Raw genomic sequence first — 45,063 nt, 5'->3', positions numbered from 1 at the left:
ACTATGCCGGGACCATCGCCGCAACCGGCTCCAACGCTACGCAAGATGAAAGCTCCGCGTTTCCGCCGGTTGCTCACACCGCGCCATTTGGCGTATTCAAAGCCGCCGAGGCTCTAACCGCCGCTGGATGAAAGTTCAGTGGCAGGTCACTCAGGGAAGGTCGAAATCCAGTATCGAAGTTGGCCCTGACTCCACGAGATCTAAGCAGGAAACGGTTTAAGCGCCCCGCCCGATTGGCGACCGCCTACTCTTGGATTTGGACGACAGCCTGAGCGAGTGTGAACTAGATTTGCTCCGTCAGCGTCCCCTTTCCACCAGTAACGAGAAGGCTCGTCGTGGCGAATTTGTGGTCGCTGTTCCGGTCGGATTTGCCAAGGCCGATGACAGCATTACAAAGGACTCCAACCGACGCATCCGGCAGGCTATTGCACTCATATTCGAATCAGATGCTCACGCACAAATATTTGATCTCGACATAATCATCGATGCCGTATTTCGAGCCCTCGCGGCCCTCGCCGCATTGCTTGATGCCGCCGAAGGGGGCCACCTCGGTGGAAATCAGGCCGGTGTTGATGCCGACCATGCCGTATTCTAGGGCTTCGGCGACGCGGAAGATCTTGGACATGTCCTTCGAGTAGAAACAGGAGGCGAGGCCGAACTCGGTGTTGTTGGCCATCTCGATCACCTGCTCCTCGGTGTCGAACTGAGCTCGCCGCGTCCTATGGCACCACGCCAACGGGCATCGCGGTGGCCTGGATCACGAGACACCCGGCAAACATTCAGGTCGTTCTCGGAACGACCAATCCTCAACGCGTTGCGGAATCGGCAAAGGCCTCAAGCGCGAAGAATGGTACGGACTCTTCCGCGCAGCTGGCCACTTCGTCCCGTGATCGAGAGACACAAGATCCCTCCAGTGGTCTTGATCTCTTCCAGGTGCTAGGCTTTGGGATACCTCTAAAGCGGTCGCACTTGAATTTTTAAAAAATTCAGACTATCTATCGCTTGTGACTTGTCAGGCCGTGTGCCGGGCAGGAGCAGTGGTGACCCGATCCTCACAAAAGGATCGGTTGCTAGCCACATAGAAGCCGCCTTCCCAGGCGGCTTTATTTTTTCACAGGATTTCGATCTTGTAAGAATCTCGCAATCCCTTTGCATTGACTTCGCCATTGTTGATCCAGGCACGCGAGTGCGCGACGACATCCGCCAGCTGAAGCATCCGCGAGACAGCCGAATCAATAGCTACGACCCTGTTGACCGACCGGAAGAGACCGTCCTGCTGTTTGGCCTCGGCAATTAGCTTCGTGAACTTTTCATGAGAGTTCTGCTCGTTGATGTCGATGAGAACCTCAACATTATTGATTTGTGACCCAACGTTGTTTCGATCGCGGAACCGTTTGACCGCAATTTTCACCGTTTCTATTAGAGACAAGGCATATATCTCGGGCCGGTCCCCTGCAGAGATGTCGCTTAATTTGTTCAACATACAAATACTGTTCGGTAGTTCCGTTTGAGCAAATCGGCTCATGATACTCTGGAGCTGCGGCTTGCTCCAGTTCGTGGCATGTACTTCGTTGACTGACGCTGGAAGCAGGTCGCTAAAAGCCTTGTCGGCCTTGCCGCACTCATGCGCCCAGACGATCGCACAGCCGAGAGCAAAAGCTGCGTCACCTGCGGTTCCGAATTCATCGACAAAACATAGAATTTTCTTATTGAGGCGCGGCACGACTTAGCCCTTCTCGGCGACATTTGCCGTGCGGCGGGCGTTCCGTCGGGCATTCGGGGTCTCGGTCTTAGCGCGTGAATCCCGGCGTTCCTTTCGCTCTTCATCAAAATCACCGACCAGTTCTTTGATCTTCGCGATAAGTCCATCGAGATGATAGACGTTCGAGCCATAGTCGCCGGCCGCCGTCTTTTGCTGGACTCGAGCAATGTACTTCTTATCTTCGAGCGCCTTGATATTGATGCGCAGAGTCTGCGGAGTGATCGACATCCGCTGCGCCAGTTCCCTTTTAGGCGGAAACGGCGGTCTTGCCGGATCGATCCAATAGCTCAGCAGCTGGACAATTATGTTGAACTGCGTCGTGCTGATGCCGAGACGAGATTGCGCTCGCACCAGGATATTTGGCACGCCGGTGTATCCATGCGAAATCACCTCGGCGCCAAAGATCTTCTCTGTCGAAGACTTGGCTCGTTTGTCTACATTGCCTTGATCAGTATGCGGTGTGTCGTCGGTCATGGTGCTCATCCTTTGCACCGAGACTTACGTTGCCGCTTGCGAAGCTACAAGGCGTTGAGCCGGTCTGACGCTAGCGGATTTTCCACCATACGTGCATACCGGTATTCCGCTGTTAAGCCTTCACGGTAATTGTGTGACGGTGCTTAGCTGACGGGAAATCAGCCATAGGTATATAATAAAATCCACCATACGGTATGGCGGAAAATCCGTCAACGGAATTCCCAAAAACGGTCGATGCGAAGTTGCTGTGTCGCGATAAACCTTGACCCTACCGATCTTGTCTTGTCACCTCAAACACGAAGTCATGCGCATCGCTTCTGTAGCGGGTTTCGCACAGTTCAACAATTTTTCCGTCAATAAGGAAGCAACGACGTTCCATTACGAGGAGTGGAGCTCCGACCTCGCAACGTAGATGACGCGCGTTATCGATCGTCGCCCGTTGAGACGAAACCCGCTGGATTGCCCGGTTGGGCATGAAGCCACGCTTCTTGAGGGCTTGGTACAAAGATCCGTGAACAAGGTCCGCGGAGGGAAGATAGCATTCCGGAATAACTGACACCTCCACCGCGATCGGATTGGAATTGGCCGTTCGCGCTCGCTCGATCCTTAAGACATTGGCGCTGCCGGCTACTCCCAGCGCCATCAATTCCTGCGAGGACGCTCGAGCGATCGGTTTCGATAGCCATATGGATCCGGGAACTTGACCGCGAATACAAATTTGCTCGGTAAAGCTCTTTAAGACGCCTGCACGCTGCTCGGGAAGCAAGCCAATTTCGGTCCTGGCGCCATGACGACGGGAAAGCCTTCCTCCCTCTTCCAAAAGTGACATCGCCCGGCGAACCGTAACCCAGGAAAGAGAAAGGGAGGCCGCGATCACCCGCTCTCCCGGCAACACGTTATGTTGTGTGCCGGACTCGTCGATTGCTGCGCTGATCGCGGTACTCAATCGTTGATACAGCGGCAAATCTGACGAAGTCTCTGATAGAGCCTCACAATCGCATCAAGAAGAGGATTTTCCAACATGAAACTCTCCACGCCCTAACGGGCTCGTACAGAACATGGACCCAATGTGAGTTGCCGGCATTCGACGTTCCCGAACGCTCATCGATTGAGACAGCATTTCTTGAATTTGAGACCACTTCCGCATGAGCATTGCTCATTGCGACCAATTTTGCCGACCCGCATACTGACCTGATCTAGTGGCGCCGGTGACCGACGAGGCAATTTTGCTAGCGTTGCATCCATCGCCGAGCATTGCTGCCATGGATCGGTCAACATTACGGCTTGCCTCATTTGGAGATCACCGGATTGTAGGACCATCCCATACCATCGTTCAGCCCTCAATTCGTACTTCTTTATTCGCGCATGTTGCAGGATTTTCTCTCTCGCGACACCGTCGGGAAGCGAATTTATATGGATCGTCATACCCGCCTGCTGTGCGTCGAAAGGAAGTGAAATATCCTTGGTCCTAGCTTCGCGGACAGCCGCTTTATTTTGCAAGTCTAAAGCACGTGAAAGACCATTTGCAGAGCTGTCCGAAAGCTGCAACAGCCACATTCCCGGTTCCGTCAGTTCCGGGATCGCGCTGGCCTCGATCTGTGCTACGATCGTTCCGAGCGGCGTGCCCCTATATCGAGTCAAAACTCCTTTAATCTCTCGGCTTCCAGAAGCGCCTTGACGCCGGACCGCCATGGCCACGTCCACGTGAGCCGTAAAGTCGTCACCAAGGTTGACCATATCGTATTTGTCATCGAGCCACAGGTTGTTCCTGAGGTGGTACGAAAGCGGGATCAACTCGTTGGTGATCAGCAGTTTGGTGTAAGAGCGTGCGCGCAAATCCAGGTAGTTCAGAAAGTGGAGCGGCGTCTCCAGAAACTCCGCGATGATATCTAGCGTGAACACATCCGTGACGAGCGGACTTCGTACGATCTTGTCGGCCTCTACCTTCAGGAACTGCCGCGCCTGGAAAGTCAAAGCGGGATAGTGATCGGCGAGGACACACATTGGATAGATGACGTCAACTGGGCCGGCAATCTTAAGTTCCAGACCCTGCGTGTCTCGAAAGACAAAGTCGCTCGGACGCTGCAGTGCGCCTGCGCAGAGAAGCGCTTGATCATAGGCGTTCGCGACGGCTTTTTTGAAATCGTCTTTAAGCGCTAGGTCGTTTCCTTTGCGCGCATTCAGAGTGAGGCGTTTCGATTTCGCCTGCACAACAATCGCCTGGTTCCCGAAAAGGACAAGCGCATCGGCCTCCGCATACCGATTCTTCCCGCGGTAGATGTCAATGTTCGTTAGGACACGGGAGGAACCAAAGACCGAGCGAAGGCGCTCACTCGAATAGGATTCTGTGAAAAAGCCCCGGTTGGCGGTAGCGGTAGGGCGATAATCGTCGTCCGCCATCATCCAGAAAAACGGCGATTCGTAGAGTGATTCCTGCAGTTGGTAATGTTGCAGAAGGATATAGGTGCCGTCTCCGCAAGCTAAGATCGGCCGGGCGTTCGTCTCATTGAACTCACTCAAGCCGATAAATGCGCTGTTGCGTTCGTGGCTGCCAAACTTGAATGCAGCTAGGATCGCTTCGACCCTTCCAATTGCGATCTCAGCGCGAGCCGCAATATCCTCGATCGTGAAGGTAAAAGCCGGAAGGAAGGTCCATTGGTCCGGGGACTGTGCTCGCATTTCCTTGCGAAGAAGGTTCAGTCGACGAAGGTGAAAGTCACCAATCACGTTAGCCACCAAAAGTGCTTCTCTGATGTTGAACCCGCGTGTCCTTTCGAGCCACCCCTCATCGGCGCCGTATTTCAACTCGGTTAAGGCTTTGTACTGGAAATTATAGGCGGATTCTCCACCATAGAAGATGGGCTCCCGCATCGCGGCTCCGTCCTCAAACGGACCTCTGCCTTCGGCCAACAAACCTGCCAGATCTCTTCCGCCGAAAAACGCCTCAGCGGCCATTGCATGATGAAGCTCTCGCATGAGTTCGTCGGTACGATCGATATAGGTCTGCAGGGCCTCCGGCGCCGGCATATCCGTCGTCCATGGACTGCGCGCCATCAGGCCAATCAATGTCGAAATTTCGCTTCGCAGGAGACTGGAGCCCTCGTAGTGAGAATCCATGTCCTTCACACCCAGCTCGCCGCTGTATCTGATTAGATTATCCCGAAAGCAGAAATATGCGATCGCGTGAACAAATCCTGCGGATGCACACACGGTTTCAAGCTCGGCAAAGATTTCGGCTTCCGTCCTCTGGACAGTCTCGTCTTTTTTCAAAGTCTTATCCATCGGCGTCGCTCCGCTTCTGCGATCTCATATCCCTGTTTCAATCTTTCGATTGCCGTGTTGAGTACTTTTCGAACGAAGTGCGGGCCGCTTTCACCGGGCGTATAAGCTTGCCAGGACCAGAACACCTTCACCGTTGTTGCCTATTCTATCAATCGTGTTTTTGGTCGCTGATCGCTCTAAAGTGCGATGCCGGTCCGCTCTTCAATCTGCTTCTTGATAAAGCCCTTGGCGAGATCCTGCAGCAGGTCGAGCGTAAAGCCTTTCGCGGACAGCGCGCCTTCCTTCGTCTTTCGCCAGATTTCCGGATCTCTGACAGTCTCCGAGAAGTCATGCCCTGACCAGGTCAGCCGGGTAGGCAGTATATGGTCAAACGCACATTCGTCGTCGGGTACGGCATCACCGACTATTAGCTTGGCTTCCAGAAGCAATCGAAGGTGCTCGGCAACGACTTCCGGCTTTTTATCCGTTACCTCGTTTTCAATATCGCCCCCGTAGCCCTGGTCGAATCCCTCGATCTGCAAAAGGAGATCTCGCACCAAGCCCATGTCGCGCTTCAAAGCAACTCTCCGAATGTTGTTGAGAAGTGTGCCGAATCAATTGATCGACACCTGCAAGAAATACTACCTTAGATACATGATCAAAACACCGTTAGACAGGCGCGTTTCTGTGGTGCTTGAGGGCGAAGCCGTCGAACTTCGCCTGAGTGAGTTGCGTGGGATGCCCTGTCTCGTCCTACTCGGCGAGCCAGGGATTGGAAAATCGACAGCACTTGAGTACGAGGCAGTTCAGGAAGGTGGAGAGCTTCTAACCTGCCGTGAAGCGGTGAACGGGATTCCGATCGCCTCCGCCTCAACAGCCTATCTCGACGCACTCGACGAATATCGTGCCGGAGAAAATGGTAAGGATAAGCTTCTACAACTTGCCAATGTGATCACACAAAGTGGCGTCAGGCGTTGGCGGCTCACCTGTCGTGCAGAGGACTGGCGTGAAGCTGCAGATATGCGCGCCATGCGCCGAGCCGCAAGCGAGCACCCAATTACGGTCGCGCATCTTCTTCCGTTGGACGATGCCGAGGCAGAGATTGTCCTGTCCGGCTTGGGAGAGGCTGACCCCGAGCAGTTTCTCGCAGATGCACGTGCTCGGGGAGCCGGCGCCTTCCTCGAGAACCCGTTGAGCTTGCGCCTTCTCCATTCGGTTGTGGCATCCGGCGGCTTATGGCCTAGCACCCGATTTGAGCTATTCGACCGAGCAATCTACGCGCTTGCGCACGAGCACGATCCGGAACGCGTCTACGATCGGCGGCCATCGGTCGATGATATTATCGACGCGGCGGGGCGGTTATCATTTTACGTTCTTGCGAGCGGCGCGCGCGCGTTGTGGCGCTCAAACGCGCTAGCTGTTGGATCGCATGCGAAAGACTTCGTTGTCGTTCAATCGCTGGCGATTGACCCCGAATTGGCCGATTTTTCGCTGGACACAGCGATATTCAGGGGAGAGGGCCAGACTTTTGAACCATCGCACAGAACCATTGCGGAATTTCTAGCAGGCCGATTTCTTGCTGAACTAGTCACCGGGCAGCCCACTGTCCCTCTATTTCCATTGGCCCGCGCAGTCGCGCTCATCACTGGCAATGATCATAAAGCACCGAGCGAGCTGCGGGGCCTTTACGCCTGGTTTACGGCCCATCTGTCGCAAAAGGGCGACGAGAAGGGTGCCTTGAGGTTGATCGAGCGGGATGCCGCCACCGTTCTTGCCTATGGCGACGCGGCTGCCTTTGTCACGAATGGCCGCAGGGCGATCCTTGTCAATCTTGACCGCGACGACCCGTTTTTCCTCTCCTCACGAGATGCGATCACAGTTTTTGGAGGCCTCGCCGGCGATGACCTCGTGCCCGATTTCCTTTCCATCCTCGACAGCGAAGTTACAAGCCATCTCCAGCTGACCGTCCTCCAGGCTCTAGCTGACGGGCCGCCTTTGGTTGGAATGCAAAACAAACTGCACGAAATCGCCGTGAACCCGACCCGTCCGCTTTGGCAACGTCAGAGAGCCGCTGAAGCTTGGGTCAAGGGAAGCTCGGACCCCGGCGTAGCAAGGCGCAAGTTGATTTCGGAACTATCGCGAACGACCAAAAGCTATGATCAGATTTCTCTGAGAGCAGATGTACTGTCGGACATTCCCACGCATGAGTTATCTCACCAGGAGATCTCCGACCTGCTTTCGGACCTAAACGAACTGGCGCCGGCTGCTGACGGCGAGAGCGAGGAAAGCGGCAACCTATCTTCACTTCTCTTGAAGCTAAAGAAAGCGCCACGCCCAGATCTCTTTGACCAGCCAATCATCCGCAAACCGAGTGAAGATCGCGGTCTCAAGCTCGAAGTTCGACATTTCATGCAAGCCTCTCTGGCCGACGCGATAAACAATAACTTAGACATCGGGGCGACGCGGCTATGGTCTTGGATCAGAAACACACGCGACTATGAGTGGGATCGGCTCGAAGAGTCGCTTGCCAAAGCGATAGGCGCCTGGATCGATGCTGACAAAGCAAATCGAGAACTCGAGCTTTTTACTGTCCTGCTGGAAAGCAGCCCCGCCGCAGATGGGCCTTGGATGGCGACCAATCACTACATCACGATTGCTCGGAGGGTTCCCGACGACATCCTTATAGAGAACCTGCTCGACCTCGCTAGCAAGACATCAGATGGCCCTCGCCGCCGGCGACTGTTCGAGGTTGCAGCCTATGCGGTTCGCAGTGAATCTCAATGGCCCAAGTGGGAGGGGCGCATCGTTTCAGCGCTCGAAAAGGAAGGGAACTTTTCGGGCTTCATAGCGGATCTGCGCACAGATCCGAACAAGAGCTGGAAGGAGAATGAGGAAAAGCGAAAGGCAAAGGAACTCGCTGAAACCGACGCAGCCCGCGCCCACAATATCGCGTCCCTCGAACCGAAGATCAATGCGATAGCGGCGGGAAGGGAGAGCGAGTTCGGTGCGCTCAAATGGGGGGCAGAACTCTATCGGAACGCGGTGATCTCTAAAAAGGAGGATCCGCTTACCAAGATCGAGCACTTCACCAACGCGCGGATCGCGTCTGCAATCGCCGAAGGATTTGTCCAGTTCGCAATCCACACCAATATCAAAGTCGCTGCAGCCGATCTCGGTAAAGCGGAAGCGACCAATGGATCGTACGTCCAGGAGTACGTGGTCGCGGCCGGCATCCATCAGGCGCTCATGGCCGGGCGAGAAGAAGAGATCAGCAATAGCCCTCCGGTGGTCGCGATCGTTGCGCTTCGCCAAAACTACTTTAGCGGCGACGAACGGCCGTCGCTCGCAAGTTGGGGCGTGAAACATCTCGCGCGTGACATCGCTGTAGGCTCAGATGAGATGCTTCGATATTGGCACGCGGCGCTTGATGCCGGGGATCAAGATCTTGATGCCATCCATCATCTGGCTTCGTCGCAGGAACCAGATTTTCTTTCCGTCATTCTGAAGCGGCTCTTGGAGGAGCGGCCGAATCTACCACCTAGAGCGTTGATGCAAGCCCTGACGGCGTCAGCGCGAATTTTGACCAGAATCGAGATGACAAATCTCACCGAGAGAGCACTCGCGAAGGAGCTAGACACTCAAAGCACGCAGCTGTGGCAGTCGGTTGCCCTGATATTCAACCCAGAAAAATTCGAGGGAACTCACACATCTGAAGAGATCCGTGCAGCGTTTCTGGCTCCGGATGGGGATCTTGCGACCCGATTGCATGAAATCTGCCCGAGGCCTGATCAGCTCGACCGACTTCGAATCTCGACATTGGCAGCAACCCACCCTTCGGAGGATCGGGATTGGGCACGACCCGAGGGCCCAAGTGGTATTATCCGGGCGGCGATCAATCGCCTCAGTGCCTCAAGCGATCCCGATGCAGGAAGTATCTTGAAGTCGCTGATCGCCTCATCCGATCCGACCTGGCGTCCATTGTTAACGCACGCAGCGGCAGAACACGCACGTCTCTTACGCGACAATCTGTTCATTGCGCCATCTGTGGCTGAGCTAAAGGTAGCCCTTGCTGGTGGAGCGCCGGCAAGCCCCGCGGACCTTGTGGCGGTGGTGCTCGAAGAAATCGAAAGATACAGGAGCACCTTGAGGACTGGCAGCGAAATGCCGTGGAAACGTTACTGGAACACAGATCACAACGGCGCGCCCGAAAAACCTCAAATAGAGAATGAGGACCGAGACCGGCTCCTCGAACTGTTAAAGTCACGGTTGGATCAGTACGGTGTAGCGGCTGCCATGCCTGAAGCCCGCCGCGGAGAGAACACCCGGGCCGATATATTGCTGCTCTCCCATGCCGGACGGAATTTGCCGATCGAGGCAAAGCGCCATTTCAATTCGGAGCTTTGGACTGCGCCGGAAGAACAGCTCGCTGGCTACGCCGCCGATGAGGGGGCCTTCGGCTATGGCGTCTATCTCGTGTTTTGGTTTGGAACAGAGTATCGCGTACCCACAAGACGCGACGGCAACAAACCGCCTGCCAGCGCGGAAGAATTGGAGGCGATGCTGCGGGCGGACCTTCCCTCGTCGTTGGAAGAGAAAATATCGGTTATCGTCTTGGACGTGTCGCGTCCGCAGACGATGAGCAAACCGCAACCTTCCAGGAAAAGAACGACCAAGTCGAAACCGTCACGCCGCGGCACATAGAAATCAGATTGACCGTAAGCTCATCAACTGGGAACAGGCCAATGGGTAACCCGCTTCATTTCAGTCTTGAGGTACCAAAACGGGCGCATCAGCTTCTCCGCGATCTTTACGAGCATTTGGGCGAATCCGACGGGACCCGCCTGCCCTTAAAGGCGACGTTTCTTTTGTCGGTCTCCATGCCAATCATCATCCTCCCGTTTGAGCGAATTCTGAAATATCGACGTAACGCGAACTCCGGTCATATGAACGATGCCGTTCTCAATCTGAAACTGGCTGACGCGGTAGACCACGCTATAGATCTGCAAGCTGCCGTCCACCAGGCGGACTTTTTCACGGGTCCCTGGGAGTTCGCCTCGCTGGATAGGGGAGAAGGATTTCCGAATCTCGCGGCGGATGGTTTACCTGACGCCATCGCCGGACTGCTAGATACGCCGGCTGCAATCGAGGACGCCAGAAACCTGTCAGCAAACCGCTTCTGCAAGATTCTTCGTAACGCTCTTGCCCACGGCGGGATTTTGTATTTGGACGAACATGGAAGATCGTCTTCCACCGCGCCCGTGCAGCGCTTCGCTTTTGTCAGCACGGACAACCCCAACGCCCCGACCAAATTATTGTTTCTTAGGATCGGAATGGCCGACTACCGAGCGTTCCTGCAAAAGTGGGTCGACTGGCTAAATGCCGAGGCGATCAACGAGATCCTCGCGGTGGATGTCGGCGTCGACGGGGCCGAAGCACCCGTTGCGATCATCCCATAGAATGCAGTGTGAGCTCTAGAAAGGAGCCAAGGGGTGACGAAGTGCTGGCCACTGAGCGGACCTATCGATTGGAAAGCAGGCCCAAAGCTTTAACTTGGGACCGTCACAACAAGCTGGTGCAACGTGGCGCGACTTGCTTGACGAAGCTGATGGTCACGACGAGGCAATATTCTAGAAATTCCTTGGAACACATCCCTGCATGGTTCATGGTAGACAGAGCATGTCATGCCCATCCGGACACACACTGTGTTTCCTGCAGCATTGATCACTCAACTAACACTGCAGGGCTTTACCGAACACATCCCCGACTTATTTTGGATCGCGACTGATAGTCTGCCCATCCACGCATGCTGGGTGAGATCGAGACTCTCAACAAGATAGTGTTCACCAAAGGCGGCCATGGGCGGCCCTTGTTAATGCTGTGGGAGCGTAGGGCTTCTATTCGGTTCAGGATGAGGGTCCAGTTGGTAGCGGCCCGACCCGTTGGAGAGTAGCAGACACATCAGAACTGTACGCAGGATTGGCAGCGACAAACGCCTGAAGTGGATAGCGCTGGGTCGGCAGACTGCTATGCGAGATCCGATCGTCTTTAACCCAGTCGAAAACCGGTACGAAACCATGCAAGGTGAGAGCCTTTTCGTAACGGTCGTTATCTACAGCGCTTTGGATGGCGACACGAGCGTGCATGATGCCGCCGTAAATGTCATGGATGACCGCTTCGACGTTCGTTGGGCAAGTTACTCCGTCCCAGGAATATTGCCCGCAGATCCCCAGAACGATCGCATCGTCCTTACGGACCGCGATCTCAAAAAAGCTGAACATGGCCTCGTCGTGGAAGCACGCCTGATGGATCGCGAAGACGAGATGCTTTTTGTCGAAGGCATGCAGTTCGACGGTTGAGTCATCTTCCTTAATCTGATCGAGGAAAGCCTTTGCTTGCTCGACCCATGCCGTATCGAATGCAATGAATTCAAGGAATGAAGTGGTAGCGGCCCGCCAAGACGGTCCATACTTGGGCGATACCTTCACTCGAAACGTGTGGCGACTGAGCCGGCCGGCCCCGACAAGCGGAGAGGTCGCCTGAGCCATTTCCAAGATCCTGCCGTCGTTATTGATGAGGTCGATTTTGGGCCAATCGCCTATGCGTTCGATACGTTGCAGATCATAATTCGGGATGAGTGAGGAGAGCTTTTCGGGTGTACCATGCGTCCAGCCCCTGCCTACTTCAGGAAAAGATGCAAAGGGAGCGTCATCGATCCAGTTCTTTGCATCAGCCTCCGGCTCCCAACCTGGTGCGGCATACGGCAGGTCGAGACCGATCGGCTGTCCAGTCACATCCGTAATTTTCTCATGAAGCCCGTCCTTTATGCGCCAGACGCAAATCATCATCGCATAAGGCGTGAGGGTGGTATCCGCGTCCACACGCCGTTCGAACAGCAGAACGGCGAGCCTTACGAAGGGAAGGCTCTTTGCTCGCGCGCTCAGGAATTCGACATATCGTTGCCGAGGCTCCTCGGTGTCAAACCAGATCAGATCCATGTCGGGACTGAGTTGTTTCAAGAACCTTATGTCGAGCATTTCGACCGGTTCGAGATGGACGCGGTCGCCATCTCGTTTTGCCTCTAAAGCTGTAACGGCCACACCGACGGATTGAGCAAAGAAAGAAAGCGGAAGTCGGAGCTCTTTCCAGTGCGTCGAAACGACTACGCACCTGATCATTTCGGGAGGCAACCTATCGCGCTCGACCAAAAGGGTAATGTATTTGCTGAGCTCGTTGAGTGCGGACCGTGCGCTGGCATCGCTTCGCTTGATCTCGATACAAATGATATGCCCCAATGCGTCTTGCGCCAGAATGTCTACCCTGCCTCCCGATCCTTCCAGATTTTCGAGTACATGCTCTTTTTCGAGAAGCGTCAGACCTCCCTCGACAAGATCAAGGTTGTTTTCGAGATAGTCGCGAAAGTCCCCTTCGTCCTTGAAAAGACCTAATACGGGTTTCGCCGGCGTAGCCGTCTCATCCTTGCTCAACGTCCGCTTCCTCCCGTTTCAGCTCGATCGTCATCATTTAGCAGACGCAGTCCGGACTGGATCCCTGATGCAGCTGAAAGAGCTGAATTGTTATCGCAACAGAATGCGATACAAAGCACTTATCTTCTGAGACTTCGTCGGGCGACCGAACAAAACCTAGATATGAAAAATTTGCGCGTTTGAGGGGGTTTGATGTGACCGACTTCCAGGTGACGAAGTTCCAAGATCTCAAGCACGAACTGGTCGATTCAACGTCGGAGCTTGCCGCCCCGACGGCGTTTTCCGCTACGCTTCAAGCGCATGGAATCTATAACACTAGGCAGTTCGTGCTTAGACTGAGCCCACGGGTTCACCAGCTTGTTGATGCATTGTCGTCTGGAGATTTCGAAGAACATGATCCGGTGGAGCTTGTTCAGGCATACTCGACTTACATTCACGAGACTGTTCATTGGTGGCAGCATGTCGGATCCACCGCCGGCCTTATCTATAGTTTGTGCTATCCGGCACAATTCTCGAGCAGCCTCGAGCATCTTCAGAAAGCGATCAGCGTAGTCGGTCCGCGGAAATCATTAAAACGTTGGGCAGACCAGGCATTGGTTAAAGGCACGGCGCCTTCACAGGAAGCGCTTGCAGAGGCCAACATCGCCGTCAACAACGCTTTGGACATCGACTTTTACCAGTTCCTCACAGCGATCCCCAACCGGGCAACGGAACTGCAAAGAAACCAGCATTTTGAAAGTGTCGGTCACTCTTATCGTATTGCGTATGGCAATACTCTCATGGCGCTGATTCAATCATGCGACCTCGCTCCGGCGAGCCTGCCGAACCCTGAGACCTGGCAACCGAAATTCGATCACCTGATGCGCTCCCGTTATGAGGGCTTTTATCATGGTTCTCCCATCACTCATGCCGAGGTCGGAATTCATGCCATTTTCGAAGGTCAAGCTCGGTTTATTCAGCTTCAGTTCTTGGCTGAGTCAGGCGGTCCAACCCGCCTCGCGGACTATGCTTCAAGTGGATATCTCAGCGGGATCTATGTGGCGGCATTCACTGAGTTCCTCGCTCAGACTGGATCCGAGTGGCCTGAGACGATCGATAGTTCCCTCGTTGGGTTGTTCCTATTAATTTGTGACCTCTCGATCAATCCAACGCGCGGGTTCCCGCTTGAGATCGAAGATTTTGAAGGCTTCATCAGAGACGTCGATCCTGGCGCGCGTTTTACTCTCCTTTGCCAAGCCGTCCGCGAGTATCCAGAGGTCAAGGTTGCGATCACGACGTACAGCAAAGACGAATATCTATCTGTCGCGAAAGTCCTGACGCAACGGGTGGGATACGACGAGCCGGCCAATGCACTTGAGGCTGTTATCGATCTTTCCGAAACGCCATCGGGCAGAGATCTGATGCAGGAGTGGGAGACGTTCCAGTATCAGCTTGCAAACCTGCCAATCCGCGTAATGACGTCGCATTTCATGGATTTCTGCCGAAGCAAGCTGAAGCACCCGGAGTTTTTCTGTTGGGCCGGACGCTTCCTTGGGCTCGGGGAAGCAAGTGATTCGGCAAGGACTTTGTTCAGCCGCCATGTAGCGCTTTTTACCGACAAATCGGATACCGAGCAAATTCATATACGAGCGATTACCGGTCGCAAGGGCGAAGCATTGAAGCGCACGCTGGATGCGTTCATGGGATCGACTATACTATATGATCTAACACTTCAGTGGATACTCCGTGACGGACCGTTCCGTTATAATTACAGGGAAATCACGAGTCCAGAACGAGCGGCTTCGATGAAAGAATGGGCGAATAACAGCTTTAAACGCGCGTTCGGACATCATCCCGACGAATTTCGAGACATGACGTGAAAAGGTCTCTGGCCCGATACCAAGCGGGGGCTACAAGCCATTTCTCGATGGCTGGGTTGCGTTTTGGATTGGCCCCAATAAGCAGACACGGCCTCAAGTGGACATCCACTTCCAGTTGACAATCCGTCGTACGCGAATCGTTGCTCACGCTTTGATAGGCGTTTGAAGATTTTAGAGGTCTAGCAATCTGGGCTGCTCATGCTCTTGGCTGTCCTCGAGCATCGACAGGGAGCAAAGCCTCGAACTTCTTCAGCAGCGTCGTCGCCAATCCTTCGCCCTGAATTCGAAGACCAATCTCGTCCAACGGGTTCTCCGCCAAGCCAGACTGCGAGGCCCAGTTCATACTGGTTACGATCACGTCGTCGTCACCCCACGCCAGGAATTTCGCATGAAGTTGGGGGTCACGTACCCCAAAAATGCTTGCCAAACCGATCAGCCGCTCTCGTTGCCGCGCGATGTGCCGAGGTTTGATTGGTCCAGAGCGGCGCGAATAATAGACCCGGACATCGCTTATTCTCTGCCCCGCGACATGGGCTGGATTAAACACTCCTGGCACCATTGTTGCGCCCGCGCGGTTGGTGCAACAGACGAACCGGTGTTCGGCACCGTGTGCAGCCGAGCGGAGCACGCGTTCATGTTCGTGAGCCAGGAGGATGGTCATGACCGCCGGTGCGTCTTGGAAAGGGTCTGTCGCGGCTGCCAGGCTCCGCTTCCCTCGCCTGAGATCGGCTGAGATGAAATTGAGCGCTTCCACTGAACGGCGTGCCTCCGAGAGAGGGCCGACAATCCTCCTCAAAGTATCGAGAAGACTGGCAACGGCCAGATCTTCACGGACTTCAGCGGAAACTTCGACTGCGCTGAAGGGCGACGACAGCCAGTTGCAGGAACCGAGCAAAACCACCGCCCCCCCTCGCCCGTCGTCAGCGGCGAGAAACTTCGCATGGCTCGCCACCGGATCGCGATGGACCTGGACATATCCACGCGTAAGGTTCTTCCCGTTTAACCTGACACGCAGGGCTTCCATGGCGTTTGCATTCTTTGAGCGCTCATCGAGTGTGGTCCCATAGAAAAGATGGACGTGCACCCGGCGCTGAACGGCGCGCTCCAGCGCCTGAATGATCCGTTCGCGGTTCTCCCGGCATTTTTCATCACACTTCTCGTCATCGGCAGAAGCAACGAAGGTTGAAAGGACGAAAAGTTCACGACGGGCGTCGTCGGCAATTTTCTCGAACCGGTCGAGATGCTCATCCGATCCGACAACAAAATTGTCTGGCTCGAATCGCGTCTGGAAGGCAGATGGCTCTACCTCGCGCGGAATGTTTGCCAATTGAGGGGTTTGCCCAGTCTTGAGAACTTCACCAAAGAAGCGCCTAAGTTCGTCGCTCGTCCCTTCCGGAAAGAGCCCGTCCCTCACCTCGTCGAGGTCGAAAACGACAAAGGTCTTTTGGATGACCGAATTGATCGTCCTGACACCGCGCATCCATTCCCCCGGACGTAGCTGTCCCGCGACCAGTGCCTGCACCCTCCCCGCCATCGTGTCATCCGTTTCGGGCGGATCGTCGGTCGGAAAACCAACGATCCGGACGGACGATCCGCCAGGGTTCGTCTCCAACTTGACGTCCTTTCTGCGGAATATGGAATGGCCAGCCCTCTCATAGACGAGACTTATGCTGACTTCGCGTTCCTCGGTTCGCTCAGGCAGCGGGCGGTCGGTATGCACCAACTCCTTGCCGACCGCGCTGGTGGTGAATAGTGGCGCCGGAGATAACTGCATCTCGACGAGACCGAATTGCATCAGGCGTGCGACCGTCGCTTCCACGATCTGGGCAGGCAATGAAAGTGATGCCGCTACACCCTCGATCGTCCCGGGAACAGTGTGGAGCCGGAGGAGCACCATCTCCTCGACCGGGCTCCATCCCCAGACCCGCTGAATGATTGCGCGGGCCCTGTAATGCCAGGCTGCGATATGAAGTTTCATAGGGCCAGCCTTCCTTCATCGCCGACAGGGACGATCGTCGCGCCCGGGCCGACGCCTTCGAACTGCGTTTCAGCGAGTTTCTTCAGCTCTTCGATCATCTTGCGTACAAAGCTAAGCTGGCCGCCCAAGTGGTCGGGATCGGTTCCCTCGGCTGCATCGCCGAGAAATGTCAGACTGGTGGCGAGGATCAACTTCTGCTTGGCTCTGCTCAACAAGACGTTCATGCGTTGCGGGCTTCGGACATGCCCCAGTGCTCGTCCACCCACCAGGGTATTGTTGCGGACGAGGCTTGCCGCAACGAGATCCGCCTGACCACCTTGGAAACTGTCTGAGGTGTAAACGAACCTGCCGTCTTTTCGAGGGCTGTCGAAGCCGAACAACGTTCCATCGCGCGCGTTGAACGATGAACTCAGCATTCGCTCCAATTGTTTAACCTGCGCCCAGTAGGGCGCGAGAAAGACCAAGCTGGGTCTACTGCCCTTGTGGTCCAGTTGGGGACGGACGCGTTTTACCGCGTCAATCAGCACGGAGCACTCCGTAAGATTGACATAGGAACCGTTTCTGTTCTCCTCGAAGGCGCGCCGTTTTACCATGCTGAGGGCAGGAACGTTGAGGACAACCACAGGGCTGGCCGGAAACCCGTCCATCGAACCGAGCGTCAATTTCCGATCTATGACGCGCTGTGTCGGTACCAGATTGCCTTGGTAAAATGTATTGGAGACCAACCGGCATATCGCGGGATGCATTCGGCTTTGTTCCAGGAGCGTCGCGGCTATGGAGCTTGAGTAACCGTTCGCCTGCTCACGCTCTTCCTCGCGGATCGCGATAGACTGAAAGGGCTCCTCCAATCGGATCGCCAGGCCGAGAACATCGACACGCAACGGTCCATCGGCTTCCAGGACCTCAAGGGCCTGATCAACCTCGGCGGGCAGATCGGAGAAAGCTGCCAGCTGTTTGCGGGCGTCTTTTAATATCTCCTCTGATCGTTGTGCATCGTACAGTTTCTGGCGTTCCAACGTATCGAATGGTGAAAGTTGCTTGTGGTCGCCGATGATGACCCTACGGTTTCCGAGAAGCAGCGCACCAATGAGCTCGGAGCCGTTCGCTCTGGCAGCCTCTTCCACAAAAACCCAGTCGAATTGCTCGCCGTCGGCAATCATTTCCTCGATGACGTGCGACGATGTCGTCGCCAACGTTACATTCGAGGAGCGTAAGAGGAGTGTGTCAGTGTCGCGGAGAACGCGCTCAGCGATTGTCCCGTCGCCCCGAGCGGGCTCCAAGGTCTGTTCGATCTGACGAAACTGCGCCGCCATGATATCGAGATCGTTTGTTTTTTGGATGCCGCCTAGTACATCCATCGATCGTGCCCGCAGCGAAGCATTCTCGGCTCCGCCCTTGGAACGCTCCACACGAACGATGATCGCGAGGTCCGGAGGCAGAACCTCCTTGAGCTCGTGTTCCATGTTGACGAGGGTTTCGTGGTTCTGGGCGGAAATGAGAATGCGCGAGCGCTTCGCCGGCAGATGTATGCTTTCCACCAGTTTCGAGATCAGGAACGTCTTGCCGACGCCAGGTGGGCCGACGATTACGCTGATCGACTTTCCTTCAGCAATTGATGCCCAGGCTTTTACCTTTGAGGCATCCATGTCGGACGGCGCCTGTCCGGGCGCTGCGACTTCGACAAGTGCTTCATCCACTGCGACCTGTGCAGGATCATCGATCGCCCGTAGCAATTCGACGTTGCTGCGTGCGGCGACAATATTCTGGAGACGGCGTCTTACTGCCTGCTCTAGGCCGACATCCTTGCGTGGCCGCAGATACAGGAGTTGCCCGAGCAGCACCGGCTCGCTCGATGCAAAGGCGTAAAGCCTTGCCCCGCTCACGGTTTCAGCTACCTCGAACGAAAGTTCCGGCTGTCGCTCCCGAAGTCCGGCGAGAGCATCGGATGTCGCCAGTGTCCAGTCAGCTCCGCCTTGATCGTGGGAAAGCTCACGCTCGAGAGCTTCGGCACATCCACGAAGTTCCATCCGCCGACGTCGCTCGTCCCGCACCTCGTCCTCGCGGGGTGTTACCCAGACCAGATGCTTACTGGAAGCGTCTGGTGGAGCAACGACCTTGACGGGATAGATGTGAAACTGCTGCCTCAGGAGTGAATACGCTTCCAGCAAAATTAACGCGTACCAAGAGGGAGGGTCCTCGCGCACCCCTGCCGCCGTTTTCTTGCTGGCAATCTCAGCCCAACCGATAGCTGCAAGTCCCGATCTCTTCGCGCGTTCTTGGGCGCCCACCCGGTTGGACGCCAGGTGAATGCGCTGTTTGATTTCGAAGGCGTCCGCCACCCGGTCGTCACTACGACGCTTCGACGCAGCTGTTATGGTGCCGATGCGTCCCTCTTCTGGCCGAACAATGTAGGTCGCAATGTCAGTCACTAGCCTTATGGAGCCAGAACTCATCGGTACAGCTCGAACCTCTGGACCGAGGAGATCGTCGGCTGCGAAGCGAAGAACGCGCTCTGCTTCAGATGCGGGGATAGTGCCGGAAGTCAAAGATGGCAGATCGCTCAGCATCACCTGCCGGCTGGGATACAGCACGAGCTCTCCTTCGCTACCAACACCGACGCGATCAAGTTCTTCGATGACGTCCTTGATCTCACGTAGAACCGTGCGTCCGTCAAAGAGCTGGAAAACTGGCGGGTTCGCCAACCGATCGAGCATCTTGAATTCAATGCTCGACAAGAGTGGAGCGGACGCACCGTCCATGCCGAGGATCGTGCGAGCAGCTTTGCCGATATCCATCCAATCTTGTCGGAAGGATATAACGCTTGTGTTGCGCAGGTCTTCGTGTCCCGCGTCGAGATGGCTTTCCGCGATTTGGACGCACCACTCGTACCCGCCGAGTCGATAGTCCGGAACATCGTCGTTGTGGGAGAAAATCGTATGTAGACTGATAGCCCCGTGCACTATTCCGGCATCATGGCATAACGACAGCGCCTCCGCGATACGCTCCATGTTACGCCAGAAGACTTGACGGCCGAAAGTGGTCAAGAGCTGCTGGGACCGCGTCCTTGCTCTATGGGCAGATCCCGACAGGGGATCACCAGGTCGGAGCATGACAACCCCGATCTCGTGCTCGTCTTCGACGACCTCAATAACCTCCACGAGCACATCTCGCGCTCGCCTTGACGTCAGAACGCGATGAATACGACGGAGACCCCTATCGAGCAGATGTCTGAGATCACCATCAATCGCGGTTCCGGTTTTTCTGAAGAGCCGGACCAGATACTGCTCACCATCGTTAATGCCTGTCGCGGGTCGGAGCTGCGACGTCCAAGATGCAGGGTCGCCAGGGTAAGCATCCTCCGAGAAACGATAAATGGCATCCAGAGGCTTGTTCTTCGTGCCTTTCAATCCTGCCATGCGCTTACACTTCTCCAATAGGTCAGCTAAAGGCAGCTCCTAATGTGGGAAGCTGTAGTGGGGAATCGATTCGACCACTTGGACAGCCTATCGAAGAACCTGACGTTGCAATATCTGGGAATGCGGTGCAACCGAGCAGAATCGCATCAATATACGCCCCACGCCCGAAACCTCCCCCTCCCCGTCATCTCGCGCAGGCCGAGCTCGCCGACGATCCTGACCGCCGCCTGCGGCGTGACGCCGATCGCTTTGACGATCATGCCGGCCGACACCAGCGGCCGCGACATCACCAGCTCGATCAGCTCCGGCAGCTTTGACGTTTGGCGCCGCCCGATCAGCCGGCGCTCCATCGACTGCCGGGCAAGAGTCAGCCGGTCGTGTTCCTTCAGGCCGAGATCGGCCGCCGCGGTCAAACCGTTGAGGAAGGCCAGCAAGCGGGTTTCGCGGTCGCGGTGCCGGCGGCGATCGACGGGTATGGTTTTCAGGCCAAAATTGAGCGCGGCCAGATGCGCCGCCGTGGTGAGGCCCGCCTGACGCAGACAAGACGCCGCCAACGGCCGGCCGAGCCAGGGCGCATGTTGCAGCACCTCCAAAGAATTCCAGGCGTCGAGGGCGACGATCGCCTGCAGCACGGGTGGAAAACTGTCGAGCTCGCGCAGGACGGCCCACCATTCGCTAAGCCGTTCGTCCTCGTCCCAATCGAGATCATAGACCAGCGGATCCTTTTCGCGGCCGCCGGCGCGGCTGGGCGCTCTCGCCTCCGCCAGCGCCGCCTCGGAGCGGGCAAGCACGGCGTCGATCGCCGCCAGTTCTGCCGCAAAGGGATCAGAGGCATCGGTCCCCTCCCCTCCTCCGTTCCCCGCCTCATCAGCGGGGGTCGGCTCGCCTTCGGCCGCAACGGCACCTTCGGCGGAGCCGTCGTCGGCAACGACGTTGCCCTGACCGCGCAGGCTGCGCAGACCGTCGGCGCTGAGCGGCCAACCGGGCGGCTGCGATGCGATCCGTCGGCGGGTGCGCAGCACGTCACGGGCGATGGTCAGCTCATGCGTGGGAGCGCGGATGTCGGCGCCCGCGTCGTGCAGCACCAGATCCTCGAGATGCACCAGCTCGCCGTCGATCCACAGCGAGGCGCAGGCGTCGGCAAAATGCGATCGTTCGATCCAGCCCTGCCCGACGGGTGAACGGGCGATGCGCTCGTCGAGACGCGATAATGCTGAACCCGCATTCGAAATCGGCCGCAGCAGGCTTGAGATGGGCAATTTCGACAAATCGTAAGACATTGAAATCATGGTAAATGATTTGCTAAACGAATGCTATCTCACATGTAGAGTTCATTACAGGATGGTTTTGCGGAAACGATGCCTAACCATCGATAAGTACTGGTTATCGATGGTAGATTGATTTCAGGGCGCAAATCAGAAAGAATCGCAGCAAATCACGGCCTCGGAGGCCGCCGGAACCGTCCTTTTGGAGCGCCTGTGGCCAAACCGAAGACATCACTGACCGCTGTGGAGCGCCGTGCCGAAGAACTCGACACCATCGCCGCGGTGCTGCCGATGGAGCGCCGCGACGAACTCGCCGAGCTTTTGACCGACCACGACGTCGAGACGCTGCGCCATCTCGTCAACCAGGGCATGGGCGACAACACCCTTCGCGCCTTGACCTCGGATCTCGCCTATCTCGAAGCCTGGGGACTGGCGGCCACCGGACGACCGCTGCCCTGGCCGGCGCCCGAGGCGTTGCTGCTGAAGTTTGTCGCCCATCATCTCTGGGACCCGCAGCGCCGCGAGACAGATTCGGATCACGGGATGCCGGCCACCGTCGACGAAAACCTTCGGCGCCAAGGATTTCTCAAGTCGGTCGGTCCGCACGCGCCATCGACAGTACGGCGGCGGCTGGCCAACTGGTCGACGTTGACCAAATGGCGCGGTCTTGACGGCGTCTTCGCCTCGCCTGCCCTTAAATCAGCCATTCGGCTGGCGATCCGAGCCGCGCCAAGACAACGTCTTCGCAAGAGCGCCAAGGCGGTCACCGGCGACGTGCTGGCAAGACTGCTGGCGACCTGCGCCACCGACAGTCTGCGCGATCTCCGCGACCGGGCGATCCTGATGGTCGCCTTTGCCTCCGGCGGTCGCCGGCGCAGCGAGATTGCCGGGCTACGCCGCGAGCAGTTGACCGTCGAGCCGCCGATCCCGGACGAAGGCGGAAGTCCCCTCCCCTCTCTCGCCATTCATCTCGGTCGCACCAAAACCAGCAGTGGCGAGCAGGACGACGTCGTCTTTCTGACCGGCCGGCCGGTGGATGCGCTGAATGCCTGGATGGTGGCCGCCAAGATCGACAGCGGCAGCGTGTTTCGGGCGATCGGGCGATGGGGGACTGTTTCGCGACGGGCGATCGATCCGCAGTCGGTCAATGCGATCATCAAGCAGCGGGTGGAACTGGCTGGATTGGAGCGTGGGGAGTTTTCCGCGCACGGGCTACGATCTGGATATCTGACCGAGGCCGCCAACCGGGGTATTCCACTCCCCGAGGCGATGGAGCAGTCGCGTCATCGATCGGTGCAGCAGGCATCAAGTTATTATAACAGCGCAACACGCCGGGAAGGCCAGGCGTCGCGTCTTCTTGGCTAGCCGAAAAGGGTAGGATCGGTGCAGCTCAGAGCCTATCCGGGAATGGGGTGAGTGATCGGGCTAAAGATGATTCCAAGAAGGTGTCTGAAGCCTGAATGGACGGGTCATGTGGAACCCGACCTGACGGATGCAGAGTGAGCGGTCTTCCGCAGCCGGCGCCAAGGGGCGCAAGCCAGCTTGGCCGCTGCGAGAGATCATCGGGCACCTTCTATGTTTGCCAGGAAGAAGACCCTGGCGTCTGATCCCGAAGGTCCTGCCTCCCAACAGTACGGTGTTCGGCTATTTGTGCCGTTGGCGTGACGCCAGTGTGTTCACGAGGATCAATCACTGCCTCGTCATGGCGGACCGTGAGCGGACCGGCCGCCAAGCCTCTCAGAATGCTCCTGTGCTGGATAGTCAGAGTGTCAAAACGACCGAGGGCGGCTGTCGGCACGGCTATGCTGCGGGCGAAGAGATCCTGATGCAAGGGCGAAAGGAAAGAGACTCAGTCGCCAAGAAGATAGACGCCGTAATGAGATTGATTGACGCTAAAACGTTCCCACGAAACAGCAAGGCGACTCGGGCTCGGTTGCTCCACGGACTATGGGGAAATGCGTCAGCTGGGGATTAGCCGGCCTTGCGTGGAAAGCATGCAATGATCCTGCTGTGTCTAAACCGCAATGAACCAACGCGATGCCCTCTGAAGCCGGTCGCGCAGCAAGTCGAGGCGATCGCCGCGGAGTTGTTCGAGGTCACCCGACCCAGATTGCCGACCCGCCACGCCACCTCTCCTCTCAGCTTTCGGCCATGGTCATCAGCGCGCTGATGGCGTGCTCTGCGAGGATCACGCCTTCTTCGCCGAGCTGTCCGACAAGGTGATGACCCACCTATCTAGCTTCGACAAAATCTTCAAAAAAAACATTAACTTTCAGTAAGTTAGAGCTGCGGTCAGTTGACCAACCGATCATGCGCTGTCTTTGGTCCTCTTGCCGCCGGTTAATGAATCTCCGGCCCGCCATTGCTGCAACACGGCGGACCCGGGGTCGGCACAATGAACGAAAGGAACCACCGTGGCGAGAAATTCGTCAATTGAGGGCCCGAGCGATGGGTCGGCCGAAGATCGGCTGGTCGACATCGACCTTGCTCGCGGTTTGGCTGTCTTCGGCATGTATGCCGCTCATGTCGGTGGTGACCCCATCCCCGACGACCTAGGACTGATCGGGAATCTGATGGAGCTACCCCTTGGGCGGTCGTCTGCCCTGTTTGCCGTATTGGCCGGTTTTTCAATCATCCTGATTACCGGCCGCAAGGCGCGGAAATCGGGGGAAGCAGGTAGACAGGCCGTTGCCAGAGTCGCAATTCGTGCCCTTGTTTTGCTCGCGATTGGCTCTATCCTGACCCGCCTCGGTACGGGGATCGCAGTCATCCTGAAAACCTACGGAATCTGCTTCCTCTTGGTACTGCCGCTCTATCGGCGCAGCGCACAGCAGCTTGGCTTGCTCGCTGCAGGGACCGCATTAGTTCTCCCGCAAATGCGCTTCCTCCTTAAGTTGTTTGGCCCCGAGGGGAGTTTGAACCCGGTGTTCGACTTCATGGTCCACGGCGCCTATCCCGCGATGACCTGGGTTCCTTTCGTGATCGCAGGTATGGCCATCGCACGCCTTAGCCTTAATACGCAAGCAATGCATTGGAGGCTTGGCCTAGAGGGGGTCGCGCTGGCCGTGTTGGGCTATGGGGGATCCTGGCTCGCGTTGCGTTTGCTGCCTGTCCCAGCCGTTTTTCGGGAGCCTCTTGACTCGTGGTGGTATCTCGACTCTCCCTGGTCGCTACTGGTTGCCGCACCTCACAGCGAGACGACGTTCTCGATCCTGGGCAACACCGGTTGCGCAATGATTGTCTTGGCGGCTTGCTGGCTTGCTATGGACGGGCTCCCGCATCTGCGAAAGCTGGTCTGGCCAATAATCGCGGTCGGCTCTATGTCTTTGACGGCCTACGTGCTGCACATTGTGGGAGTAGCCTATTTAGAGCGCATTATGGGAATAGATGCGCTTGAAGAAGATGGGAGCCTGTCTGTGCTCTTTGGTTTCGTCGTGGTTATAAGCACTTTCGCCGTGCTTTGGCTGCGCGCCTTCCAACGAGGACCGATGGAAGTGCTGATGGGTAGGATCACAGATCTCGCGCATCACATCCGCTAAGCACCACGTCGCCCCGACTCTGATCTACCCTTATAGGGATTGATGATACCGACTTGCCTTCGTGCCCGCCGCGCGCAGTGACGGTCAAGTGGGCCGACGGCCAATCGCGCCGCGACCTACCCTTGACCGTCACGAGCACAGCGCCAGAGTGTTCTGGTAGGAGGCACCTTAAACGGTGCAGACAGGATTCCGGAGCGGAGCTCGCCATCAGCAGGCGCGCGCCCGTATCCGATCGATTGGCGAAAAGCCGACCGCGAGGCCGACGAGAACGGCAAGCCCGACAACTGTGTAGAGCCCGACCGCCTCGCGTGGCTTGTGCTCCAGTCCGGTTTTCCACCGGCCGGTCGAATATGGCGTAGGCTGCCGATCCTGCCAGCACAGGCACGGCGAGCAGCCCGGTACCAATGCTACCCGGGTTGAATAGCGCGAATATTGGTGGTGCCGAAGATCGCCACTACCATCGTCGCCGTCGCTCCGTCAGAGCGAGCTGCGGGGTCACCGTTCGCAAGGTAACCTCGGTCCATTCGGTCTCAACTGTCAAGACGACGCCGACATATCAATTGCCTTGCCGAAGCGTGCTCGGCAGACGCTTTTCTTTGCGGGCAGCACTGATGACGCTTCTCGTCGCAGGCGAAAGCCATACTCACCGTCGTGGCCCGGCACTTGCTCGCTCCATCGCCGCTACCATTGTGCTAGTTTTTGCCTCGTTGTTTATGCTGATCGGACCGCCCTCGGCCTGACGACCTCAAATTGGTTCGTCTTGCTGATAAGATCGCTGAGTTTTCGGAAGCCGAATGTCGCGGGTCGAAATCCGGCGCCAGATTCAACAACTGCTTGCCGACGGTGCCCAGGTTGACCCAGCCGTCATCGCTATCCTCCTGGGACAGTACCTTCTTGATCAGCGGCACGGCCGATGTTGCCGGCTGCAGCGGCTTGTCTGTGGATGCAGTATTCTGCTCGTCCTTGATCGCGCCAGGAAGCAGGTTTTCGGTATAGACGAACCGCCGGCAGGCCTGGCGAAAACTTTCCGGTGTCTTCTGCTCGCCGAAGCCGAACACATCAACACCCTGCTCACGGATCCGGGCGGCAAGCCGCGTGAAATCACTGTCCGAGGACACTAGGCAGAAGCCGTCGAACCGACCGCTGTGCAGCAAATCCATTGCATCGATGACCAAAGTGATATCGGAAGCATTCTTTCCCGTTGTATACGCAAATTGCTGCTGCGGGATAATCGCGTGCTTTGCGAGTACGTCCGCCCAACCCTTGGAGCGCGTGCCGGAAAAATCACCGTAGATGCGACGCACGCTTGCCTCCCCGATTTTGGCTACCTCTTCGAACAGCCCGTCGGCGATTTTAGCGGATGTATTGTCCGCATCAATCAAAACAGCCAGGCGCGGAGATCGAGTTTCAGACGGCATTGCTCTTCCTCATTTTTAAAACGGTCTCGAAGGCCAGCAGAGCACGACTCGGACCAGCAAGGAACTTCATTTAACTTGCCCATCGGACCGAGCGAAAACCTACCTTGTCGGATGATGTCAGTAGCCGCCAGCCGAGCTGATCTACCCTTCCCCGCTCCAGCATCCGCCGATCGCAAAACCCTGACAGCTGTCAGGGTTTTGACCAGCCGACCACAAGTCTAGGCAACCAACTATCCCGTCCTGCGATTGCTATCGCCATCGACCCGAAGCAGCGCCATAAGCGCCGGGCCAAGTGAAAATTCGCCACGTGCTGCCTTGCGTGTCAGGTCCCGCAGATATCCTCCCGGCGAATTGATATGCCCAATTCGCTCAAGGATACAGGCGATCGCCGTGGCTGCATTCTCCGGCCCCATAACCTCACAGGCCTCCTGATAGGCTGACGGGCTGACACCGAGCATTGACCGGACGACGACCGCTGCACCCATCATTTCGCGCCAATTTCCGATCGTACCACCCGGCCCATATATCGCGATCTCGGGGCAAGCCCGCATCACCATACCAAGCGGAAAATTCCGGATTGGCCCCCGCTTCGGCCGATCATCGTCCACCGCCTTTGCTTCCTGCTCGTTTTCGGAGCATGGTTCAAGTTCATTGGTGGATTCGGTATTTGAATTCTGTATGTGACGTTCATTGTGGTCACCATTGGTGCTATTATTTTCATCTTTTTGCTGTATTTCCAGGATGTTGATGACCTCCTGCAGCAAGATCTCCATCTCGTCCAAGATTGAATTCACATCACCGAGCGTCGGAGAGCGCGGAATCCTGCCCACGAGACCGATGTAAATCGCTTCGATGTTTTCCCAGTTGCCTGACGCACCTTCCTCGATCGCGGCAGAAATGAGCTTTCGAACGTCGCGCCGGCATATCGTCAAATTTTCCTTCGCCCGGCGGAGGGCGAAACGATCTGCAACGACCTGTTGCGCCATCATGGCAAGCTCATCTGTTCGCATGAGCAACGGTGACAGATCAAAGCCGAATGCGCTATCGATCGCACCCGCCTTGTCCTTCCGGGGGTAGCGCTTTCCGTTCGGGCTGTCCTTCCGCACGATCAGTCCTGCCTCAACGAGAAGGGCCAGATGTCTGCGAAGGGTAGCGCCGGCGATACCGTGGGCTCGCAGCGTCAATTGCGCGTTGGACGGAAAAACGATGAGCTGCGCATCCTGGCGCAATTCCTTGTCTGGATGAAAGCTCAGGAGCGCGTCAAGGACGGCCAGGCTGCGATCCTGCAGCCCAAGCAGCTCCCTTGCTTCGGATGCGTCCCGAAAGACTTTCCATTTGTCCGCTGTCTTGCCCGGCTTGATTTTACTCGTCTCGATTTGCCGCTTCACCAGGGCAAGCGTCACCGGCCGCCGCCCAAAGGGCGTCGTCACACTTCCAATCTGCATTTTCTTCACCTTCAAAAAGGCAAAAGAAACCTGCTCACCAAATTACGGTGCCAAAGACTCTTGACTGGGATTCGGGGAAATGCGATTCTCTAGTTGTCACACATTGAGAGAGGCTTCCACGACGGCAACGTTTGGGGGCCTTTTTCTTTTACAGTTCGTCCTTTTTTCATCTCCAAACCCTGACAGCTGTCAGGGTTTCTCTTCTTCTCGCAGGCGGACAAAGCGCTCCGTTAGCGCTGGGAGTTCCGCCTCAACAAACTTCAAAAAGTCGACCCCGAGTGAACCCTCAGCCGAGATTCGAACCTCCTTCGAGGATATCAACAGGGCGCCAAGCTTCGTTCCGCTCTTGTCTGTAATCGGGCTTGGCTCTCTCCGACCAGTCGATACTGGCCTGATGGCGTTCAATGCACGCTGAAACCGTTGATCAGAGGTCTCAGCCGTCTCGCCCTTCCTAACCAGTACCGCCCGCAATGCATCGAGCGCTCCCGTGTCGCCAGCAACCGTCTTGGCAAGGTCGAGCCAACGTGGCCGCCCGATCTTCGGCGCCCGCCCAATGGCCTCGATGATATCCGCGGGAACGATCCTGTAGACATTCCGCATCCGAGCCAGTTCTGCGTCCTCGATCGAAAGCGCAGCGTAGATGTGCCGAGGCTTGATCCCCGCATCGTCCATTCGGGAGGCAAACAGCGCGCGCTCGATCCAGGTGAGGTCTTGGCGACCCGCGTTTTCAATGCCTTGTGCAAGAACCAGGTCGAGGTCGGAAATCTCGACTTCGAGAGCGCGAACAGGCCTGTCAAGCTGCCTAGCAGCGAGCCATCGTCGATGACCGTAGACGATCTGATAGCGACCTGGGGAGGAGGGGTGTTTGCGGACCTGGACGGGAACCTGTTGCCCCTCAGTCTCGATCGACCGTTTGAACGCCTCGAAGCTCGTTGCGTCATCGTCCGGCAGTCTGTCCGGATAAGGGGATGGGTCGATRAGCGACGGATCCAACTCGCGAACCGAACCACCGCCCGACTCCACGATAGCCTTCAAGCGATCTCGCTCTGTTCGAATGTCGTCGATTGCTCGGTGTGCAGCACCGATCACACCTGCTCCGACACGATTTCCGGGAACCGGGGCAGGGGCCTGCGACGGCTGCTGTTGATCCGCAGCCTGATCGCTTTCCAGCTCTGCGGAAAGCAACCCGAAGCTGGCGACAATCGACTTGCGAGGGGATTTGCTCATGTCCGCCCCCAGCTCTCATTGACGAGGCGAACAATCGCCTCGTTCACAGCATCTACCGCCTCGCGGGCACGCTTGTGAGTATCGCGTCCGATCTGTCCCAATTCGAGCTCGTATACCGAGCGTTTCGCCAAGCCGGCTGCTTCAACGGCAGTGCTTTCAATGGCGGTCGGCAATAATACATCGGAGCCGAACAGGTGCCGAAGCATCGCAACGACTTGCGACTGTGGCGCGTCATTGGGGTCGTGTCGTGTAACCAGATACCGGATGAAGTCCTGGTCCAACTGAGCGCCGCTCTCGTTCAGAACACTAATCAGATCACCCATCATGAGAAGGAACTGGCTCATTGACGCGACGTCCAGCATGGCCGGGTGGACCGTAATGATCATGCTAGTCGCGGCGTATATCGCGCTCAAGGTCAGAAAGCCGAGGGACGGCGGAGTGTCGAGAATCACGATGTCGTAGTCCGCCTCGACTTCCAAAAGGGCGAGTTTCAGTCGCTCAAAGAAGATTGCGCCGGAGCTGGACTTGTTCGCCAAGATCCGTGGCGTTTCGTGCTCATACTCCATGACTTCAAGATTGCCAGGAATGAGGTCGATGCCATCGAAATATGTCCTGCGAATTATATGGCGGATGGGACGACGCTCGGCGTCATCGTAACGCAAAGCGGCATAGATCGTTTCATTCGACCCGACATCAACTTCTGGCTGAGCACCGAACAAAGCGGACAAGGATGCTTGCGGGTCCAGGTCGAGTGCGAGGACGCGATACCCATGAAGGGCGAGATAGTGGGCAAGGTGGACACAGGTTGTCGTCTTCGCGCTGCCGCCCTTGAAGTTGGCTATCGCAAGAACCTGGAGGTGCTCCCCGGCACGACGACGAGGAAGGAATCGCAAGGCGTCTGCAGGTTTCTGCATCGCGAACAATTCACGCAGTTCATTGATCTGGTCCAGCGTGTAGACGCGATGGTTATTTTCCAGCCTACTGGGAATCGGCCCACGTCCTTCAGTGGACATGAGCTTCAGGGTGGAATCGGGTATAGACGTCAGCTTCGACACTTCGTTGGTCAGAAAGGGACGCAGGGTCTTTTCCGATTTTGGCGGATACATACGAGTTCTAAGCTGCTGCAATTGCCCGGACAGAAGCCCGGCATGGCGCATGATTTTGCTGCCGGCATCTTCCTTCGAGCCAACACTTGCTTCTACTCGGTTTGCTATCGCCATCTGTCCCTCTTGGCGGCTTTTCGCCGGTTTACCGGCCATTGCCCGCTAAAAATAGAACACGATTCTCCGAACTGGTCCAGAGGTTTAGGGTTAACAAAAGGTTAACGACCGGGGACAATCTGCATAAGGCTGTTCGGATTTTTGCTTTCCCGCTCCGGGAGTTAGCCTCAAATGCCCGGCTCCCTGATCCCGGAATGTTCTCCTGTGAATCCTACAAATCCGAACAGTGTAGCAGCAAGTAGATTAGGCGGTTCTGTAGCGCCACACCCCTCATGAGCTGCGACTCACCTCGCTACGCGCATGTTGAATCCTACAACTGCCCTCCGATTCCAAACTGTGCTGATTTCCCGCCGACCAACAACGACGGAGAAAGATCATGCGGGCTCTCGCGCTCTCAACACCCCGGACGATCCAAGAGGCGCATCTCCTACACATCCACTATCAGCTTCGTGCTCGGGTCTTTTCCGATCGCCTGGGTTGGGAAGTCGATGTAACGGCGGGGTGCGAGTCCGATCGTTTCGACGCGCTTCGGCCGACCTATATTCTCGCCATCGCAGAGACCGGCGAATTGGCGGGGTGCGCAAGGCTTCTTCCTGCGCTCGGACCGACAATGGTGGCCGACGTTTTCCCGTCGCTGCTCCCGGACGGCCAACTCAAGGGGCATGCCGCGATGATCGAGAGTTCTCGCTTCTGTGTCGACACGGCTCTCGCGGAGGGGAGGGGCGCCGGCTCGGTCCATGAAGCGACGCTGACCATGTTCGCTGGCATCATCGAATGGTGCATGGCAAATGGGTACACTGAGATTGTTACGGTGACCGATCTTCGGTTTGAGCGCATCCTCGCCCGCGTGGGATGGCCGCTGCAGCGTTTAGGCGAACCCAAGAAAATCGGCGTGACGACGGCCGTAGCGGGCACGCTGGCCGCCAATGCGGCCACGTTCCTCAGGCTTCGCCCCTCCAACTACCGTTCTGAACTCGCCCCCTGTCAGCCAGGCAGCGTAAGGAGAAATCCGTGAACCAGCTTCGCTCTCACCCTCGGCTCGTCCGCAAACTTCAGGAGGCGCTCGGCAACCAGCTTTGTGTTGCCCTGGACGACGCGAACGTCGTCGAGATCATGCTTAATCCGGACGGAAAGTTGTTCATCGAACGGCTCGGTCACGGCGTTACGCCCGCCGGCCAGATGTCGTCGGCTGCAGCGGAGATGGTGATCGGTACAGTGGCGCACGCGCTTCAGTCAGAGGTCGACACGGAACAACCGATCATCTCCGGCGAGCTGCCAATCGGTGGCCACCGCTTCGAGGGTCTATTGCCCCCGGTTGTCACCAAGCCCGCCTTCACAATTCGTCGCCGGGCGTCGCGCCTCATTCCCCTCGAGGACTATATTTGCGCCGGCGTGATGACAGAATGCCAAGCCGCAACGATCCGCAGTGCCATTTCCTCGAGGCTGAACATCATCATTTCCGGAGGAACAGGCTCAGGCAAGACGACGCTAGCGAACGCGGTCATCCACGAGATCGTCAAATCTGCGCCCCAGGATCGTCTCGTGATTCTTGAGGATACCGCGGAGATCCAATGCGCGGCCGAAAACGCCGTTCTCCTCCATACCAGCGATACGATCGACATGGCCCGGCTCCTGAAGAGCACCATGCGCTTGCGCCCCGACCGGATCGTCGTTGGCGAAGTTCGCGACGGAGCGGCCCTCACGTTGCTCAAGGCCTGGAATACCGGTCACCCGGGCGGCGTGGCGACCATTCACTCCAATACCGCCATGTCGGCACTGCGTCGCCTTGAACAGCTGACCGCCGAAGCAAGCCAGCAGCCGATGCACGAGGTGATTGGAGAGGCCGTCGACCTGGTCATTTCGATTGAGCGGACGCCGCGCGGGCGAATTGTTCGCGACATTATCCAAGTCGAGCGGTTCATCAACGGACAGTACGAGATCGAATCCGATCAGCTCACCGAAGAACAGGAGGCGCGCCATGTCGCGTAAGCATACCCTCATCGCCGCCGCGCTCGTTGCGGCGCCAATCGTTCTTGCCTCTGTCGCGCCGGCGCTCGCCAGTTCCGGCGGCAGCCTCCCATGGGAAGGGCCACTGCAGCAGATTCAGGAGTCGATCACCGGCCCGGTCGCGGGTGCGATCGCGCTTGCAGCCGTGGCCATTGCCGGCGGCATGCTCATCTTCGGCGGCGAGCTCAACGATTTCGCGCGGCGACTTGTGTATGTCGTTCTTGTCGCCGGCATCCTGCTCGGCGCCACCAACATTGTCGGCCTGTTCGGTGCGACCGGCGCTTCGATCGGGCTGACAAACGAGCAGATCTACTTAATTGGTACGAACGGAGGAGGGGAGGGAGATCATGGCTGAGTCCCTGTCCGGCCTGCGGCGTAACCGCATCCATCGCGCGCTCTCCCGCCCGAACCTACTGATGGGCGCCGATCGGGAGCTGGTCCTGATCACCGGTCTTGCAGCCGTGATCCTGATCTTCGTCGTGCTTACGGCCTATTCGGCGATCTTCGGCGTTGCTGTCTGGGTCGTGATCGTCGGGCTGCTCAAGATGATGGCGAAGTCCGACCCACTGATGCGGCAAGTCTATATCAGGCACATTTCCTACGAGCCCTACTACAAGGCGACCACCTCGCCGTGGCGACGGTACTGAGGAGGCGGCCATGGTAGCTCTCAAACCGTTCCGCGTGACCGGCCCTTCCTTCGCCGATCTCGTTCCTTATGCCGGTCTGATCGACGATGGTGTCCTCCTCTTGAAGGACGGAAGCCTGATGGCCGGCTGGTACTTCGCTGGCCCGGACTCCGAAAGCGCGACTGACCTCGAGCGCAACGAGCTGTCGAGGCAGATCAATGCCGTTCTGTCGCGGCTCGGAAGCGGCTGGATGATCCAGGTCGAGGCCATCCGTATTCCGACAGTCGACTATCCATCCAAGGACCGTTGCCATTTCCCCGACCCGGTGACCCGCGCGATCGATGCTGAGCGTCGGGCGCATTTCGCGCGCGAGCAAGGACATTTCGAGAGCAAGCATGCGTTGATCCTTACCTACCGGCCGCTTGAGTCCAAAAGAAGACTGCTCTCAGCAAATACATCTATTCGGATGAGGAAAGCAGAAAAAAATCCTACGCGGACACGGTGCTCTTCGTGTTCAAGAACGCACTGCGCGAGCTTGAGCAGTATTTTGCCAACTCTCTTTCGATCCGGCGAATGGAAACCCGCGAAACGTTTGAAAGGGGAGGGGAGCGAATTGCCCGATATGACGAGCTGCTGCAGTTCGCCCGATTCTGCACCACCGGGGAAAGCCACCCAATCCGGCTTCCCGATGTTCCCATGTACCTCGATTGGATCGCGACTGCCGAGCTTGAGCACGGGCTGACGCCGAAGGTTGAGAACCGTTTCCTCGGCGTGGTTGCCATCGACGGCCTGCCGGCCGAAAGCTGGCCAGGTATCCTGAACAGCCTTGATCTGATGCCTCTGACCTATCGGTGGTCGTCACGTTTCATCTTTCTCGATGCCGAAGAGGCCCGACAGAAGCTCGAACGCACACGCAAGAAATGGCAGCAGAAAGTCCGGCCGTTCTTTGACCAGATATTCCAGACACAAAGTCGATCCGTCGACCAGGACGCGATGACCATGGTGGTCGAGACTCAGGATGCGATCGCGCAGGCCTCGTCGCGACTGGTAGCCTATGGCTATTACACGCCGGTCGTCGTTTTGTTCGACATTGATCGCGAGGCACTGCAGGAGAAGGCCGAAGCGATCCGGCGGCTAATTCAGGCGGAAGGTTTCGGGGCGCGCATCGAGACGCTCAACGCCACCGACGCCTATCTCGGCAGCTTGCCAGGCAACTGGTATTGCAACATCCGTGAGCCGCTGATCAACACCAGCAATCTCGCCGACTTGATTCCGCTGAACTCGGTCTGGTCCGGAAACCCGGTCGCGCCATGCCCCTTTTACCCACCGAATTCGCCGCCCTTGATGCAGGTTGCTAGCGGCTCGACAGCGTTTCGTCTGAACCTGCACGTCGATGATGTCGGCCACACGCTGATTTTCGGTCCGACCGGTTCTGGCAAGTCGACGTTGCTCGCCCTGATCGCCGCGCAGTTTCGTCGCTACGAAAATGCGCAGATCTTCGCCTTTGACAAAGGCAGTTCACTTCTGCCCCTGACGCTCGCAGCCGGCGGCGACCACTATGAGATCGGCGGCGACAATGCGGAAGAGGGGAGGGCATTGGCCTTCTGCCCACTCTCCGAACTCAAAAGTGATGCCGACCGGGCTTGGGCGACGGAATGGATCGAGATGCTGGTCGGCCTGCAGGGCGTCACCATCACTCCCGATCATCGTAACGCCATATCTCGGCAAGTCGGCCTGATGGCGAGCGCCTCTGGTCGCTCGCTCTCGGATTTCGTCAGCGGCGTGCAGCTGCGCGAAATCAAGGACGCGTTGCATCACTACACCGTCGATGGGCCGATGGGCCAGCTCCTCGATGCGGAAGAGGACGGCCTCACACTCGGCGCCTTCCAGACTTTCGAGATCGAGCAGCTGATGAACATGGGCGAGCGCAATCTCGTGCCGGTGCTGACCTACCTGTTCCGCAGGATCGAAAAGCGTTTGGATGGGTCCCCTAGTCTGATCGTGCTCGACGAGGCGTGGCTGATGCTCGGCCATCCTGTATTCCGCGACAAGATTCGCGAGTGGCTGAAGGTGCTCCGCAAGGCGAATTGCGCGGTGGTCCTTGCGACCCAATCGATCTCGGACGCCGAGCGGTCCGGGATTATCGACGTCCTGAAGGAATCCTGCCCGACCAAGATTTGCCTCCCGAACGGCGCCGCCCGCGAGTCTGGGACACGAGAATTTTACGAGCGCATCGGCTTCAACGAGCGGCAGATCGAGATCGTCGCAACCGCCATTCCGAAGCGCGAATACTACGTCGCCACGCCAGAAGGCCGGCGGCTCTTCAACATGTCGCTTGGGCCTGTCGCGCTGAGCTTTGTCGGCGCGTCGGGCAAAGAGGACCTCAAACGCATCCGCACACTGAAATCCGAACATGGCCATGACTGGCCGATCCACTGGCTTGAAACGAGAGGAGTTCACGATGCCGCATCGCTATTCAAATAGATGGCTCACCAGCTTGGCGGCCGCCGCTCTAACGATCGGAGCCGCAGGCTCAGTGCAAGCCGGTACAGCCACCGGGGCTGCGACGGAATGGACGCAGCTCGCCAACAATGCGCAGCTCGTGGACCTCATGAAAAGCTCCGGCATTCAGGTCGACAATCAGCTGACCCAGATCAGCCAGCTTGCAGAGCAGATTCAGAACCAGCTGAAGATCTACGAGAACATGCTGCAAAACACCGCGCAGCTTCCTGACCACGTCTGGGGGCAGGTAGAAAGCGATCTCAACCAGTTGCGCAGTATCGTCGACCAGGGACAGGGCATCGCCTTTTCGATGGGAAATGCGGACGACGTTCTTCAGCAACGCTTTCAGAGCTATGCCGATCTCAAGACGAATTTGCCGGACAACGCAACGTTCTCCTCGACCTATCAGTCCTGGTCGAACACCAACCGTGACACCATCGCCAGCTCGCTGAAGGCGGCGAGCCTCACCGCCGATCAGTTCGATAGCGAGGAAGATACGATGTCCTCACTGCGGTCGATGTCCGAGACGGCTGATGGGCAGGTGAAGGCTTTGCAGGTCGGGCACGAGATCGCCGCTCAGCAAGTCGCGCAAATGCAAAAGCTTCGCGGTCTCGCCTCCCAACAGATGACGATGATGGGAACCTGGCTGCAGACGGAACAGACCGACAGGGACCTGGCGCAGGCGCGCCGGGAAAAGTTCTTCAACGCCGAGGTCAAGAGCGTTCCGGACGGCCAGAAAATGGAGCCGCGCTGGTGAGCCGCCCAGTCCTGATTGCCTTGGTCCTGGCGGTCGCCGCAGCATCGTCTGCAGCGATAATACTGATCGTCAATTTTCGAAATATAGGCAAACCTGTGCTCTCCGAGGAGCAGCGCGCCGTCCGGGAGAAATTCTTCGGCTCCAGCAAAGAGCTGCCACTAATCAAGGATGGTCAGGAGATGCGCCCGAAATGGTGAAGCCAACTGTTGCACGTTCATTCCTGACTACAGGTCTCTTTGTCCTCGCCTATGCCGTTCCCGCTTTCGCGCAGGAGGGACAGGTCCTCACGGAGCTGGAAAACCAGGTCTCGTCCGCCGCGAAGGGCTGGGAAACCACCATCATGGAGGCCGCGAAATCCCTCTTCTGGATTCTCGCAACGATCGAGATCGGCATTGCGGCCGTCTGGCTGGCGATCCAGTCGGCCTCGCTGGACAGCTGGTTCGCCGAACTGGTGCGGCGGATCATGTTCATCGGGTTCTTCGCATTCGTTCTGACCCAAGGCCCGACCTTTGCGCGAGCGGTGGTCGACAGCCTTTTCCAGATTGGCGCCGGCGGTGGTTCAGCGTCTCCCGCTGAAGTGTTCGATGCCGGCATCCGCGTCGCCTCCCAAATGTCGCAACAGGCACAGTTCGGGGTGTTCGAAGACAATGCGCTCGCCATTGCCGCCGTTCTCGCCATGGGCATCGTTGTTATCTCCTTTTCCTTGGTTGCAGCTATTTTCGTGTCGGTCATGGTCGAAATGTATGTCGGCTTGCTCGCCGGCATGATCATGCTGGGGCTGGGTGGTTCGTCCTTCACCAAGGACTTTGCCATCCGATACCTCGTCTATGCCTTCGGCGTCGGCATGAAGCTCATGGCCTTGGTGATGATCGCCAAGATCGGATCGAACGTGCTGCTTGGCCTCGCTCAAGCTCCGACTGCCTCGTCGGATCAGTTCGTCACGACCTTGGCGATCGCCGGTATTTCCGTCGTGGTCTTCATCATCGCCATGTATGTCCCAAACATCATCCAGGGCGTTGTCCAGGGCGCATCGGTTTCCGGAGGAATGGAAGCGATCCGCCACGGTGGGCAAGCGGCGTCTTTTGCCGCCGGTGCTGGCTTCCTCGCCGCCGGCGCCGCCGGCGCTGGCTTCGCGGCGGCACAAGCCGCACGAGCCGCCGGTTCATCCGTTGCAGGTGCCGCTCTTCGCGGCATGGGTGCGAGTTTCAGTTCTGGCGCACAGGCGGCGGGATCGGCGGCAAAGGAAAAGGCAATCGGCTCTCCCGGGGCCTATGCGGGGTCCATTCTCGGACTGGCCAATGCCAAGCTCGATGAACAGCGGGCGGTTCATAGCGGACCGAAGCCTCCTCCCGAACGCAACGACAAACCGTAATCGAGACAAGGGAAGAATAAATGGCAGCGAACCGCGCCCCGGAAAACCCGTATCTTGCCGCCCGCCAGGAATGGAGCGAACGCTATGGCTCCTATGTGAAGGCCGCCGCTGCGTGGCGCATCGTTGGTATCCTCGGTCTGGTCATGGCCGTCATCGGCTTCAGCTACGCGATGTATCTGAGCATGCAAGTGAGGCTCGTGCCTTACATCGTCGAGGTCGACAAGCTCGGAACTGCGGTCACGGCAGGTTTCCCCGAGCAGATCGAGTATGCCGATGTCCGTGTGGTGCGCGCCACACTCGGCAACTTCGTCACAAGCTTTCGCTCGATCACGCCGGATGCGGTGGTGCAGAAGCAGTATATCGACCGCACCTACGCCCTTCTTCGCACGTCCGATCCGTCGACGGAGAAGGTCAACGCCTGGTTTCGAGGCAATTCTCCGTTCGAGAAGGCGAAGTCTTCGACAGTTGCCATTGAGGTGAACAACATCGTGGCGCTTTCGAACCAGACCTATCAGATCGACTGGACTGAATACGAACGAGACCGCAAGGGCAGGGAAACCGGCACGCGCCGTTTCCGCGGCATCGCAACGGTGACGCTCACGGCGCCACAGGATGAGGCGACCATCCGCCTCAATCCGATCGGCCTCTATGTCCGGGATTTCGACTGGACGGCACAGCTTTAAGGGCAGGGATTCTTTCAATGAAAAAAATGGAATTGATCGCAGCCGCCGGCTGCATAGCCGGACTTTTGCTTGCGGCGGGCGCGCAGGCGCAAAGCATGACGAGCAACGAGGTGAAAGGAACAAATCTTTCCAGGAAGTGGCGCGGCATGCCGGGACTGGTCACGACAGGTCCGGACGGAAAGGTGATCTTTCTGTTCGGAGAGACCCAGCCGTCCGTCGTCTGCTCGCCGCTGCAGGTCTGCGACATCGAACTTCAGGGTGGCGAGATCGTTCGCGATGTCCTCGTCGGCGACACCGTGCGCTGGAAGGTAGAGCCGGCGACCTCGGGTGCGACAGGCGGACAGGCGATCCATCTCATCGTCAAACCATCGGAGCCAGGACTTCTTACCTCGATGGTCGTGACCACGTCACGGCGCACCTATCATATCCAACTCAAGTCCCATCCCAGCCAGTACATGGCGCGCGTCGGGTTCGAATATCCGGAAGACGTTTCGACCAAGCTCGCCGACATCAATTCCCGTCTCGAAACGGGCGGCATTCCGGGCACGGCGCCGGACAAGCTGAACTTCTCCTACTCGGTGAGCGGCGGCGCATCGTGGAAACCGAAGCGGGTCTATTCTGACGGGGTGAAGACCTACATCCAGTTTCCGAAGTCGATCTCCGGTCAGGATGCACCTGTGCTCTTCGTCGTCTCCGGCGGTCAAAATCGCATCGTCAATTACCAGATGAAGAACGACATGATGACCGTCGACTATGCGATCGACAAAGCGATCCTCGTTTCGGGTGTCGGTTGGCGGCAGCAGAAGATCACCATCCGGCGGGGAGGCTGAACCATGCTGAGGCTTCTCGCATATTTCGTCGTGGTCGCAATGCTCTCCGGTTGCCAAACGGCGGATGACGCACTGACCACCAGTTCCACGCCTGTGGCGGTCACCGGACCGGCTGCAAGCGCAATCGCCGGCGACATGGCAAGTCGTCTGGCTGAACAGATCGGCCCGGCCGGTGCTACGACCACGATCAAAATGGAGACGGACACATCGGAGTTCGCATCCGCTCTCGAGGCGGCGCTTAAGGGGTGGGGCTACACAGTGGTCACGGACGGCAAAGTCGCCAAAGACATCAAGCCGGTCGAGCTTGCTTATTCGATCGAGGGCTTCGACGGACAAGTTTTAGCCCGCGTCTCGACACCTTCCATTGCTCTCGCCCGCGCTTATAAGCCGACGGCGGCCGGTGCCACGCCGGCCAGTCCGCTTTCGATCCGCAACTGACGGAGATAAACATGGTCCAGTCGCTCCAGCTTGGCACGTCGAGCCACGCCGACGATCAGCAGGGCATGCGGCGGCTCAACCGCCTGCCGATCATCGTCGCCATCATTGTCATCGTGCTGTTCGTTAGCATCGTCGTGATTGGTCTGTCGCTGCGCGGGCTTTCCTTCAATCGTGGCGGCATCGAGGGTGCTTCCAACAGCCCTGCGACCAGTTTCGGCGACCAGCTTAAACGGGGTGTCACGGATGGCATTATCGGTGAGCCAGAAAAGCAGGAGGTGTTTCAGCCGACACCCGTCGTGGTGGAGAAAAAGGAAGAGCAGGATCCGGTCGTGGATCGCCATCCAGTGGAGCGACACGACCGCAGACAAATTCTCGAATCCGAAGAGGAGTGGAAGGCTCGCCTGAAACGAGAGCAGGATGAACAGTATATGCGCGAGGCACAGCGCCAGCGGATGGCGCGTCTCCAGGCTCGTGCGACGGCGCTCGATTCGCCGCTGAAGGTAGACATCTCCGAGGTCGAGAAGGTCGCAAACTCCACCAACGACACCGGCCGCCAGCCGACAAATGCCGTGGCGAACAGCGCCTCAGACCTTTATTCCGCCGCCATGAAATCCGGCCTGATGGGACAGAACGTCGATCAGAACGGGCAGCCGTCGAAAGAGGATTTTTTCAATCAGGACATCAAGGATCTCGGCTATCTGCCAAACCAGGTCGTGCCGCAGATGTCACCTTATGAATTGAAGCGCGGTTCGGTCATCCCGGCGACATTGATCACCGGCCTCAATTCCGACCTGCCGGGGCGCATTACCGCTCAAGTCAGCCAGAATGTCTACGACAGCGCCACCGGCTATCGCCTTCTCATCCCGCAGGGCGCAAAGCTGTTCGGCCGTTACGATTCCAAGGTGTCCTTTGGCCAGGAACGTGTGCTCGTCGTCTGGACGGACCTCATTTTTCCGAATGGGGCTACGCTGCAGATCGGAGGCATGGCTGGCACCGACGCCGAAGGATATGGCGGCTTCCAGGATAAGGTCGACCGCCATCTCTGGAGGACGTTCGGTTCGGCGGCGCTGGTGGCAATCATCGGGACCGGGATCGATATGTCGATGCCCGAGAGTTCGACGCTCGCGACCCAAGACACCGCCTCGGATGCAGCACGACGTAATTTTGCCGAATCATTCGGCCGGGTAGCGGAAGAGACGATCTCGAAGAATCTGAACGTTCAGCCGACGATTCGCATCCGACCGGGCTACAAATTCAACGTCCTGGTCGATCAGGATATTGTTTTTCCGTCTGTCTATAGCGATCGCTAACCAGCTAATGGACCTCAGATTTTCGATACTTCGCTGAACGTCGCAAGGTCATTCCGCGTGGCGGCGCAGGTGTGACTAAGATTCTCTACAAAGATCATCGTCTTTAGATCAGAAAGAGTTGAATACTCGGGAGAGGTGAATAGACCTAGGCGATGCAACGAACGTGGATCTGCTTCGCGTAGAAGCAACTGCCGTATCGTCCAATGTCCCATGTGGCTCCGGCTAGCCGAACGGTGGCAACCGGTACCTCGTGGCGTCAGAACGGCGCGACGAGTGGGAGGCTTGCACCGTCGTAAAAGGAGAAAAGTTAGTGGACGGTGACCTTCGCTCTCTCATCGATATGACAGAAGCCGCGCATGATGAACGTATGATCAAAAGTGCTCTGAAGACCTTCGCGCACGCATGTGGCTGCGACCGTTTTGCTTATCTGCAGACTGAGGGGTTGGAAATCCGCACATTCAACTCCTATCCGGAGGAATGGCAGGGCGTTTATCTCGAAAGCCAGTACTCCCGCATCGACCCGGTCGTTACTGAAGCCAAGCGTCGCATGGAAATGTTTTCCTGGACGGCCGACGATTGGCCCGCTCGTGGAAATTCCGAAATCAGGCGTTTTCGGGACCAGGCGATCGATTACGGCATTCGGAGTGGGGTGACTATACCCGTCGAAGGAAGTTTCGGGTCGACGATGATGCTGACGTTTGCATCCTCAGCTCAGACGGCTGACGTTAAAAAGCTGCAGGATGCGCAAAAAGCGATCCAGGCGGTACTGGCGATCCATTACCGCCTAAAAATCATAGCTGCGAAGACGATTGTCGCTCCGAAACGGTTGCTTTCACCAAGAGAAGCAATGTGCCTCATGTGGGCGGCAAAGGGCAAAAGCGCTCCGGAAACCGCAATGCTGACGGGGATCAACCCGAGGACAGTGCAGCACTACCTTGATAAGGCGCGCGAAAAGCTCGACGCAGCGACCGTTCCGCAACTTGTCGCGATCGCCAAAGACCACGGTCTGGTATGAGCGTCATTCTTCGCCATCTGGGGCAACTTCAGGGATGTAACCAAGCGCATCGATGATTTCCGACAGCACCTCCTGCTGGGCCTCAGATTTGTTCTGACGCGCGACGTACTCATCCTGCAGACTTTTTAGTACGGCACCGGAAACGGACGGATCGCCGCTCGCGCGAGTCCATTCCTCGTAGACAGCTTCGTCGGCGGCAATCAGGCGGCGGTGTTCGAGAATTGCCGAGACAGCCAACGCCTCCAGCTCCGGCTGTTGCATCGAGCTGAAGCGCGATTCTCTTCCGTTTTCTTGACCATTTGCATCGGATGAGCTCGCTTTGTTCACCCGCTTCTCCCAAACTTTCATTTTCTCACCAAGTGGCCCGAAGGTTCGCCTACATCAAATCCGGCACGGTTACGTCCGAAATCTCTGGGTTGCAGGCAAAGCGCTGATGCTTAGATCGACCCTAACCCATTACCCGCCCCGCATTGGCGGGCATTTATAGGAAAAGCTTTTACATACTTTAGTTGATAAACTCAAAGTGTGTAAACGGCGATCTTTCGGCGCATGGACATGCGCAAATTGGTCGGCTCGAATTTTGCCCGCCTGCGTCGGGAGAAAGGCCTGACACAGGAAGAGGTCGAGGCGCGTTCCGGATTCAGTCAGCAATATCTTAGTAGCCTGGAGCGAGGTCGTCGCAACCCAACTGTAATTACGCTTTATGAACTGGCTCAAGCCTTAGATGTCAGCCACGTCGAATTAGTTCGACCAATTGGTGAGACCCAAGTTGGTGCGAAAGCAGGTGCATAACCTTGTTGTAGCAACACCTCCGGCCTGGGACAGCGAGAATCGTCTTCGCAAGCCGGCGGGATTGAGACTGTTCGCTCCTCGTATATACTCTCTCTAAAAGGAATGATTATTAGCAACGCTCTTCGTGAATGTATGGCTGCCGAAGCCGAAGCCGTCAGCGAGATCGCTGTGAAGGCTGTACACAAAATGCCATCGACAAGCGCATCCTCTCAACCCGACTGTCGCGCAGTTCCGCCCGAGCGCTGGCAGACGAAGATCTGCTTCGTTGAAACTCTCGTACGGTGTCGGTTCGATCCTGTCGGCAGAGCGTCGCAAGCGTTTGTTCGTATCATTGACCAGGACCCCCATGCAGAAGAAACTGTTAGAGCGGACGACTATCTGATCATAGACGTCGCGAGAGCGAGGGAGCACTTGGCCGCGCGCGGCGAAGTGCTCTGGACCGGACTAGATCATCCACTGCGTGAAAGGTTAGTTGGCGGCGAGCCGGTTTTCAAAGGCAAAGGTATGCGCGTCCCAGTCCGAACAATCGCTGGATGAAATTCCAAGAGCGAGGGCTTTCTCCACCTCAGGGATTGTGATACAAATCCTAGGATAATAGATCCAACTTTCCGAGCTTTTATATCAATGCCCGGTCCCTTCACGCAACGCCAGATCGCCCGGACCGTGCTAACTGAGCGCGGAATAGCACGTTTGGTGGAACTGCGGAACGCAGGTGTGACGGCTGCCACCATGAGCCGAATGGAACGAGATGGTGAAGTGCTGCGGCTTGCCCGCGGTCTTTATCAACTTCCTGATGCGCAGCTCGACGTCAACCACAGCCTGGCGGAGGTTGCCAAACACGCACCCAAAGGCGTTGTCTGCCTCGTTTCGGCATTGGCGTTCCACGGCTTGACAGATCAGCTCCCCGGACAAATCTGGCTTGCCATAGGCCGTAAGGACTGGGCTCCGAAACTGGACGGCCCCGCTATGCGCATCGTGCGTTTCGCAGACAGCCTTCTCAACGAAAACGTCGAAACCCATGTCATTGAAGGCGTTCCTGTGAGGGTCTTTGGAATTGCCAAGACAATTGCCGATTGCTTTCGCTATCGAAACAAGATCGGCCTTTCGGTAGCGATAGAAGGGCTGCAGGAGGCGTTGCGGCAACGAAGGGCTACTCCTGGCGAAATCGCCAACCAGGCCGAACGCGGTGGCGCCGGATCGGTGATCCGGCCGTATCTCGAGGCGCTGACCGCCAATGGCTAAAGAAATCAGAAACGTCAGCGCCTCGGTGCGCGCGCGCCTGTTGCAACTCGCCAAGGCAAGCGGGCAAAGCTTCGATCTGGTTCTGACGCGTTTCGCTCTTGAACGGTTATTGTTCCGGCTCAGTCAGTCGCCCCACGCCAATCGCTTCGTTCTAAAAGGGGCGATGTTGATGATGAGTTGGTTCGACGACCCGCACCGAGGCACGCGCGACCTCGATCTTTTGGGTTTCGGTGATCCGAGTCCGGACCCGATGCTTGAGACATTTCGGGAAATTCTGGCGCAAGAGGCCGACGATGGCGTCACGTTCGATCCCGATACGCTGCATGTGGATCGCATTCGCGAGGCACTGGACTATGGTGGGCTCAGGCTGCGGGTGATCGCTACAATCAGTGGAGCCCGGATCAACCTGACGATCGACATCGGGTTTGGCGATGCGCTTGAGCCTGGAGTGGAGATCCTGGATTATCCTTCCATGCTCAATTTTCCGATGCCGCGGTTCCGGGCCTATGCGCGGGAAACGGTCATTGCCGAGAAGTTCCAGGCAATGGTAATGTTGGGGCGAGTAAACAGCCGCATGAAGGATTTCTACGACATCTGGATCCTCAGCAGGTCTTTCGACTTCAGCAATGATCGGCTGGCGCGCGCAATAGCCGCTACCTTTGAGCGCCGCGAGACACCGATCCCCACCGACAGACCCGACGCCCTAACGGACGCCTTTGCCAACGACCAGCAAAAACAGCGGCATGGCGCGCTTTCGTTGAAGGTGTTGCACACAATCCTGGCGATCTGACAGACGTCATCGCGGAGATTGCCACATTCCTGATGCCGCACGCGGTTGCGGCTGCTAGGCTGGACAAATGAGTGCTTGGTCGCAACCACGCGAGTTCATCGCTCAGCGGACGGAAATCTGATCCTGTCGGGTTTTATAGGCAACTCCATAGCTGGAACCCGTCAGTATGCGGTTTTGTATTGGCTCGCCACGGCAACAACCACGTAAGACCGTATGTCCTTCCGGCGGGGGTGGCTTGCCCTACACTCCCTTTGCGAGGGTTGCTCGGATAGGCCGAGCCGATCCTCCCTGGCAGGAGGACAAGCCGTGAAGCATTGTACAGAAGTTTTCGTTGGTATCGATGTATCGAAG

Annotated in this window: 33 protein-coding genes and 6 pseudogenes; 24 read left to right on the top strand and 15 right to left on the bottom strand. The window is 57.3% G+C overall.

Annotated features, from left to right (window positions below):
* Positions 1 to 131: pseudogene (locus tag AC1D2N_RS33070) on the top strand (IS3 family transposase); the annotation flags it as partial.
* Between the two features lie 311 nt (positions 132 to 442).
* On the opposite strand, the pseudogene AC1D2N_RS33065 reads toward AC1D2N_RS33070, so the two are convergent.
* A pseudogene (locus AC1D2N_RS33065) lies at positions 443 to 706 on the bottom strand (aldehyde dehydrogenase family protein); the annotation flags it as partial.
* Here AC1D2N_RS33065 and AC1D2N_RS33060 point away from each other — a divergent pair.
* Positions 589 to 981, top strand: coding sequence for an aldo/keto reductase (locus AC1D2N_RS33060; protein ID WP_245495708.1), 393 nt, complete (start codon positions 589 to 591; stop codon positions 979 to 981). The pseudogene AC1D2N_RS33065 and the gene AC1D2N_RS33060 overlap by 118 nt on opposite strands.
* Positions 982 to 1,111: 130 nt before the next feature.
* Here the strand turns inward: AC1D2N_RS33060 and AC1D2N_RS33055 are convergent, their stop codons facing one another.
* The 5 genes from AC1D2N_RS33055 to AC1D2N_RS33035 form a co-directional block, all read right to left on the bottom strand.
* Positions 1,112 to 1,723 carry a DUF3800 domain-containing protein gene (locus AC1D2N_RS33055; RefSeq protein WP_130749052.1) on the bottom strand — a complete coding sequence of 204 codons (612 nt, stop codon included), beginning with the start codon at positions 1,721 to 1,723 and terminating at the stop codon, positions 1,112 to 1,114.
* A 3-nt stretch (positions 1,724 to 1,726) separates the two neighbouring features.
* Positions 1,727 to 2,236 (bottom strand): helix-turn-helix domain-containing protein, encoded by a 510-nt coding sequence (locus AC1D2N_RS33050; RefSeq protein ID WP_130749051.1) that lies wholly within the window; start codon positions 2,234 to 2,236, stop codon positions 1,727 to 1,729.
* A gap of 268 nt (positions 2,237 to 2,504) precedes the next feature.
* Positions 2,505 to 3,200 carry a GntR family transcriptional regulator gene (locus AC1D2N_RS33045; RefSeq protein ID WP_130749050.1) on the bottom strand — a complete coding sequence of 232 codons (696 nt, stop codon included), beginning with the start codon at positions 3,198 to 3,200 and terminating at the stop codon, positions 2,505 to 2,507.
* Between the two features lie 137 nt (positions 3,201 to 3,337).
* A complete protein-coding gene (locus AC1D2N_RS33040) occupies positions 3,338 to 5,518 on the bottom strand; it encodes a YecA family protein (RefSeq protein WP_130749049.1) in 2,181 nt (726 codons plus the stop codon).
* Between the two features lie 176 nt (positions 5,519 to 5,694).
* Positions 5,695 to 6,075, bottom strand: a complete 381-nt coding sequence (locus AC1D2N_RS33035; RefSeq protein WP_130749048.1) for a DUF2513 domain-containing protein — start codon at positions 6,073 to 6,075, stop codon at positions 5,695 to 5,697.
* 13 nt (positions 6,076 to 6,088) lie between these two features.
* Between AC1D2N_RS33035 and AC1D2N_RS33030 the strand changes: the two genes are divergently transcribed.
* Both AC1D2N_RS33030 and AC1D2N_RS33025 read left to right on the top strand, forming a co-directional pair.
* A complete protein-coding gene (locus tag AC1D2N_RS33030) occupies positions 6,089 to 10,198 on the top strand; it encodes an NACHT domain-containing protein (RefSeq protein ID WP_130749047.1) in 4,110 nt (1,369 codons plus the stop codon).
* Between the two features lie 41 nt (positions 10,199 to 10,239).
* A complete protein-coding gene (locus AC1D2N_RS33025) occupies positions 10,240 to 10,953 on the top strand; it encodes a hypothetical protein (protein WP_130749046.1) in 714 nt (237 codons plus the stop codon).
* A 447-nt stretch (positions 10,954 to 11,400) separates the two neighbouring features.
* Here the strand turns inward: AC1D2N_RS33025 and AC1D2N_RS33020 are convergent, their stop codons facing one another.
* Positions 11,401 to 12,981 carry an endonuclease NucS domain-containing protein gene (locus tag AC1D2N_RS33020; protein WP_130749045.1) on the bottom strand — a complete coding sequence of 527 codons (1,581 nt, stop codon included), beginning with the start codon at positions 12,979 to 12,981 and terminating at the stop codon, positions 11,401 to 11,403.
* 194 nt (positions 12,982 to 13,175) lie between these two features.
* On the opposite strand from AC1D2N_RS33020, the gene AC1D2N_RS33015 reads away from it, so the two are divergent.
* Positions 13,176 to 14,840 carry a hypothetical protein gene (locus AC1D2N_RS33015; protein ID WP_130749044.1) on the top strand — a complete coding sequence of 555 codons (1,665 nt, stop codon included), beginning with the start codon at positions 13,176 to 13,178 and terminating at the stop codon, positions 14,838 to 14,840.
* A gap of 196 nt (positions 14,841 to 15,036) precedes the next feature.
* Here the strand turns inward: AC1D2N_RS33015 and AC1D2N_RS33010 are convergent, their stop codons facing one another.
* The 3 genes from AC1D2N_RS33010 to AC1D2N_RS33000 form a co-directional block, all read right to left on the bottom strand.
* A complete protein-coding gene (locus AC1D2N_RS33010) occupies positions 15,037 to 16,818 on the bottom strand; it encodes a phospholipase D-like domain-containing protein (protein ID WP_130833489.1) in 1,782 nt (593 codons plus the stop codon).
* Complete coding sequence (locus AC1D2N_RS33005) at positions 16,815 to 20,234, bottom strand: DEAD/DEAH box helicase (protein WP_477982774.1); 3,420 nt, start codon at positions 20,232 to 20,234, stop codon at positions 16,815 to 16,817. Before AC1D2N_RS33005 ends, AC1D2N_RS33010 begins: the two co-directional genes overlap by 4 nt.
* Before the next feature lie 146 nt (positions 20,235 to 20,380).
* Complete coding sequence (locus AC1D2N_RS33000; protein WP_130749036.1) at positions 20,381 to 21,523, bottom strand: RHE_PE00001 family protein; 1,143 nt, start codon at positions 21,521 to 21,523, stop codon at positions 20,381 to 20,383.
* A 189-nt stretch (positions 21,524 to 21,712) separates the two neighbouring features.
* Between AC1D2N_RS33000 and AC1D2N_RS32995 the strand changes: the two genes are divergently transcribed.
* Both AC1D2N_RS32995 and AC1D2N_RS32990 read left to right on the top strand, forming a co-directional pair.
* A complete protein-coding gene (locus tag AC1D2N_RS32995; protein WP_130685428.1) occupies positions 21,713 to 22,864 on the top strand; it encodes a site-specific integrase in 1,152 nt (383 codons plus the stop codon).
* A 1,049-nt stretch (positions 22,865 to 23,913) separates the two neighbouring features.
* Entirely contained in the window at positions 23,914 to 25,038 is a 1,125-nt protein-coding gene (locus tag AC1D2N_RS32990; RefSeq protein ID WP_065277221.1) for a DUF418 domain-containing protein, read from the top strand.
* 643 nt (positions 25,039 to 25,681) lie between these two features.
* Here AC1D2N_RS32990 and AC1D2N_RS32985 read toward each other — a convergent pair.
* The 4 genes and pseudogenes from AC1D2N_RS32985 to repA all read right to left on the bottom strand — a co-directional run bounded on the left by AC1D2N_RS32985 (position 25,682) and on the right by repA (position 30,348).
* Positions 25,682 to 26,456 (bottom strand): annotated as a pseudogene (locus tag AC1D2N_RS32985) (NYN domain-containing protein).
* Positions 26,457 to 26,686: 230 nt separating this feature from the next.
* A complete protein-coding gene (gene repC / locus AC1D2N_RS32980; protein WP_065276629.1) occupies positions 26,687 to 27,901 on the bottom strand; it encodes a plasmid replication protein RepC in 1,215 nt (404 codons plus the stop codon).
* 189 nt (positions 27,902 to 28,090) lie between these two features.
* Complete coding sequence (repB, locus tag AC1D2N_RS32975) at positions 28,091 to 29,128, bottom strand: plasmid partitioning protein RepB (RefSeq protein ID WP_130657451.1); 1,038 nt, start codon at positions 29,126 to 29,128, stop codon at positions 28,091 to 28,093.
* Positions 29,125 to 30,348, bottom strand: coding sequence for a plasmid partitioning protein RepA (gene repA, locus AC1D2N_RS32970; RefSeq protein ID WP_065276670.1), 1,224 nt, complete (start codon positions 30,346 to 30,348; stop codon positions 29,125 to 29,127). Before repA ends, repB begins: the two co-directional genes overlap by 4 nt.
* A gap of 376 nt (positions 30,349 to 30,724) precedes the next feature.
* Between repA and traI the strand changes: the two genes are divergently transcribed.
* The 13 genes and pseudogenes from traI to AC1D2N_RS32905 all read left to right on the top strand — a co-directional run bounded on the left by traI (position 30,725) and on the right by AC1D2N_RS32905 (position 41,888).
* On the top strand, positions 30,725 to 31,363 hold the full coding sequence (gene traI / locus AC1D2N_RS32965) for an acyl-homoserine-lactone synthase (protein WP_130660092.1): 639 nt from the start codon (positions 30,725 to 30,727) through the stop codon (positions 31,361 to 31,363).
* Positions 31,360 to 32,337, top strand: a complete 978-nt coding sequence (trbB, locus tag AC1D2N_RS32960; protein WP_065276632.1) for a P-type conjugative transfer ATPase TrbB — start codon at positions 31,360 to 31,362, stop codon at positions 32,335 to 32,337. The genes traI and trbB overlap by 4 nt, the downstream gene beginning before the upstream one ends.
* On the top strand, positions 32,327 to 32,710 hold the full coding sequence (locus AC1D2N_RS32955; RefSeq protein WP_065276633.1) for a TrbC/VirB2 family protein: 384 nt from the start codon (positions 32,327 to 32,329) through the stop codon (positions 32,708 to 32,710). Before trbB ends, AC1D2N_RS32955 begins: the two co-directional genes overlap by 11 nt.
* The gene (locus AC1D2N_RS32950; protein ID WP_130654279.1) at positions 32,703 to 33,002 is read left to right on the top strand and encodes a conjugal transfer protein TrbD; all 300 of its coding nucleotides are present in this window, start codon (positions 32,703 to 32,705) and stop codon (positions 33,000 to 33,002) included. Before AC1D2N_RS32955 ends, AC1D2N_RS32950 begins: the two co-directional genes overlap by 8 nt.
* Before the next feature lie 10 nt (positions 33,003 to 33,012).
* Positions 33,013 to 35,465, top strand: a pseudogene (locus AC1D2N_RS32945) (conjugal transfer protein TrbE).
* The gene (gene trbJ / locus AC1D2N_RS32940) at positions 35,443 to 36,240 is read left to right on the top strand and encodes a P-type conjugative transfer protein TrbJ (protein ID WP_130657453.1); all 798 of its coding nucleotides are present in this window, start codon (positions 35,443 to 35,445) and stop codon (positions 36,238 to 36,240) included. Before AC1D2N_RS32945 ends, trbJ begins: the two are co-directional and overlap by 23 nt.
* A complete protein-coding gene (gene trbK / locus AC1D2N_RS32935) occupies positions 36,237 to 36,437 on the top strand; it encodes an entry exclusion protein TrbK (RefSeq protein WP_065276637.1) in 201 nt (66 codons plus the stop codon). Before trbJ ends, trbK begins: the two co-directional genes overlap by 4 nt.
* On the top strand, positions 36,431 to 37,612 hold the full coding sequence (gene trbL, locus AC1D2N_RS32930; RefSeq protein ID WP_065276638.1) for a P-type conjugative transfer protein TrbL: 1,182 nt from the start codon (positions 36,431 to 36,433) through the stop codon (positions 37,610 to 37,612). The genes trbK and trbL overlap by 7 nt, the downstream gene beginning before the upstream one ends.
* A gap of 20 nt (positions 37,613 to 37,632) precedes the next feature.
* Positions 37,633 to 38,295 (top strand): conjugal transfer protein TrbF, encoded by a 663-nt coding sequence (locus tag AC1D2N_RS32925; RefSeq protein WP_065276639.1) that lies wholly within the window; start codon positions 37,633 to 37,635, stop codon positions 38,293 to 38,295.
* Positions 38,296 to 38,312: 17 nt separating this feature from the next.
* Complete coding sequence (gene trbG, locus AC1D2N_RS32920; RefSeq protein ID WP_065276640.1) at positions 38,313 to 39,125, top strand: P-type conjugative transfer protein TrbG; 813 nt, start codon at positions 38,313 to 38,315, stop codon at positions 39,123 to 39,125.
* A gap of 3 nt (positions 39,126 to 39,128) precedes the next feature.
* Complete coding sequence (trbH, locus tag AC1D2N_RS32915; RefSeq protein ID WP_130657454.1) at positions 39,129 to 39,563, top strand: conjugal transfer protein TrbH; 435 nt, start codon at positions 39,129 to 39,131, stop codon at positions 39,561 to 39,563.
* Between the two features lie 11 nt (positions 39,564 to 39,574).
* The gene (gene trbI / locus AC1D2N_RS32910) at positions 39,575 to 40,873 is read left to right on the top strand and encodes an IncP-type conjugal transfer protein TrbI (protein ID WP_130660093.1); all 1,299 of its coding nucleotides are present in this window, start codon (positions 39,575 to 39,577) and stop codon (positions 40,871 to 40,873) included.
* 310 nt (positions 40,874 to 41,183) lie between these two features.
* The gene (locus AC1D2N_RS32905; RefSeq protein WP_130654288.1) at positions 41,184 to 41,888 is read left to right on the top strand and encodes an autoinducer binding domain-containing protein; all 705 of its coding nucleotides are present in this window, start codon (positions 41,184 to 41,186) and stop codon (positions 41,886 to 41,888) included.
* A 3-nt stretch (positions 41,889 to 41,891) separates the two neighbouring features.
* Here the strand turns inward: AC1D2N_RS32905 and AC1D2N_RS32900 are convergent, their stop codons facing one another.
* Complete coding sequence (locus AC1D2N_RS32900; protein ID WP_130657456.1) at positions 41,892 to 42,215, bottom strand: transcriptional repressor TraM; 324 nt, start codon at positions 42,213 to 42,215, stop codon at positions 41,892 to 41,894.
* Positions 42,216 to 42,437: 222 nt separating this feature from the next.
* Here AC1D2N_RS32900 and AC1D2N_RS32895 point away from each other — a divergent pair, with 222 nt between their 5' ends.
* The 4 genes and pseudogenes from AC1D2N_RS32895 to AC1D2N_RS32880 all read left to right on the top strand — a co-directional run bounded on the left by AC1D2N_RS32895 (position 42,438) and on the right by AC1D2N_RS32880 (position 44,783).
* Complete coding sequence (locus AC1D2N_RS32895; protein ID WP_130654290.1) at positions 42,438 to 42,680, top strand: helix-turn-helix domain-containing protein; 243 nt, start codon at positions 42,438 to 42,440, stop codon at positions 42,678 to 42,680.
* A gap of 102 nt (positions 42,681 to 42,782) precedes the next feature.
* Positions 42,783 to 43,211: pseudogene (locus AC1D2N_RS32890) on the top strand (DUF433 domain-containing protein); the annotation flags it as partial.
* Between the two features lie 93 nt (positions 43,212 to 43,304).
* Positions 43,305 to 43,922, top strand: a complete 618-nt coding sequence (locus AC1D2N_RS32885) for a type IV toxin-antitoxin system AbiEi family antitoxin domain-containing protein (RefSeq protein ID WP_130654291.1) — start codon at positions 43,305 to 43,307, stop codon at positions 43,920 to 43,922.
* Positions 43,915 to 44,783, top strand: a pseudogene (locus tag AC1D2N_RS32880) (nucleotidyl transferase AbiEii/AbiGii toxin family protein). Before AC1D2N_RS32885 ends, AC1D2N_RS32880 begins: the two are co-directional and overlap by 8 nt.
* Positions 44,784 to 45,063: the final 280 nt, after the last annotated feature.

The sequence above is a fragment of the Rhizobium sp. P1_B8 genome, assembly GCF_056406515.1.
This window is presented reverse-complemented; position numbering and strand designations above follow the sequence as displayed.

Coding starts and splice junctions, on each gene's coding strand:
- AC1D2N_RS32895 (WP_130654290.1), top strand. CDS start 42,438: ATGGACATGCGCAAATTGGTCGGCTCGAATTTTGCCCGCCTGCGTCGG.
- AC1D2N_RS32925 (WP_065276639.1), top strand. CDS start 37,633: ATGGCAGCGAACCGCGCCCCGGAAAACCCGTATCTTGCCGCCCGCCAG.
- AC1D2N_RS33010 (WP_130833489.1), bottom strand. CDS start 16,818: ATGAAACTTCATATCGCAGCCTGGCATTACAGGGCCCGCGCAATCATT.
- AC1D2N_RS33000 (WP_130749036.1), bottom strand. CDS start 21,523: ATGATTTCAATGTCTTACGATTTGTCGAAATTGCCCATCTCAAGCCTG.
- repC (WP_065276629.1), bottom strand. CDS start 27,901: ATGCAGATTGGAAGTGTGACGACGCCCTTTGGGCGGCGGCCGGTGACG.
- traI (WP_130660092.1), top strand. CDS start 30,725: ATGCGGGCTCTCGCGCTCTCAACACCCCGGACGATCCAAGAGGCGCAT.
- AC1D2N_RS32955 (WP_065276633.1), top strand. CDS start 32,327: ATGTCGCGTAAGCATACCCTCATCGCCGCCGCGCTCGTTGCGGCGCCA.
- AC1D2N_RS33050 (WP_130749051.1), bottom strand. CDS start 2,236: ATGACCGACGACACACCGCATACTGATCAAGGCAATGTAGACAAACGA.
- trbH (WP_130657454.1), top strand. CDS start 39,129: ATGCTGAGGCTTCTCGCATATTTCGTCGTGGTCGCAATGCTCTCCGGT.
- AC1D2N_RS33025 (WP_130749046.1), top strand. CDS start 10,240: ATGGGTAACCCGCTTCATTTCAGTCTTGAGGTACCAAAACGGGCGCAT.
- trbJ (WP_130657453.1), top strand. CDS start 35,443: ATGCCGCATCGCTATTCAAATAGATGGCTCACCAGCTTGGCGGCCGCC.
- AC1D2N_RS32885 (WP_130654291.1), top strand. CDS start 43,305: ATGCCCGGTCCCTTCACGCAACGCCAGATCGCCCGGACCGTGCTAACT.
- trbL (WP_065276638.1), top strand. CDS start 36,431: ATGGTGAAGCCAACTGTTGCACGTTCATTCCTGACTACAGGTCTCTTT.
- AC1D2N_RS32950 (WP_130654279.1), top strand. CDS start 32,703: ATGGCTGAGTCCCTGTCCGGCCTGCGGCGTAACCGCATCCATCGCGCG.
- AC1D2N_RS33040 (WP_130749049.1), bottom strand. CDS start 5,518: ATGGATAAGACTTTGAAAAAAGACGAGACTGTCCAGAGGACGGAAGCC.
- trbI (WP_130660093.1), top strand. CDS start 39,575: ATGGTCCAGTCGCTCCAGCTTGGCACGTCGAGCCACGCCGACGATCAG.
- trbG (WP_065276640.1), top strand. CDS start 38,313: ATGAAAAAAATGGAATTGATCGCAGCCGCCGGCTGCATAGCCGGACTT.
- AC1D2N_RS33005 (WP_477982774.1), bottom strand. CDS start 20,234: ATGGCAGGATTGAAAGGCACGAAGAACAAGCCTCTGGATGCCATTTAT.
- repA (WP_065276670.1), bottom strand. CDS start 30,348: ATGGCGATAGCAAACCGAGTAGAAGCAAGTGTTGGCTCGAAGGAAGAT.
- AC1D2N_RS33030 (WP_130749047.1), top strand. CDS start 6,089: ATGTTGTTGAGAAGTGTGCCGAATCAATTGATCGACACCTGCAAGAAA.